This window comes from Sinomonas sp., from assembly GCF_051955515.1.
GTDB lineage: Bacteria > Actinomycetota > Actinomycetes > Actinomycetales > Micrococcaceae > Sinomonas.
The window spans coordinates 1-54,155 of sequence record NZ_JBQCGQ010000050.1 but is presented as its reverse complement, the minus strand read 5'-3'; the positions used below and the strand labels follow the sequence as shown (position 1 = coordinate 54,155).

The 54,155-nt window shown below is 68.8% G+C and carries 52 protein-coding genes; 36 read left to right on the top strand and 16 right to left on the bottom strand.

Going from position 1 to position 54,155, the window contains the following annotated elements:
- The first annotated feature begins 72 nt into the window (after positions 1-72).
- The 11 genes from atpB (at position 73) to ACTHL9_RS02975 (ending at position 11,424) form a co-directional block, all read left to right on the top strand.
- Entirely contained in the window at positions 73-876 is an 804-nt protein-coding gene (atpB, locus tag ACTHL9_RS03025; protein ID WP_440517220.1) for a F0F1 ATP synthase subunit A, read from the top strand.
- Positions 877-942: 66 nt separating this feature from the next.
- The gene (gene atpE, locus ACTHL9_RS03020; protein ID WP_440517219.1) at positions 943-1,161 is read left to right on the top strand and encodes an ATP synthase F0 subunit C; all 219 of its coding nucleotides are present in this window, start codon (positions 943-945) and stop codon (positions 1,159-1,161) included.
- Between the two features lie 56 nt (positions 1,162-1,217).
- Positions 1,218-1,766 (top strand): F0F1 ATP synthase subunit B, encoded by a 549-nt coding sequence (locus tag ACTHL9_RS03015; protein ID WP_440517225.1) that lies wholly within the window; start codon positions 1,218-1,220, stop codon positions 1,764-1,766.
- The gene (locus tag ACTHL9_RS03010) at positions 1,766-2,596 is read left to right on the top strand and encodes a F0F1 ATP synthase subunit delta (RefSeq protein WP_440517218.1); all 831 of its coding nucleotides are present in this window, start codon (positions 1,766-1,768) and stop codon (positions 2,594-2,596) included. The genes ACTHL9_RS03015 and ACTHL9_RS03010 overlap by 1 nt, the downstream gene beginning before the upstream one ends.
- Before the next feature lie 93 nt (positions 2,597-2,689).
- Positions 2,690-4,327, top strand: a complete 1,638-nt coding sequence (atpA, locus tag ACTHL9_RS03005; protein ID WP_440517216.1) for a F0F1 ATP synthase subunit alpha — start codon at positions 2,690-2,692, stop codon at positions 4,325-4,327.
- Between the two features lie 85 nt (positions 4,328-4,412).
- Positions 4,413-5,303, top strand: coding sequence for a F0F1 ATP synthase subunit gamma (locus ACTHL9_RS03000; RefSeq protein ID WP_440517214.1), 891 nt, complete (start codon positions 4,413-4,415; stop codon positions 5,301-5,303).
- Between the two features lie 64 nt (positions 5,304-5,367).
- A complete protein-coding gene (gene atpD / locus ACTHL9_RS02995; RefSeq protein WP_440517212.1) occupies positions 5,368-6,819 on the top strand; it encodes a F0F1 ATP synthase subunit beta in 1,452 nt (483 codons plus the stop codon).
- 1 nt (position 6,820) lies between these two features.
- Positions 6,821-7,102, top strand: a complete 282-nt coding sequence (locus ACTHL9_RS02990) for a F0F1 ATP synthase subunit epsilon (protein WP_440517210.1) — start codon at positions 6,821-6,823, stop codon at positions 7,100-7,102.
- 9 nt (positions 7,103-7,111) lie between these two features.
- A complete protein-coding gene (locus ACTHL9_RS02985) occupies positions 7,112-7,543 on the top strand; it encodes a DUF2550 domain-containing protein (RefSeq protein WP_440517208.1) in 432 nt (143 codons plus the stop codon).
- Positions 7,544-7,549: 6 nt separating this feature from the next.
- Positions 7,550-8,881, top strand: a complete 1,332-nt coding sequence (locus ACTHL9_RS02980) for an alpha/beta hydrolase (protein ID WP_440517207.1) — start codon at positions 7,550-7,552, stop codon at positions 8,879-8,881.
- Positions 8,878-11,424: a phosphatidylglycerol lysyltransferase domain-containing protein gene (locus tag ACTHL9_RS02975; protein WP_440517205.1), complete on the top strand. Its 2,547-nt coding sequence runs from the start codon at positions 8,878-8,880 to the stop codon at positions 11,422-11,424. The genes ACTHL9_RS02980 and ACTHL9_RS02975 overlap by 4 nt, the downstream gene beginning before the upstream one ends.
- Before the next feature lie 102 nt (positions 11,425-11,526).
- On the opposite strand, the gene ACTHL9_RS02970 is transcribed toward ACTHL9_RS02975, so the two are convergent.
- The 3 genes from ACTHL9_RS02970 to nucS all read right to left on the bottom strand — a co-directional run bounded on the left by ACTHL9_RS02970 (position 11,527) and on the right by nucS (position 14,060).
- Positions 11,527-11,730: a cold-shock protein gene (locus ACTHL9_RS02970; protein WP_138413153.1), complete on the bottom strand. Its 204-nt coding sequence runs from the start codon at positions 11,728-11,730 to the stop codon at positions 11,527-11,529.
- Between the two features lie 315 nt (positions 11,731-12,045).
- The gene (locus ACTHL9_RS02965) at positions 12,046-13,314 is read right to left on the bottom strand and encodes an N-acetylglucosamine-6-phosphate deacetylase (RefSeq protein WP_440517203.1); all 1,269 of its coding nucleotides are present in this window, start codon (positions 13,312-13,314) and stop codon (positions 12,046-12,048) included.
- A gap of 44 nt (positions 13,315-13,358) precedes the next feature.
- Positions 13,359-14,060, bottom strand: coding sequence for an endonuclease NucS (gene nucS, locus ACTHL9_RS02960; protein WP_440517202.1), 702 nt, complete (start codon positions 14,058-14,060; stop codon positions 13,359-13,361).
- A gap of 33 nt (positions 14,061-14,093) precedes the next feature.
- On the opposite strand from nucS, the gene ACTHL9_RS02955 reads away from it, so the two are divergent.
- On the top strand, positions 14,094-14,450 hold the full coding sequence (locus ACTHL9_RS02955) for an ATP/GTP-binding protein (protein ID WP_440517200.1): 357 nt from the start codon (positions 14,094-14,096) through the stop codon (positions 14,448-14,450).
- Positions 14,451-14,468: 18 nt separating this feature from the next.
- Entirely contained in the window at positions 14,469-15,263 is a 795-nt protein-coding gene (locus ACTHL9_RS02950) for an alpha/beta hydrolase (protein ID WP_440517198.1), read from the top strand.
- Between the two features lie 45 nt (positions 15,264-15,308).
- Here ACTHL9_RS02950 and ACTHL9_RS02945 read toward each other — a convergent pair whose 3' ends face one another.
- Positions 15,309-16,562 (bottom strand): AI-2E family transporter, encoded by a 1,254-nt coding sequence (locus ACTHL9_RS02945; RefSeq protein WP_440517224.1) that lies wholly within the window; start codon positions 16,560-16,562, stop codon positions 15,309-15,311.
- A 169-nt stretch (positions 16,563-16,731) separates the two neighbouring features.
- Here ACTHL9_RS02945 and ACTHL9_RS02940 point away from each other — a divergent pair, with 169 nt between their 5' ends.
- The 8 genes from ACTHL9_RS02940 (at position 16,732) to ACTHL9_RS02905 (ending at position 26,599) form a co-directional block, all read left to right on the top strand.
- Positions 16,732-18,471: a hypothetical protein gene (locus ACTHL9_RS02940; protein WP_440517196.1), complete on the top strand. Its 1,740-nt coding sequence runs from the start codon at positions 16,732-16,734 to the stop codon at positions 18,469-18,471.
- Positions 18,472-18,559: 88 nt separating this feature from the next.
- Positions 18,560-19,564 (top strand): co-chaperone YbbN, encoded by a 1,005-nt coding sequence (locus ACTHL9_RS02935; RefSeq protein WP_440517195.1) that lies wholly within the window; start codon positions 18,560-18,562, stop codon positions 19,562-19,564.
- A 7-nt stretch (positions 19,565-19,571) separates the two neighbouring features.
- A complete protein-coding gene (locus ACTHL9_RS02930) occupies positions 19,572-20,369 on the top strand; it encodes an ABC transporter ATP-binding protein (RefSeq protein ID WP_440517193.1) in 798 nt (265 codons plus the stop codon).
- Complete coding sequence (locus ACTHL9_RS02925) at positions 20,354-21,931, top strand: transporter (RefSeq protein WP_440517191.1); 1,578 nt, start codon at positions 20,354-20,356, stop codon at positions 21,929-21,931. The genes ACTHL9_RS02930 and ACTHL9_RS02925 overlap by 16 nt, the downstream gene beginning before the upstream one ends.
- 46 nt (positions 21,932-21,977) lie before the next feature.
- A complete protein-coding gene (locus ACTHL9_RS02920; protein ID WP_420821022.1) occupies positions 21,978-22,295 on the top strand; it encodes a DUF3039 domain-containing protein in 318 nt (105 codons plus the stop codon).
- Positions 22,296-22,322: 27 nt separating this feature from the next.
- Positions 22,323-23,711: an MFS transporter gene (locus tag ACTHL9_RS02915; protein ID WP_440517189.1), complete on the top strand. Its 1,389-nt coding sequence runs from the start codon at positions 22,323-22,325 to the stop codon at positions 23,709-23,711.
- Positions 23,708-25,501 (top strand): DEAD/DEAH box helicase, encoded by a 1,794-nt coding sequence (locus ACTHL9_RS02910; protein ID WP_440517187.1) that lies wholly within the window; start codon positions 23,708-23,710, stop codon positions 25,499-25,501. The genes ACTHL9_RS02915 and ACTHL9_RS02910 overlap by 4 nt, the downstream gene beginning before the upstream one ends.
- A 174-nt stretch (positions 25,502-25,675) precedes the next feature.
- Complete coding sequence (locus ACTHL9_RS02905) at positions 25,676-26,599, top strand: DUF559 domain-containing protein (RefSeq protein WP_440517185.1); 924 nt, start codon at positions 25,676-25,678, stop codon at positions 26,597-26,599.
- 139 nt (positions 26,600-26,738) lie between these two features.
- Here the strand turns inward: ACTHL9_RS02905 and ACTHL9_RS02900 are convergent, their stop codons facing one another.
- Complete coding sequence (locus ACTHL9_RS02900) at positions 26,739-27,323, bottom strand: isochorismatase family protein (RefSeq protein ID WP_440517223.1); 585 nt, start codon at positions 27,321-27,323, stop codon at positions 26,739-26,741.
- Between the two features lie 30 nt (positions 27,324-27,353).
- Positions 27,354-28,661 carry a nicotinate phosphoribosyltransferase gene (locus tag ACTHL9_RS02895; RefSeq protein WP_440517183.1) on the bottom strand — a complete coding sequence of 436 codons (1,308 nt, stop codon included), beginning with the start codon at positions 28,659-28,661 and terminating at the stop codon, positions 27,354-27,356.
- Between the two features lie 49 nt (positions 28,662-28,710).
- Between ACTHL9_RS02895 and clpS the strand changes: the two genes are divergently transcribed.
- The 4 genes from clpS to ACTHL9_RS02875 are packed head-to-tail and all read left to right on the top strand — an operon-like array spanning position 28,711 to position 31,406.
- Complete coding sequence (gene clpS / locus ACTHL9_RS02890) at positions 28,711-29,028, top strand: ATP-dependent Clp protease adapter ClpS (RefSeq protein WP_138413166.1); 318 nt, start codon at positions 28,711-28,713, stop codon at positions 29,026-29,028.
- A complete protein-coding gene (locus ACTHL9_RS02885; RefSeq protein ID WP_440517181.1) occupies positions 29,021-29,617 on the top strand; it encodes a DUF2017 domain-containing protein in 597 nt (198 codons plus the stop codon). The genes clpS and ACTHL9_RS02885 overlap by 8 nt, the downstream gene beginning before the upstream one ends.
- The gene (murI, locus tag ACTHL9_RS02880; protein ID WP_440517180.1) at positions 29,614-30,612 is read left to right on the top strand and encodes a glutamate racemase; all 999 of its coding nucleotides are present in this window, start codon (positions 29,614-29,616) and stop codon (positions 30,610-30,612) included. The genes ACTHL9_RS02885 and murI overlap by 4 nt, the downstream gene beginning before the upstream one ends.
- The gene (locus ACTHL9_RS02875) at positions 30,609-31,406 is read left to right on the top strand and encodes an MBL fold metallo-hydrolase (protein WP_440517178.1); all 798 of its coding nucleotides are present in this window, start codon (positions 30,609-30,611) and stop codon (positions 31,404-31,406) included. The genes murI and ACTHL9_RS02875 overlap by 4 nt, the downstream gene beginning before the upstream one ends.
- Here ACTHL9_RS02875 and lgt read toward each other — a convergent pair.
- Together lgt and ACTHL9_RS02865 are read right to left on the bottom strand one after the other, a co-directional pair.
- A complete protein-coding gene (lgt, locus tag ACTHL9_RS02870; RefSeq protein ID WP_440517176.1) occupies positions 31,371-32,291 on the bottom strand; it encodes a prolipoprotein diacylglyceryl transferase in 921 nt (306 codons plus the stop codon). The genes ACTHL9_RS02875 and lgt overlap by 36 nt on opposite strands.
- Before the next feature lie 20 nt (positions 32,292-32,311).
- On the bottom strand, positions 32,312-33,193 hold the full coding sequence (locus tag ACTHL9_RS02865; protein WP_440517174.1) for an aldo/keto reductase: 882 nt from the start codon (positions 33,191-33,193) through the stop codon (positions 32,312-32,314).
- 36 nt (positions 33,194-33,229) lie between these two features.
- On the opposite strand from ACTHL9_RS02865, the gene rph reads away from it, so the two are divergent.
- Positions 33,230-34,003, top strand: a complete 774-nt coding sequence (gene rph, locus ACTHL9_RS02860; protein ID WP_440517173.1) for a ribonuclease PH — start codon at positions 33,230-33,232, stop codon at positions 34,001-34,003.
- Positions 34,000-34,653 (top strand): RdgB/HAM1 family non-canonical purine NTP pyrophosphatase, encoded by a 654-nt coding sequence (gene rdgB, locus ACTHL9_RS02855; protein WP_440517172.1) that lies wholly within the window; start codon positions 34,000-34,002, stop codon positions 34,651-34,653. Before rph ends, rdgB begins: the two co-directional genes overlap by 4 nt.
- Before the next feature lie 27 nt (positions 34,654-34,680).
- On the opposite strand, the gene ACTHL9_RS02850 is transcribed toward rdgB, so the two are convergent.
- Complete coding sequence (locus tag ACTHL9_RS02850) at positions 34,681-35,907, bottom strand: MFS transporter (RefSeq protein WP_440517171.1); 1,227 nt, start codon at positions 35,905-35,907, stop codon at positions 34,681-34,683.
- Entirely contained in the window at positions 35,908-36,666 is a 759-nt protein-coding gene (locus tag ACTHL9_RS02845; RefSeq protein ID WP_440517170.1) for a DedA family protein, read from the bottom strand. It lies immediately after the preceding gene.
- Between the two features lie 68 nt (positions 36,667-36,734).
- Here ACTHL9_RS02845 and ACTHL9_RS02840 point away from each other — a divergent pair, with 68 nt between their 5' ends.
- Entirely contained in the window at positions 36,735-37,748 is a 1,014-nt protein-coding gene (locus ACTHL9_RS02840; protein WP_440517169.1) for an exonuclease domain-containing protein, read from the top strand.
- Positions 37,749-37,800: 52 nt separating this feature from the next.
- On the top strand, positions 37,801-38,295 hold the full coding sequence (locus ACTHL9_RS02835) for a DUF4395 domain-containing protein (RefSeq protein WP_440517168.1): 495 nt from the start codon (positions 37,801-37,803) through the stop codon (positions 38,293-38,295).
- A 20-nt stretch (positions 38,296-38,315) separates the two neighbouring features.
- Here the strand turns inward: ACTHL9_RS02835 and ACTHL9_RS02830 are convergent, their stop codons facing one another.
- The gene (locus ACTHL9_RS02830) at positions 38,316-39,323 is read right to left on the bottom strand and encodes an ADP-ribosylglycohydrolase family protein (RefSeq protein ID WP_440517221.1); all 1,008 of its coding nucleotides are present in this window, start codon (positions 39,321-39,323) and stop codon (positions 38,316-38,318) included.
- A 130-nt stretch (positions 39,324-39,453) separates the two neighbouring features.
- Here ACTHL9_RS02830 and ACTHL9_RS02825 point away from each other — a divergent pair, with 130 nt between their 5' ends.
- From ACTHL9_RS02825 to ACTHL9_RS02810, 4 genes are all read left to right on the top strand, one after another.
- Complete coding sequence (locus ACTHL9_RS02825) at positions 39,454-40,452, top strand: aquaporin (protein WP_440517166.1); 999 nt, start codon at positions 39,454-39,456, stop codon at positions 40,450-40,452.
- Between the two features lie 73 nt (positions 40,453-40,525).
- Positions 40,526-41,689, top strand: a complete 1,164-nt coding sequence (locus ACTHL9_RS02820; RefSeq protein ID WP_440517165.1) for an exonuclease SbcCD subunit D — start codon at positions 40,526-40,528, stop codon at positions 41,687-41,689.
- Entirely contained in the window at positions 41,686-44,838 is a 3,153-nt protein-coding gene (locus ACTHL9_RS02815) for an AAA family ATPase (RefSeq protein ID WP_440517163.1), read from the top strand. Before ACTHL9_RS02820 ends, ACTHL9_RS02815 begins: the two co-directional genes overlap by 4 nt.
- 96 nt (positions 44,839-44,934) lie before the next feature.
- Complete coding sequence (locus ACTHL9_RS02810; RefSeq protein WP_440517162.1) at positions 44,935-46,155, top strand: MFS transporter; 1,221 nt, start codon at positions 44,935-44,937, stop codon at positions 46,153-46,155.
- Positions 46,156-46,209: 54 nt separating this feature from the next.
- Here the strand turns inward: ACTHL9_RS02810 and ACTHL9_RS02805 are convergent, their stop codons facing one another.
- Complete coding sequence (locus tag ACTHL9_RS02805) at positions 46,210-46,920, bottom strand: IclR family transcriptional regulator (protein ID WP_440517161.1); 711 nt, start codon at positions 46,918-46,920, stop codon at positions 46,210-46,212.
- 159 nt (positions 46,921-47,079) lie between these two features.
- On the opposite strand from ACTHL9_RS02805, the gene ACTHL9_RS02800 reads away from it, so the two are divergent.
- The 3 genes from ACTHL9_RS02800 (at position 47,080) to ACTHL9_RS02790 (ending at position 50,576) form a co-directional block, all read left to right on the top strand.
- Entirely contained in the window at positions 47,080-47,610 is a 531-nt protein-coding gene (locus ACTHL9_RS02800) for a flavin reductase family protein (protein WP_440517160.1), read from the top strand.
- A 29-nt stretch (positions 47,611-47,639) separates the two neighbouring features.
- Positions 47,640-49,091: a 4-hydroxyphenylacetate 3-monooxygenase, oxygenase component gene (hpaB, locus tag ACTHL9_RS02795; RefSeq protein ID WP_440517159.1), complete on the top strand. Its 1,452-nt coding sequence runs from the start codon at positions 47,640-47,642 to the stop codon at positions 49,089-49,091.
- Between the two features lie 120 nt (positions 49,092-49,211).
- The gene (locus ACTHL9_RS02790) at positions 49,212-50,576 is read left to right on the top strand and encodes an MFS transporter (protein WP_440517158.1); all 1,365 of its coding nucleotides are present in this window, start codon (positions 49,212-49,214) and stop codon (positions 50,574-50,576) included.
- Here the strand turns inward: ACTHL9_RS02790 and ACTHL9_RS02785 are convergent.
- From ACTHL9_RS02785 to ACTHL9_RS02770, 4 genes are all read right to left on the bottom strand, one after another.
- Positions 50,573-51,268, bottom strand: a complete 696-nt coding sequence (locus ACTHL9_RS02785) for a GntR family transcriptional regulator (protein WP_440517157.1) — start codon at positions 51,266-51,268, stop codon at positions 50,573-50,575. The two genes, ACTHL9_RS02790 and ACTHL9_RS02785, sit on opposite strands and share 4 nt — an antisense overlap.
- A 122-nt stretch (positions 51,269-51,390) precedes the next feature.
- Positions 51,391-52,764: an MFS transporter gene (locus ACTHL9_RS02780; RefSeq protein ID WP_440517155.1), complete on the bottom strand. Its 1,374-nt coding sequence runs from the start codon at positions 52,762-52,764 to the stop codon at positions 51,391-51,393.
- Between the two features lie 170 nt (positions 52,765-52,934).
- Positions 52,935-53,702 (bottom strand): SDR family NAD(P)-dependent oxidoreductase, encoded by a 768-nt coding sequence (locus ACTHL9_RS02775; RefSeq protein ID WP_440517154.1) that lies wholly within the window; start codon positions 53,700-53,702, stop codon positions 52,935-52,937.
- 18 nt (positions 53,703-53,720) lie between these two features.
- Positions 53,721-54,155 (bottom strand): 3-hydroxyacyl-CoA dehydrogenase family protein (locus ACTHL9_RS02770; RefSeq protein WP_440517153.1); only part of this gene is annotated, 435 nt, incomplete at its 5' end.

Below are 54,155 nucleotides of genomic sequence, written 5' to 3'. Positions count from 1 at the left end.
TTCACATGTGGGGGTCGAAGCCACTCGCCCCGGCACCTGCCCGACGAAGGACACTGCAAGAGAGGAAATGCGTTGACCCCGCTCACGCTTCCGGCCGCTGACAACAGCGGCACTTTCACACCTCCCACACTCGAAGAGCTGCACCTCCCGGCGATCCTGCCGTGGGGCGCCGACGAGGGCTTCAACAAGCAGATGCTGCTGGTCGTGCTCTCGGTCGTCTTCATCGCGTGGTTCTTCATCGCGGCGTCGCGCAGGCAGCAGCTTGTCCCGGGCAAGCTCCAGTTCCTCGGCGAACAGCTCTACGGCTTCGTGCGGAACGGCATCGGCAAGGATGTCATCGGCGGACGCGACTTCATGACGTTCGTGCCGCTCCTGTTCGCGCTGTTCTTCTTCATCCTCGTGAACAACATCTACGGCGCGATCCCGTTCTTCCAGCTGCCGACCATGTCTCACGTCGGCGGCGCGTACTTCCTCGCGGGCCTCGTCTACGTCATCTGGATCGGTGTCGGCCTCAAGCGCTTCGGCCTCCGCTACCTCAAGCTCGCCGTGGTTCCCTCGGGCGTGCCGTGGTACATCATGCCGATCGTCGTCCCGATCGAGATCATCTCGAACTTCGTGGTCCGCCCGATGACGCACAGCCTCCGTCTCTTCGCGACCATGCTCGCCGGCCACCTCGTGGTTGCCCTCGCGGGTTCCGGCATTGCCTTCCTCGTCGAGCAGGAGAACGTCCTTCTCAAGGGAATGAGCGTTCTGGTCCTCGTCGGCGCGGTCGCCATGTACATGCTCGAGGCCCTGATCATGGTCCTTCAGGCCTACGTCTTCACGCTGCTCACCGCGATCTACATCCAGGGCGCGGTCGCGGCCGACGCCCACTGAGAATTCCCCTCCACGGAGGGGGCACCCAACCCATCAACCTGCCTGCGGGCGATTGAAAGGAAGAAAATGAACGGCACGATCAACGGCAGCCTCAACCTCATCGGCTACGGTCTCTCCGCCATCGGCGGTGCCATCGGCGTGGGCCTCGTCTTCGCGGCCTACATCAACGGCGTTGCCCGCCAGCCGGAGGCGCAGCGCGTTCTCCAGCCGCTCGCGTTCCTCGGCCTGGCCCTGACCGAGGCGCTCGCCATCCTCGGCCTCGTGTTCGCGTTCGTCCTCCGCTGAGCCGGACCGACCGAGGCGAGAACAAGCTACTTCAGTAGATAGGAGGGGTGGACAAGATGCATCAGTTTGTGGTGCAAGCCGCCACCGAGAGCGCCAGCCCGCTCGCGCCGAACTGGTGGGAGGTGCTCGTCACCGCCGTCGGCTTCGCCATCCTGCTCTTCATCGTGGTCAAGTTCGTCGTGCCGGCGTTCGAGAAGACCTTCGCCGCGCGCGCTGAGGCGATCGAGGGCGGCATTGCCAAGGCGGAGAAGGCTCAGGCCGAGGCGTCCGCTGCTCTCGAAGAGTACAAGCAGCAGCTGGTCGACGCCCGCACCGAGGCGAACCGCATCCGCGAGGAAGCGCGTGCCGAAGGTGCCCAGATCCTGGCCGAGCTCAAGGAGCGGGCCGCCGCCGAGGCAGCTCGGATCACCGAGCAGGCCCATGCGCAGATCGAGGCGGAGCGCCAGCAGGCCCTCGTCTCCCTGCGCACCGAGGTCGGCTCGATGGCGACGACGCTCGCTGGCCGCATCGTCGGCGAGTCCCTGGACGACGACGCGCGCGCAAGCCGTGTGGTCGACCGCTTCCTCGCGGACCTGGAAGCCCAGAACGCAGGTGCGGCGAAGTAATGGCAGGAGTATCGAGCGAATCGCTGGCGAGCGCGCTGGCGGACCTGGAGACCAAGCTGCCCACAGCTTCGCTGTCGCTGGCGGATGAGCTCTTCGGCATCCTGCGGATCGTCGACGCATCTCCCGGTCTGCGCCGGGCGATGACCGACCCGTCCCGCGAGAGCGCGGACAAGTCCGCTCTGGTTCGGCGGCTCCTCGCGGGCAAAGCCTCGAACGATGCGATCGAGATCGCGTCGCGCCTGGCCGAGCTGCGCTGGGCGAATGCCCGGGACATCAGCGATGCACTCGAGACCCTGGCAGCGACTGTGGCCATTGCCGTCGCAGAGCAGCGGGGCGGTCAGTCCGGGCTGGGAGGCCTTGAGCGGCTCGAGAACGATCTGTTCTCGTTCAACCGCAACATCGAGGACAGCCACGAGCTCCAGGCCGCGCTGAGCGAGCCTCAGGCGAGCCCGGAAGCGAAGCGGGCCCTCGCGCTCCGCCTCTCTCCGGGTGCGTCCGAGGAGGCGCGCGTGCTGATCGGCCAGGCCGTGGCCGATCCCCGTGGCCTGAAGCCCACCGAGCTCGTCAAGCGCTTCGCAGCGCTCGCGGCCAGGCGCCAGCAGCGCTGGATCGCCGAGGTCGCCGTTGCGCGGCCGCTGAACGACAGCCAGCTCGATCGGCTTCAGACGGGACTCAACCGGCTCTACGGCCGCGAGCTCAAGATCACGACGACGGTCGATCCCCAGCTGCTGGGCGGCGTCCGCGTCACGGTCGGCGACGAGGTCCTCGATGCCTCGACGCTGGCACGGCTCACCGAACTGCGCCGCCAGCTGGCCGGCCAGGCCGGCTGAGGCGCCACAGCACACTTCGAACCAGACAAGACGGTCATCAAAGCCAGTACTGCACCGATGATGACCACGAGATGTAGAGAGCAGGGACTGCAGATGGCCGAATTGACCATCAATGCCGACGACGTCCGCGATGCACTGAACGAGTTCGCGGCGTCCTACGAACCCGGAACGGCCGAGCGTGTCGAGGTCGGCACCGTCATCCAGGCCGCCGATGGCATCGCGCGTGTCGAGGGCCTTCCCTCGGTCATGGCCAACGAGCTGCTTCGCTTCGAGAACGGCGTCCTGGGCCTCGCCCAGAACCTCGACGTCCGCGAGATCGGCGTGATCATCCTCGGCGAGTTCGCCGGCATCGAGGAGGGCCAGGAGGTGCACCGCACCGGCCAGATCCTCTCTGTGCCTGTGGGCGATGCCTTCCTCGGCCGCGTGGTCGACCCGCTGGGCCAGCCGATCGACGACCTCGGCCCTATCGCCGCGGAGACCACGCGTGCGCTCGAGCTTCAGGCTCCGGGCGTGACCCAGCGCAAGTCCGTGCACGAGCCGATGCAGACCGGCCTCAAGGCGATCGACGCCATGATCCCGATCGGCCGCGGCCAGCGCCAGCTCATCATCGGCGACCGCCAGACGGGCAAGACGGCCATCGCGGTGGACACCATCATCAACCAGAGGGCGAACTGGGCTTCGGGCGATGCCACGAAGCAGGTCCGCTGCGTCTACGTCGCGATCGGCCAGAAGGCCTCGACCATCGCCGCCGTCCGGCAGACGCTCGAGGACCACGGCGCGCTCGAGTACACCACGATCGTCGCCTCGCCTGCGTCCGACCCCGCCGGCTTCAAGTACCTCGCTCCCTACGCCGGCTCCGCCATCGGCCAGCACTGGATGTACGGCGGCAAGCACGTCCTCATCATCTTCGACGACCTGTCGAAGCAGGCTGAGGCGTACCGTGCTGTGTCCCTCCTCCTCCGCCGCCCGCCGGGACGCGAGGCGTATCCCGGCGACGTCTTCTACTTGCACTCCCGCCTCCTCGAGCGCTGCGCCAAGCTCTCGGATGAGCTGGGCGCCGGCTCGATGACCGGTCTGCCGATCATCGAGACCAAGGCGAACGACGTCTCGGCCTACATCCCGACCAACGTCATCTCGATCACGGACGGCCAGATCTTCCTGCAGTCCGACCTCTTCAACGCGAACCAGCGTCCCGCGGTCGACGTCGGCATCTCGGTGTCCCGCGTCGGCGGTGCCGCCCAGGTGAAGTCGATGAAGAAGGTCTCGGGCACCCTGAAGCTCGACCTCGCGCAGTACCGCGACATGCAGGCCTTCGCGATGTTCGCCTCGGACCTCGACGCTGCGTCGCGTCAGCAGCTCACGCGTGGCGCTCGCCTCATGGAGCTGCTCAAGCAGGGCCAGTACTCGCCGTTCCCGGTCGAGGAGCAGGTCGTGTCCATCTGGGCGGGCACCAATGGTCACCTCGACGACGTCCCCGTTGAGGATGTCCGTCGCTTCGAGGGCGAGTTCCTCGAGTACCTCAAGCACCGCACGTCCATCCTCACGACGCTGGCCCAGACCAACGTCCTCGAGGACGACACGGTCGAGGCGCTCAAGACCGCGGTCGCTGACTTCAAGCAGGGCTTCTTCGGCGAGGGCGACGACAAGCTCGTCGCTGCAGGCCACGAGGAGTTCCAGGCTCTCGCCGAGGGCGAAGTCGACCAGGAACGAATCGTCAAGCAGACGCGCTGATTCCAGTCGGTGCCCGCGTAGGGCCGTGAGCCGGACAGACCGGAGCGCGGCCCCGCGGGGCAGCGATGGAGAGGAAAGGACAACCATGGGTGCCCAGATTCGGGTCTACCGCCAGAAGATCGCCTCGACGTCGTCGATGCGCAAGATGTTCAAGGCGATGGAGCTGATTGCCACCTCGCGCATCGGCAAGGCGCGTGCCCGTCTCGCCGCCTCCCTGCCTTATGCTCGCGCCATCACCCGCGCCGTCTCGGCCGTCGCTTCGACGACGGAGTTCGACCATCCCCTCACCACCGAGCGGGAGCACGTCCGCCGCGCTGCGGTGCTGGTCCTGACCGCGGACCGCGGCCAGGCCGGCGCCTTCTCGGCAACGGTCCTCAAGCGGGCCGAGGCGCTCACCGAGCTTCTCCGCGGGGAGGGCAAGGAAGTGGCGACGTACATCGTCGGACGCAAGGGCCAGGCCTACTTCGACTTCCGGAACCGGGACTACGCGCAGGTCTGGACCGGCCAGACGGACAACCCGGACTTCTCGCGGGCGCAGGAGATCCGCGACGTTCTCCTCGAGGCGTTCAGCGCTCCGTACGAGGAGGGGGGCGTCGACGAGATCCACGTGGTCTACACGGCCTTCCGGTCGATGGTCGTGCAGGAGGCAAGGGTCATCCGGCTGCTTCCTCTCGAGGTTGTCGAGGAGAAGGCCTCCGAGGCCAGCGAGATCCTGCCGCTCTACGAGTTCGAGCCGGAGCCGGAGCAGGTGCTGGACGCGCTGCTGCCCCGCTACATCGAGTCGCGGATCTTCGCGGCCATGCTCGACTCCGCCGCCAGCGAGCTGGCCTCCCGCCAGCGCGCCATGAAGAACGCCGGCGACAACGCCACGGAGCTGATCCGGAAGTACACGCGACTGCGCAACACCGCCCGCCAGGCGGAGATCACGCAGGAGCTCACCGAGATCATCGCCGGTGCCGACGCGCTGAACGCCTGAGGCCGATCCGAGCTTCGGCCGACTCAATAGACTGACTACACGCCTAACTGGAGAAGTGAGAGACATGACTGCCACTGCCCCCGAAGCGGTTGCCACCGCCGGCGCGACGGGCCGGATCGCCCGAGTGATCGGTCCGGTGGTTGACGTCGAGTTCCCGGCGGACTCGATCCCGGAGATGTACAACGCGCTCACCACCGAGATCACGCTCGATGGCAAGACCCGCACGATCACGTTCGAGACCGCCCAGCACCTCGGCGACAACCTCATCCGCGCCATTTCGCTCCAGGCCACCGACGGCCTGGTCCGCGGCACGAAGGTCCAGGACACCGGCGCCCCGATCTCGGTTCCCGTCGGCGACGGCGTCAAGGGCCACATCTTCAACGTCCTCGGCAAGCCGCTCGACGTCGACGAGTCGGAGATCCAGGCCTCCGACTACTGGCCGATCCACCGCAAAGCCCCGTCGTTCGCCCAGCTCGAGGGCTCGACGGAGATGCTCGAGACCGGCATCAAGGTCATCGACCTCCTCACCCCGTACATCAAGGGCGGTAAGATCGGCCTGTTCGGCGGCGCCGGCGTGGGCAAGACGGTTCTCATCCAGGAGATGATCACCCGTGTTGCGCGCAACTTCGGCGGCACCTCGGTGTTCGCTGGCGTTGGCGAGCGCACCCGCGAGGGCAACGACCTCTGGGTCGAGATGGACGAGGCCGGTGTCCTCAAGGACACGGCGCTCGTGTTCGGCCAGATGGACGAGCCCCCGGGAACGCGTCTCCGCGTGGCCCTCTCGGCTCTGACCATGGCGGAGTACTTCCGCGATGTCCAGAATCAGGACGTGCTGCTGTTCATCGACAACATCTTCCGCTTCACGCAGGCGGGCTCCGAGGTGTCCACGCTTCTCGGCCGCATGCCGTCTGCGGTGGGCTACCAGCCGAACCTCGCGGACGAGATGGGCGTTCTCCAGGAGCGCATCACCTCGACCCGGGGCCACTCGATCACGTCGATGCAGGCGATCTACGTGCCGGCTGACGACTACACCGACCCGGCCCCGGCCACCACGTTCGCGCACCTCGACGCGACGACCGAGCTCTCGCGTGAGATCGCCTCGCGTGGCCTCTACCCGGCCGTCGACCCGCTGACGTCCACGTCGCGCATCCTTGACCCGCAGTACATCGGCAAGGACCACTACGACACGGCCGTGCGGGTCAAGCAGATCCTCCAGAAGAACAAGGAGCTGCAGGACATCATCGCGATCCTCGGCGTCGACGAGCTGTCCGAAGAGGACAAGATCGTCGTGGCCCGCGCTCGCCGCATCCAGCAGTTCCTCTCGCAGAACACTTACACCGCGAAGCAGTTCACCGGTGTCGAGGGCTCGACCGTCTCCATCAAGGACACGATCGAGGGCTTCAAGGCCATCTGCGACGGCGAGGTCGACCACATCGCGGAGCAGGCGTTCTTCAACGTCGGCGCGATGGACGACGTCGAGCGCAACTGGGCCAAGATTCAGGAATCGACGAAGTAGCATGGCTGAACTCGAAGTCGAGATCGTGGCGGCGGACCACTTCGTGTGGTCCGGCGGCGCGAAGATGGTGAAGGCCCGCACGGCCAACGGCGAGATCGGGATCCTTCCCGGCCACACGCCGGTCCTGGCGGTTCTCCACGAGGGCCGCATCGAGATCCAGCCGCTGTCCGGCGACCGGATTGCGGTGGACGCGGACGGCGGATTCTTCTCGGTGGACAGCAACCGCGTGGTGATCGTTGCTGACAATGCCCAGATCAGCGAGTCAGTCGCGGGGACCCGTTAGCCCTCGTTGATGGACGATTCTGCTCTTCCGTTCATCGTCCTGGCAGTGGTCTTCCTGCTCCTTGCAGGACTGCTCTGTGCCTTGGGGGTGCGCCGTTTCGTTCTGCGGCGCACCCTCGGCACCGTGGACGCCTCCATCAGCCTGTCCTCCGGGGCGTGGCGGATGGGGGTTTGCCGTTATCAGGACACCGAACTCGAGTGGTTCGACCTCCTCTCCCTGAGTCCGCTTCCCAAACGTCGCTTCACCCGGAGCGCACTTGTCCTCCAAGGCCGCCGCAAGCCCACGGAAGCCGAGCGGCCCAAGGTTCAGGCCGACGTCGTCATCGTGGAACTCACCCACCAGGGGAGCCTTGTCCGTTTCGCAATGGACTTCCGCGCCTACGCGGGCCTCGCCTCGTGGCTTGAGGCCGGTCCCGTGATCGGCGTGGGGACGTGGCGCTGATCGAGCATGGACGCCCTGTACCAGCTGAGGATCATCGACGGTCCGGTGGCCGTCGCGTGCTGGGTTCTGGGGGTAGTCGGTTCTACCACGCTCCTTGCCCTCGCGATCATGGGGCGCCATCGCGACTGGCGGCGCGGCGTGGTCCTGATGGCTGTCACGTTTGTCCTCGCCGTGGTGCTGACCGGCGTGGTTCACTGGATTCTCGTCGACCTGCTCAATGTCTTTCCTGAGGATCTCCCGGCCGAAGTCCTCACGGCGTCGGGATTCGGGGTCCTTGGCCTGCTGCTGGCCATGCTCACGCTGGTGCGGCTTGGTGCGGCACGGCGCGCATGGGGCCGGCGCGCGGTCTCTGTTCTCGCGGCTGCCGCAACCGTGCTGCTCTCGGGGCAGCTCGTGAACGCCTATTTCGGTCTCAACCGCACCATCGCCGATCTCGCAGGCGTGTCGACTGCTCACGTGGCCCAGCTGGAGCCCGCGCTCGAGCGCTCGGGTTCGCGCTCGGTCCCGCTTGGACGCTGGAGCCGCCCTCCGGAGGGCCTGCCGCACACGGGTGACCTTCGCACGGCCCCCATTCCCGGTGCCGTCTCGGGTTTCAAGGCCCGCCCCGCCTACATCTACCTCCCGCCCGCATACTTCGCGCCGACGCGGCCCGAGCTTCCTGTGCTGCTCCTGATGCCGGGCCAGCCCGGCAACCCCTCGGACTGGCTTTCCGGCGGGCGCCTCCGGGAGAAGCTCGATCTCTTCGCCGCGGAGCACGGCGGGATTGCTCCGGTTGCGGTCGTCGTCGATCCGCTCGGCAGTCCGTCGGCCAACACCATGTGCATGGACACCAAGTTGGGAGCCGCGGAGACCTATCTGGTGCGGGACGTCATTCCCTGGATCAAGACGCACCTCACCGTCGCCACGACCGCGGATCGCTGGGCCTCTGGCGGCTTCTCGTTCGGCGGAACCTGCTCGGTCCAGCTCCTCGCGAAGCACCCGGATCTTGTCTCGGGTGCACTGGCGTTCGCGGCGGAGGAGGAGCCGGCGCTCGCCAAGGAACGGTCGAAGACGATCGATCTGGCGTTCGACGGCGATGCGGCGGCTTTCGATTCCCAGGTTCCCTCGCACTTCTTCGCAGCGAGCCGCCATGACGGCTTGCTCCTCTTCCTCGCCGCAGGGTCGAGGGACCAGGACTTCCAGCGTCAGGCCGCCGTGATCGGCGAGCACGCGGGCGCGTCAGGAGTGGAGGTCCATCACGCCGTGGCGGACGGCGAGGGCCACTCGTGGGAGATGATCGCGAAGACATGGCTGGAGGGCATGAGCCTCCTCGCGCAGCGCTGGGGGCTCGACCCATGACGGCTGACGCGCGCGCTGCAGGCGGCCAGGCGTTGGGCGCCGCGCTGCGTGACGTGACGGCGCGCTGGACCACGGCACTCGGCCGGTACCCGGTCACCCTGATCCTCGTCGCCGTGTTCTGGTCCGTGGGGCTTGCCTCGGACAGCATCCTCGCGGGACCGAATCAGCAGCTGTATGACGTGGTCGGTGGCGATATCGCCTCGCTGCGCTCGGGGCAGTGGTGGGCGTTCGCCACATCCATCTTCTTCGCCTCGAATCCTTTGGCCTATGTTGCCGGAACTGTGGTCCTGGCCGCGCTGGTCCCGATCTCCGAGCGAAGTCTGGGGCCTTGGCGGACCCTGGCCTTGTTCTTCGGCGGCCAGCTCGCCAGCCTCGTGGTGTTCTTCGCCGTGACCCAGCTGGCCAACTGGTCGGGAGACGACTGGCTGGGGTCCATGGTGGACGTTCCCGTCCTTGGGCCCTACCCCGCGGCCCTCGTCTGCGGGGTGGCCGCGAGCAGTTCGCTGGGGACGCTCATGAGGCGCCGCGTGCGGGCCACAGTCCTCGCCGTCGCCGGAATGCTCGTCCTGTACATCGGGCACTCGGAGACTGTCCTGGGCCTCATCGGCGCCCTCGTGGGGCTCGCGGCGGGATGGTGGTCCCGGGGGCCGGCCTATGATCGTTATCTGCGGCTGCCCAGCATCCGCGAGCGTCGCAATCTGCTCGCACTCTGCGTCGCCGTGGTGGCGGTGGGACCGCTTCTGACGGCCCTCAGCCAGAGCCCGAGTGGGCCGCTCGCGCTCGTGAGGGACATGGTGCTGAACCCGATTCCGGCGCTCGCACAGCTGCAGCAGGACTGCGGGGGATCCGTCGACGTCGCGTGTCTGCAAGCCGGTCAGCCCACGGTTCTCTCCCCGGCGGGCTACCTGACCGCGGTCCTGCCTGTCCTGATCCTGCTCGTGTGCGCGGAGGGCCTGCGGCGGGGCCGGTCCGTTGCCTTGCGGCTGGCGATCGTCGTCCAGCTCGCGGCGGTCGCGCTCACAGCCGTCTACCTTGGCCTCTTCCTCCGCATTCCCTACCGACCGGGGCGTGGCCGCTTCGGCGTCCTCGGTTCGGGCTTCGTCCATCTCCTCCCGGTGGCGCTCGTCGCGCTCCTGCTCGTGGTGGTCCTGTGGATGCACCGAGATCTGTTCCCCGTCGAAACGGCTCGCGGAATGCGCCGCCGGCTCCAGCTCGCCGGGGCGGTGCTCGTCGGCGGACTCGTGTCCCTGTACGTGATCCTGTGGTTTCGGGACGGCGGCCTGACGCGGCCGGGCGGGCTCTGGAGCCTCGCCGAGGAGATCGTGCGCCAGTATCTTCCGTCGCCGATTCCCGTCAGCTATGGCCCGCTCTTCCGAAACCGGGATGGGTTGGAGCTGTGGCTGTTCACCTACAGCGGGCTCGTGGTCTGGGCCGCCGCCTTGGTCGCGGTCAGCTTCGCGGTGCTCCGCGGCCAGCAGACGCTGGGCCGCCGCGACGACAGCCTCCAGCTGGCCCGGCGGCTCGTCCACCGCGGGGGAGGGAGCCTTTCCTGGATGACGCTGTGGCCGCCCAACCGCTTCTGGTTCGATGAGCAGGCGACGGCGGGAATCGCCTTCCAGCAGCATGGCCGCGTCGCGCTGTCGGTCGGCGGTCCGATCGGAGCGCCGGGCAGGTGGCCGAATGTGCTCGAGGGGTTCATCGCCTACTGCTCCCACCACGCGCTCGTGCCGTGCTTCTATTCGGTCACGGACGAGCACTGGCCGCTGCTGAGAGAGCGCGGCTTCCGGCGTGTCGAGGTGGCCCAGGAAACCCGCCTGAGAATCCGCGAACTCGAGTTCAAGGGCAAAGACTGGCAGAACGTCCGGACGGCGGTGAACCGCGCGCGCAAGCTGGGGGTCCGTACCGAATGGGCTCGCTACGCCGCCCTCAGCACCCACCGGCGTTCCCAGCTGCACATCCTGTCGGAGGAGTGGTCGGCGCGCAAGGCGCTGCCAGATATGGGCTTCACTCTCGGTGGCCTGGACGAGCTCAGGGATCCCGAGGTGCTGCTCTGCCTCGCTGTGGACGGCGGGGGCCGCCTTCACGGGGCGACGAGCTGGCTGCCCGTCTACAGGGAAGGCCATGTGGTGAGCTGGACGCTCGATTTCATGCGCCGGAGCCCGGACGGATTCCCGGGAGTCATGGAATTCCTCGTGGCGTCGGCCGTTGCGGAACTCCGCTCGTCCGTGGACACCATTTCCCTTTCGGGTTCACCCCTTGCCGCAGATCCCGCGGGCGAGCGCGCGGTTGTCGAGGGTGAGGACGAACTGCTGGGCCGCATTCTCGAAGCAACCGGACAGGCACTCGAACCGATCTATGGCTTCCGTTCGCTGGCCCGCTTCAAATCTCATTTCCAGCCCGAGTATCGAGCGCTCTACATGTACTACCAGGACACTCTGCAGCTGCCCGCGATCGGGCGCGCCTTGGCCGAGGCCTACCTGCCGGGCCTCACCATGCGCCATCGCATGCGCTTGTTGCGGAGCCTCGTCGGTTCAGCCGATTAGTGACAAGAACAGTCACAAATGTTCCCTTCTATGACAAGGCTGCTGTGACAAACAGGAGGGCCCCGGGGTGAACCCCGGGGCCCTCCTGTGAGGCAGGCTCGATCAGAGCGCGATCACACCCGTCGCCTGGGGGCCCTTGGCGCCCTGGCCGATTTCGAACTCGACTCGCTGGTTCTCCTCGAGCGTGCGGAAGCCGTTCGACTTGATTTCCGAGTAGTGGACGAAGACGTCGCCATCAGCGTCGTCGGGGGTGATGAAGCCGAAGCCCTTCTCAGCGTTGAACCACTTCACGGTTCCCTGTGCCATATTTCCTGATTCTCCTGTGGATTGCCGATCGACGGCTCCCCGCTCCTTGCGGGGCGCCCAGTTACTCCGCGGGAAGAACCTGACACGCACTGGATATCAGGAGCTTCGCGCTCGCAACGGTCTTGCGAGCAACTCTGCTAGCTGAACTGGCTGCTAGCTCACAGATACTGCTGACTACTCAAGACTGCCTATAGCCAATCATGCCCCGCATGCACGGTCAATGCCGTTGAAAGACAATGCACCAATTTCGAGCAAACAATTTCTGAATCGGACCGGCGGGGCAGGTGGAAGGGACTAAGCCGAGCGTGGAACGGACTAAGAGCTGACCGGCAGCGTGAGCGTATTCCCCTTGCGCACTACTGCAACGAGGCGCAGTTCAGAATCGGTGACCACCAGGTCGGCGCAGAGGCCGCGCCGCAGACTTCCGAATTCGTCCGACCGGCCGAGCACGGCGGCCGGAACTGCTGTCGCCGAGCGAACGGCCGATTCGACGGAGATACCCGCCCCCACGGTGTGGCGGACCACGTCGAGCAGCGTGGATGTCCCGCCGGCGATAGCGCCAGTTGCGTCCAACGTGGCAACACCGTCCTGGACCGTGACCGGCGATCCACCGAGGGTGTAGCGCCCGTCGCCGAGCCCCGCGGCCGCCATGGAGTCGCTGACCAGAGCGATGTTGCCAGCGCCCACGAGGTCGAACACCATGCGGACCGTCGCCGGATCGAGGTGGACGCCGTCGGCGACGAGTTCGACGACGGCCCGATCGGCCGCAGCGGCCCGCAGGCAGGCTGCGACGGGGCCCGGTGCGCGGGCGAGGAGGGGAGGCATGGCGTTGAAGAGGTGAGTGACGGTGGGGACGGCCTCCTGGTCGTCGAAGCCCGCCGCGGCCAGTTCGTCCAGCTCCTCGCACGCTTGGGCAAGCGAGGCCTCCGCTGTGGCGGCGTCCGCGTCCGTGTGCCCCAGCGAGGGCGTGACGCCGTGCTCGATCAGCAGGTCGACGACGGTGTCCGCGCCCGGCAGTTCCGGGGCGTACGTCATCGTCATCATCTTGCCGTCGGCGGCCTCGATGAGCTCCTGGGCGAGACCCACGTCCGGCTCGAGCAGAAAATCTGGATTCTGGGCACCGCAGCGGGTCGGCGAGAGGAATGGTCCCTCGAGGTGGATGCCGCTGACGAGGCCCTCGCCATCGAGCCTCGCGAAGAGCCGAATGCCGCGCAGAAGCTCTTCCGGCGGAGCCGCGACGAGGCTTGCGAGGAGGGTGGTCGTGCCGGAGCGATGGAGGAAATCGAGGGCTTGGCGCGCGGCGTCCTCGTCGGCGCTGGGGAAATCCCCGCCCGCTGCGCCGTGACAGTGGAGGTCTACGAGCCCAGGCAGCAGGAGCGCCCCCTCGGGAACTTTCAATTCCTCGGCTCCGCTGAATTCGTTAGCCGCACCGAATTCGTCTGCCGCGTCGAATTCGCCCGCTGGGCCCGCATACACGATCCGGTCGCCCTCAATGGCGACCAATCCGTCGTCGACCGCCTCCCCGTCGGTCACAATTCGCCCGCGGGCAACGAGGCGGGGCTGGCGCGCGTCCGGCGAAGTCATACGACGATGATAGGCGAGGCACACACTGCCGCTGGGGGCGAGCTTCAGAAGAGGCGCGAGTCGATGTCGTCGACCCCGCGCATCGCGTCGTAGTCGAGGGTCAGGCACTCGATCCCGCGGTCGGTCGCGAGGACGCGTGCCTGGGGCTTGATCTGCTGAGCGGCGAAGACGCCGCGCACTGGGGCAAGGAGCGGATCGCGGTTGAGCAGCTCGAGGTACCGCGTGAGCTGCTCGACGCCGTCGATGTCGCCGCGCCGCTTGAGCTCGACGGCGACCGTCCCGCCCTTCGCATCCCGCGCGAGGATGTCCACGGGGCCGATCGCGGTCGCGTACTCTCGCCGAATCAGCGTGAAGCCGTCGCCGAGCGTCTCGATCTGCTCGGCCAAAAGTCGCTGCAGATCCGCCTCGACGCCGTCCTTGATGAGGCCGGGATCCACGCCGAGCTCGTGGCTCGAATCGTGAAGATGCTCGTGGATGTTGACGATCAGCCGGTCGTCGGTCTTCGCCGACTGGACGGTCCACTGCTCGACGACGCCCTCGTCCAGAGCCCCGGACACGTCCTCGGCCGCCGTCACGCGCAGCGTGGCGGGCGGGCTCATCCAGTTGAGCGGCTTGTAGGAGCCGCCATCCGAGTGGACCAGCACCGAGCCGTCGGCCTTGACGAGGAGCAGTCGGGTCGCGAGGGGAAGATGGGCCTTGAGGCGGCCTTCGTAGTCCACGGAGCAGCGGGCAATGACAAGTCGCACCCGAGCACTCTACCGCCAAGAGAGAATGGGACCATGCCCCGCTCAAACCACCCCCGTCGTCCGAGCCGTGCAGGAAGGCCGTCGACGGCCCCGCGCGGCGCAGGGGAGCGCCGTGACGACGACGGCGAGGACTTCGACCTCGAGCGGGTGCTCGCAGGCTTCGCCCGCCTCGAGTCAGCGCCCGACGGCGAGTGGCGGGTCCGTCAGGTGACCACCAGGAACGCCGCAAAGGACTACACCTGCCCGGGCTGCTCTCGGACCATTCCACCGGGCGTCGCGCATCTGGTCGTGTGGGCGGACGATCACCTCTTCGGCGAGGAAGCCGGCATCGCCGAACGCCGTCACTGGCACACGCACTGCTGGCGGACCCGCCGGTTCAAGTACCGCTGAGCGCCTAGGCTGGGGAGCATGCCCTTCGACCCCGCGTCCTATGAGTTCAGCCAGCCCGCTTCGCCCGCCGAGATCCGCGCGAACACTGTGCTCCCGGCCTGTCGGGAGAACTTCGAGCTGAAGACCGACGACGGCCTGACGCTCGTGGGGGAGCTCGCGGTCCCGGTGGACCGGGATCCCGTGGCAACGCTGGTGACCCTCCACCCGCTGCCCACCCATGGCGGGTTCATGGATTCGCACGTCTTCCGCAAAGCGTCCTTCCGGCTTCCAGCGCTCGCGGGGATCGCCGTCGTCCGTTTCAACACGCGGGGGACGTCAAGCCCTCGCGGCACGAGCGAAGGGCTCTTCGAGGAAGGCGTGGGGGAGCGAGCCGACGTCGAAGCGGCGGTCGGCTTCGCGGTGGGCCGCGGGTTGCCGGGGCGCTGGCTGGTCGGCTGGTCCTTTGGCACGGAGCTTGCCCTCAAATACGGTGCGGTTCCCCCAGTGGAGCCCGAGATCGAGGGCGGGATCCTGCTCTCGCCGCCCCTGCACCGGGCAGGCGACGCGGACCTCGCAGCCTGGTCGTCCTCCGGCAAGCCCCTCACGGTGCTCGTGCCCGAGCACGATGACTACCTTCGCCCCGAGGAGGCCGCGAAGCGATTTGCGGCGGTGCCGCAGGCTCGCGTCGTGGGGGTCGACGGCGCCAAGCACCTCTGGGTGGGGGAGAAGTTCGTCCAGCGCGTCCTCGGCGAGATCGTCGCCACGGTGACGGGGAACGAGGACCAGCCCCTGCCGACCTCGTGGGAGGGGCCCGTCGCTATCGCGGCGAGCTGACCGACCCGCCTCGGGAAGCGTCCTGAATCCGCCGCCGGCCGCCGGTCAGTGCTGATCCTGCCGCGCGATGAACACCTCGCGGATGAGCAGCATGACCGCGGCGGCGGTCGGAATGGCGATGAGGGCCCCGAGGACGCCAAGAAGGCTTCCGCCGGCGATCACCGAGATGACGGCCACGGGGCCCGGCACGGCGACCGCTTTCTGCATGATGCGCGGCGAGACGAAGTACGCCTCGAACTGGAGGTAGGCGAAGTAGGCGATCGCGAGCACCAGGGCCACCTGCCAGCCCTCGGTGAGCGCGACCAGCACGATAGCGGTGCCCGCCACCACTCCGCCCACGAGCGGAATGAAGGCGAGGAACCCGACGACGAAGGCCAGCAGGGCGGCGTACGGCACCCGCAGGATGGACATGACGATGAACGCGTAGGTGGCGTTCAGCACGGCGACGCAGACTTGGCCGATCACGTAGTTGCCCACGGACCGCGTGATCTCCTCTGAGAGTGCCTCCACGCGGACGCGCCGCGAGCGCGGCGCGAGCCGGTAGGCCCAGGTCTTGATGGCCGGCAGAGCGGCGAGGAAGTACAGGCTCAGCACAAGGACCACAAGGACGCCGAACGCCGAGTTCGCGATCGTCGTCCCGACCCCGAGCACGCCGCCGAAGACGTTCGAGACGGCCTCGGAATTCTGCCCGAACTTCTGCAGCTCGTCAGTCACGCGCTGCTTGATGCCGAACTGCTCGTCGAGGCTCTTGTACCAGTCCGACTGGACGATGCTGTTGATCCAGTCCGGGAACGCGCTGACGATCTGCGCGATCTGGTCGACGAGCGTGGGGATGAGGGTGCCGAAGAAGGCCGCGAAGACCGCGAGGAGCGCCAGCAGCGTGATGGTGATGCCCGCCGCCCGCGGCACCCTCCGGCCCTCGAGCCAGCGGACCACGGGGTCGAGGCCGAGGGCGATGAACAGCGCGCCGAGGATCCAGACGAGCAGCTGAGTGGTGTGCTGCGCGATATAGAACAGCCCGAGGGCGATGCCGACGCCGACGGTTCCCATGAAGCCGACGTAGATCGGATGCTTGGGGGACATGCGCGGTCCCGGGCGCCCGAAGTCCCCCTCAGGAGGGAGGGGCTCGCTCGGAAGCTCCTGGAGCGGCGGCATCTGGAATCGAACGCGTGGCTGTGCGCCGGGAAACGGGCCGCGGAGCCGGTTCGCCAAGGACCGCATCTGCCCCCACCGTCGGGCGGCCCGAACGTGCTCGCCTTCGCCCTGTCCACCGGATTCCGCAGCCGAACCGGCCGCCATCCCGCTGGGTTCGTCTGCCACAGCCACTGCCCTCCCACGAGACCTGCGGCCACCCTACCAGCCGCGCGTTTACGGGCGTGTGAGGGCCCACTGAGACGCCGACTCGGCCTTCAGGTCACGATTTGGTTACCATTGAGTGTTCGATTTCCCCTACCCGAGGTATTTTTCCGTGCGATTCAAGACCGCAGCCGCACTCTTGCTGCTGGGCCTGATAGCTCTCGTGGCCGGCATCGGCCAGCTGACCTTTTGGGCGCCTCCTACTACTGTGACGGCCACTCTGCCGGCCGACACCAAGGCTGCCCCGCTGACCGTCATCGATACGAAGCTCCGCAATCTGCGCGGAGGCGAAGCAGACGTCACCATCAAGGGCGACGGCAACTTCGTCCTGGCCGCGGGTCGGCCGGACGACGTCGCCGCGTGGGTCGGCAAGACGGCCCACACCACGATCGACGGCGGGTCCGCGGACGGCAAGCAGCTGACCGCGACCTACACGGCCGGCGATCCGACCGCTCCCTCGCCCGCCGGAGCTGACACCTTTGCCACGAGCCAAAGTGCCTCCGGGACCCTGGACTACCACTGGGATCTGCCGGACGACGGCGCGTGGCAGCTTGTGCTCGCAACCGACGGCACCAAGCCTGCTCCCCATGACATCACCGTCACCTGGCCGAGCAACGCCACCACCCCCTGGGCGGTTCCGCTCGTCGTCCTCGGCATCCTGCTGCTTCTGGCCGGCGCCGCGCTGATCGTGCTCCGCGGTCGTTGGCCTGGCTCACCGCTCCGCTCTGCCGGCGGTCCACGGACCTCGGTTGAACCCGGCAGCGGCGGTAGCACCACTCCGATGGCCGAGCGCCGCGCGGTGAGCCCCGCCGGGGCGACGCGAGCCGGATCGGCGCTTGCCGCCGTCGTCCTCGCCTTGACGGGTGGAGCCGCTGCAGCCCAGGCCGCCACAACGCCTGCGCCCACGCCGTCTGCCGCATCGAGCGCGTCGCCCTCCGGCTCGGCGAGTTCGACGGCGGCCCCGCAGTCGCCGTCGCCACAGCAGAAGGTCGTCACCGACGAGCAGCTGCAGCGGATCCTGGACCAGGTGGCAAACGCCGTCGCCGCGGGCGATCAGGCGAAGGACTCCAAGAAGCTTGAGCCGCGCGTCGCGGAATCGGCGCTGCTGGCCCGTACGCAGAACTACAAGATCCGGGCCTCGGTGGCTTCCGCTGCCGCCCTCGCCCCGGTCCGCAGCTCGCGGCTCCTCACAAGCGTCGTGACGGTTGCCCGCAGCTGGCCGCGGACCGTCGTCGCAGTGACCCAAGGCGACGGGAACACGACGCCGCAGATCCTCACGCTGCGCCAGGACGATGCGCGGGCGAACTACCGGCTCGTCGAGGCCTCGCCGCTCCTTCCAGGCTCGACCTTCCCCAACGCCCTCAAGGCGGGCGCCGAGCAGGTGCCGCTCGACGCGAAGACCGGCCTCGCGTACAGCCCGGCCGAGGCACTGCGCGGCCTCGGCGACCGGCTGACGACCCCCGACGCGTGGGCGGACCGCATCCCCGAGAACGCCTACATCAAGGACACCCTCGGCTATGAGTCGGACATCGTGAAGGCCAGCCCGAACGGAAACCTGACCTTCACCCACAACCCCACGGCGAATGACGCGGTGGCCTACCGGACGGCGGACGGCGGAGCCCTGCTCATCGCCCCGCTCGACTTCACCATCGACGGAACCCCGAAGGCCGACGGCGACAAGCTCACGGTCGTCGAGGACGCCGCCGCGCTCGCGGGGGGCAAGGAGGCATCCACCAAGATGTCGCTCCAGTTCCGCGAATCCGTGGCGCTGTACATCCCGCCGGCGGGAGGGAAGCAGCAGCTCACCTTGGTGGGCGCGACCCGCAATCTGGTGGGCGCGAGCGTCAGCTGATCCCTGCGAGGAGCTCCCGAGCGCGAGGGGCGGGCGGCACGTGCCGTCCGCCCCTCGCGCTGTCGGCCTCTCGCATTATGGTTGAGGCATGAGCGTTCCCGGTTCCCGCCAGCCCAGCCCTCTGCCGTCCATGAGCCTCCGGGGCGCCGTCGACCTTTCGGCGCTCAAGGCGCGAGCTACAGCCACGCCGCCGCAGCACGCCACGCATCCCACCGCGGACACCGCGGGCGGCGCCCGTGCCGACGGCACGAGCGCACCCGCCCCAGAAGGGCAGGCGTCCCAGGCACTGGCTGTGGACGAGGCCAGCTTCCCCGAGCTCGTCCAGCTCTCGGCCCGCGTGCCCGTGCTCGTCCTCCTCTGGGCGCAGTATTCGCCCGAGTCCCAGCGGGTCCGCGACGAACTCGTCGCCCAGCTAGCCGGCTACGGCGGTCGGATCGCCTACAGCACTGCCGATATCGAAGCGTTCCCGCAGCTCGCCCAGGCGCTCGCCATCCAGGCGGTGCCCACGGCCGTCGCCTTCCTCAAGGGCCAGCCGATCCCCCTCTTCCAAGGAGCGGCGGCGCCCGCGCAGGTGAGCCAGCTCCTCGACGAGCTGCTCCGCGTCGCCGAGGCGAACGGGGTCACCGGAACGGTCGACGGCGGCCCCACGCCCGAGCAGGCCGAGCCGCCGCTTCCGCCGCGCCTGCAGGAGGCGTACGACGCGCTCGAGAACGGCGACTACGCCGGCGCCGAGGAGGCGCTCACGAAAGAGCTCGCCGAGTACCCGGCCGACCACGAGGCCAAGGCGATGCTGGCCCAAGTGCACCTCATGGCCCGGGTCGAGAAGCTCGGGCAGGACCATGCCGAGCGGGCGCGCAAGGCCGCAGCCGAGTCTCCTGACGATCTCGAGGCACAGCTCACGGTCGCCGATCTGGATGTGGTGGGCGGCCACGTCGAGGACGCGTTCTCCCGCATCGTGGGGTTCATCAGCCGGAACTTCGGTCCCGAGCGCGAAACCGCGCGGGTGCGGCTCCTTGAGCTCTTCGAGGTGATCGGCGCCACCGACCCGCGCGTGAGCTCGGCCCGCCAGCAGCTCGCGCGGGTCCTCTTCTGACGCGGCCATGACTCTGCCCAGCTATCCTGTCGCGCCAGCATCGGGATACCCCACGGGCTCGGCGCTCTCGCTGCGTGGGCTCGTCAAGTCCTTCGGGGGGAAGACCGCCGTCAACGGCATCAGCCTCGAAGTGCCGACGGGGTCCTTCTTCGGTCTCGTCGGCCCCAACGGCGCCGGCAAGACGACCACCCTCTCCATGGCCACCGGGCTCCTCCGCCCGGACGACGGAACCGCCGTCGTCCTCGGCGTGGACGTCTGGAAGGATCCCCTCGCGGCCAAGCGCCTGATGGGGGTGCTGCCGGACGGTGTGCGGCTCTTCGACCGGCTCAGCGGCGAACAGCTCATCACCTACGCGGGCCTTCTGCACGGTCTGGACCGACAGACCGTCGCGGGACGGACGCGCGATCTGCTCGAGGCGTTCGACCTCACGGGCGATGCGCGGACGCTCGTGGTCGACTACTCCGCCGGCATGACCAAGAAGATCGCCCTGGCCGCATCGCTCGTCCACGCGCCGCGGCTCCTCGTGCTGGACGAACCGTTCGAGTCCGTCGATCCCGTCTCGGCGGCCAACATCCGGGGCATTCTGACGGACTTCGTCCGCTCGGGCGGGACGGTGATCGTCTCAAGCCACGTCATGGACCTGGTCCAGCGGATGTGCGACCACGTCGCGGTCGTGGCCCAAGGCCGCATCCTGGCCGCCGGGACCGTGGACGAGGTTCGTGCCGGCTCCACCCTTGAGGACAGGTTCGTCGAACTGGTCGGGGGCCATGGGCCCACGGAGGGCCTCTCATGGTTGCACACCTGATCACCCTCAAGCTCGTGCTCCTGCGCAATGGGCTGCGCCGCGGCGTGGGCCAGCTTATCGGCCTCATCATCGCTGCCCTCTACGGTCTCGGCGTCCTCCTGCTCGCCGTGGTGGGGCTTATCGCGCTGCGCCTCGCCGACGTGGCTGTCGCCGGCCAGATCGTGGTGCTCGGCGGTTCCGCGCTCCTCGCCGGATGGACCCTGGCACCCATTCTGGTATCCGGTGTGGACCTCACGCTCGACCCCTCGCGCTTCGCGCTGTTCCCGATTCCCCTTTCGCGCCTCGTCGTGGGGCAATCGGTGGCTGCACTCATCGGGGTCCCGGGAGTCTGCACCACCGTGGCCCTCGCGGCCTCTACCGTCACCTGGTCGAGGAACCCAGGCACCTTCGCTGTGGCTGTGGTCGGTGCGGTCCTGGCGCTCGGCCTGTGCGTGAGCGCGAGCCGTCTGGTCGCTAGCGCGGTGACGGATCTGGCCTCGTCCCGCCGGTTCCGGGAGGCGAGCCGGATGGCCATGATGGTCCCGCTCGTGCTCCTCGGACCGATCATCGCCCTCGCAGTCCGCGGCATGGAGACGAACCCCGACGCCCTGCGAGGGCTCGCCGCCGTCCTCGCGTGGACTCCGCTCGGCGCTGCGTTTTCGGCGCCGGCGTCCCTCGCCGACGGTCACGGCCTCGAGGCCCTCGCTCAGCTGGCGATCGCCGCGGCTTCCCTCTGGCTTGCCGTGTGGGGCTGGGCTCGCGCCCTCGGCCGGGCCCTCGTCGCACCGTCGGGCCGGGCCGCGCCCTCGGCACGGAGCGGCCGCCGGGGCCTGGGGCTCTTCGGCGTGATGCCCGCAAGCCCCGCAGGCGCCATCGCGGCCCGGGCCCTCACCTACTGGGTGCGCGATCCCCGCTACGGGACCGCGCTGATCATCGTTCCCCTCGTGCCGATCATCCTGTATTTCTCCTCCCTGCAGCGGCATCAGTCGGACGTCTTCCTCCTCTCGGGCCCCTTCGCCGCATTCCTCCTGGCCTGGTCGCTGGCCAGCGACATCTCCTACGACTCCACCGCGTTCTCGCTCCACCTCTCGGCAGGGGTGCGCGGTCGCGACGACCGGTGGGGGAGAGCGCTCGCGCTGCTGACGTTCGCACTGCCGCTCGCGCTCGCCGTTGCGCTTGTCCCCTTTGCCATCTCGGGCCGCTGGAGCCTCCTTCCCGGTTATCTGGGCCTCGTCGTGGGGGTGCTGTTGAGCGGGATAGGCCTCGCATCGGTCGTCTCGGCCCGCTTCACGGTGACAGTGCCGCTGCCGGGGGAGAGCCCCTTCAAGCGTCCTGCCGGCAATACCGCTCAGACGTTCGTGGTGCAGTTCGTGGGGCTCATCGTGCTGGGCGTCCTCGTGCTGCCTGAGATCGTGCTGGTGGCCCTCGCCTCGACCACGGGGGCAGGAGGCTACGGCTGGACGGGACTCGCCGTGGGCGCGGTGCTCGGGGGGGCGCTCTTCTGGCTCGGCATCCAGCTCGGGGGAGTCTGGCTGGACCGGCGGGGTCCCGAGGTCTACGCGGCGCTCGTGAGGGCGGGCTGACCGAGTTCCCGCCGCGCTGTCGGCCCCCGTTGCTAGCATGGAATCCATGAGCACAGCTGACCCCTACGATCCATACGCGAACGATCCGCGGGATCCTTCAACCTCGGGCTCGACGACGACGATCGAGCGTGAGGAGGTCCGCGAGGAGCTCGAACCGGGTGACCGCGAACGCTTCTCCCACTACGTCCGCAAGGAGAAGATCATGGAGTCCGCCCTCACGGGCGAACCCGTGGTCGCCCTCTGCGGCAAGGTCTGGACTCCCGGACGGGACCCGCAGAAGTTCCCCGTCTGCCCCACCTGCAAGGAGATCTACGAGGGTCTTCGGCCGGGCAACGACGGCAACAACAACGGCGACGACGCTTAGGTGGCCTCGGGTGGGGCCCGAGGTGTCATGTCCCGCCCCTACCGCGGCCTGGTGGTGGGCCTCCTCGCGATCGTCACGTGCAGCGCCTTCGAGGCCATGGCCGTCACCACAGCCATGCCGGTGGTCGCCGCGGACCTCGGAGGGCAGCGGGCGTACGGCCTCGCCTTTTCGCTCTACCTGACCGCTTCGCTCGCAGCGACGGCCGCGGCCGGCCCGTGGTGTGACCATTCGGGTCCGCGTCCGTCGCTCCTGACTGGCCTCGGGCTGATGTGCGTGGGGCTCATCCTGTGTGGCGGCGCCTGGGACTTCGGCGCCTTCACCCTCGGGCGGATGGTCTCCGGTGCCGGGGCCGGCTTCATGATCGTTCCCGTCTACGTGATCATCGGCCAGGCGCTCCCGAGCGCGCTGCAGCCGGTCGTGTTCGGCTGGTTCTCCGCGGCGTGGGTGGTGCCTTCGCTCGTGGGACCGTACGTCTCGGGCCTGCTGGCCGAGCACGTGAGCTGGCGGCCCGTCTTCTTCGGGGTCGCCCCGATCGTCGTGGCTGCGGTGATCTTCATGTGGCCGCGGGTCCGAGGTCTGCGGGCGCCTGAGGAGAAATCGATGGCTTCGGGCGAAGGACGACGGCGTGCCCTCCTGGGCGCCGGCCTCGCCATCGGCGTCGCCGCGGCTCAGTGGGCCGCGCAGTCGTGGGTCGATCCGGCGCTGCGCGACGCCCTCACCCCGACAGTGCTCGGCGTCGTGGGACTCGCCGGACTGGCCCTTGTCGTCTCCACCGTCCCGCGGCTGCTCCCGCCGGGATCCCTCCGCATCGCACGCGGGCTGCCCGCCGTCGTCGTCGTTCGGGGTCTGCTCACGCTCGCCTTTTTTGGCGCCGAGGCGTTCATCCCGCTCATGCTCGTGGACCGCTACGGGCTTGAGCCGTCGATCGCCGGCCTCGCGCTCACGGGCGGCGCGCTCGGTTGGACAGCGGGGTCCTTCGCCCAGACGAAGGGTTGGCTTCCGCGCCCCATGTTCCTCGTGGTCGGCGGGGCCCTGCTGTTCGGCTGCATGCTCTCAGTCGCGGCGGTCGTCTCTGCCCACGCTGCGCCGCTCCTCCTCGCGCTCGCGTGGGCGTTCGCGGGAATGGGCATGGGGCTGTCGATGTCCACGACCTCTGTGCTCGTCCTCGAACTGAGCGACGCCGCGGCGCGCGGAAGGAATTCGGCCTCCCTCCAGTTGGCCGATATGCTCGGTGGAGTGATTGGAACCGCCGGAGCCGGAACGCTGTACTCTCTGCTGCTCAACCCGGACAGGACCCCGGGCACAGGCGTTTTCACTCTTCTCGTCCTGGTCCTGGCGGTCTCCGCGCTCCTCGCCGCGGTCGCCGCCACGAGGACGCGAACGCCGTCGCCCGCCCGCGAGGCGGATCGCGCATGACCGACACTCTCTTCGGCGGCAGCCCAGACTCCTCCAGCTCGGCCGCCGCCCCACAGCTTCCCCCTGCCTATCCCGAGCGGGCCGCCTGGGGCACGGCGCCGAAGCTGCGTGCCTGGCAGCAGGAGGCCCTCGACAGGTACCTCGCCCAAGCACCGAGGGATTTCCTCGCGGTCGCAACCCCTGGCGCGGGAAAGACCACCTTTGCGCTCCGCATCGCATCCACCCTTCTGGAACGTGGCGTCGTCAACCGGATCACCGTCGTGGCGCCGACGGATCACCTCAAGCGCCAATGGGCCGATGCCGCAGCGCGGGTGGGGATCGCGATCGACCCCAACTTCAAGAATTCGGACGGCCAGCACGGTCGGGACTTCCGCGGCGTTGCGGTCACCTACGCGCAGGTGGCGAGCAAACCGCTCCTCCACCGCGCCAAGACCGAGGCTGCCCGCACCCTCGTGATCCTTGACGAGATCCACCATGGCGGCGAGTCGCTCTCGTGGGGTGACGGCCTGCGAGAGGCCTTCGACCCCGCCGTGCGGCGGCTTGCCCTCACGGGAACGCCGTTCAGGTCGGACACGTCGCCGATCCCGTTCGTGGACTACGTCGAGGACAAGGACGGCATCAGACGGTCGAAGGCCGACTACAGCTACGGCTATGGTCAGGCGCTCCGCGACCACGTGGTTCGGCCCGTGATCTTCATGGCGTATTCGGGCCAGATGCGGTGGCGGACGAGCGCGGGCGAGGAGATGGCAGCGTCCCTCGGCGAGGCCGCAGTGACCAAGGACATCACCGCTCAAGCGTGGCGCACGGCCCTCAATCCGCAGGGTGAGTGGATCCCGGCGGTGCTCGCCGCGGCAGACCGGCGCCTCACGGAGGTCCGGCGCACCGTGCCCGACGCGGGAGGACTCGTCATCGCCACCGACCATGAGGACGCACGCGCCTACGCAGGTCAGCTGAAGAAGATCACGGGGCAGTCGCCCGCCATCATCCTCTCCGACGATGCGAAGGCCTCGAGCCGCATCGAGGAGTTCTCCGAGGGCGACGCGCGCTGGATGGTCGCCGTGCGCATGGTGTCCGAGGGCGTCGACGTGCCGCGCCTAGCCGTCGGCGTCTACGCGACCTCGACGTCGACTCCCCTGTTCTTCGCGCAGGCGGTGGGGCGTTTCGTCCGCGCACGACGGCGGGGGGAGACCGCGTCCGTCTTCCTGCCTTCCGTGCCCCAGCTCACCGCGCTCGCGAACACGATGGAGGCCGAGCGCGACCACGCGCTCGACCGCCCGTCGTCGGACGAGGACGGCCTCATGGACCTCGAGGAGTCGCTCGTCGACGAGGCGAACCGGGAGGAGAAGGCCTCCGACACGCTGACGAAGGGCAAATACGAGGCGCTCGAGTCGCAGGCCGCGTTCGACAGGGTGCTGTTCGATGGGGGCGAGTTCGGGACAGGCGGAGAGATCGGCTCGGACGAGGAGCTCGATTTCCTCGGCATCCCGGGGCTGCTGGACGCGGATCAGGTCGCGACCCTCTTGCGGCAGCGCCAGCAGGAGCAGGTTTCTCGGCGCAGAGTGCCCACCTCGTCGCCGGCCGGCGTCCCCGACCATCGGCGGCTCATGGACCTCCGGAACGAGCTGGCCAAGAACGTGTCGGCGTGGAGCGCTCGCACCGGCACTCCTCACGGCGTGGTGCACACCAAGCTCCGCGAGACCTGCGGCGGTCCCGCCGTGGCCCAGGCGAGCGAGGAGCAGCTCCGTGCGCGGCTCAAGAAGCTCCAGGAGTGGTTCATCGGCCGTGGCTGACCGCCGTTAGGGGTTGCGCCGAGATCCCCCTCCCGTTGTGCCGTCACCTTTGCGGGGTGCGCCTCGGTTGTGCCGTCACCTTTGCAGGGTGCGCCTCGGGTTGCCCCGTCACCTTTGCAGGGTTCCTGTGGATAACTCACAGAGCCTCAGCGCGATGCCGCCCAGACTGTAGAGATGACGAAGCGCACTGCTATCCCGGACCCCTTCACTCGCTATCCCTTCACCCAGCCGGAGGCTGTCTCCGCGTCGATCAGTCGCGGACGCCTTCGTGCCTCTGACCTGACGAGGCTGAGCAGGATGATCTATCTGCCGGTTGGCACCGAGCCCGAGCTCGTCGACAGGGTCCGCGCGCATCTTGCGGTCACTCCAGGGGCCTGGGTGTCCCACCAGACGGCCGCGGCAATCCATAACATGCCCGTTCCGCCCTGGCTTGCCGACGACGAGTTGCTTCATCTCAGCAAGCCTCGTGGTCTTCCACGGGTCCGCCGACGCGGGGTGGTCGGTCACGAGGTCAAGTTTCGTCCCTCGGAGCTGTGTTATCTGAACGGCATGCGGATTAGCGCTCCGGCGAGGACGTGGCTCGACTTGGCCATGCAGCTCCCGCATGAACATCTTGTCGCTCTTGGCGATCATCTTCTCCGTCATCCTCGACCGGGGCTCGAGGGACGCCGTGAACCTTACGCGACCAAGGAATCACTCGATGAGATGCTTTCGGCGCACCCCAAGATGAAGGGAGTCGTGCGGTGCCGCCTGGCACTCGAAGACATGCGCGTCGGGGCCGACTCTGTTCCTGAAACTCTTCTGCGGCTGGCCATTCTGTACGCGGGACTCCCAGAGCCAGAGTTGCAGCTGACGCTCGTACCCGACGATCCCTTTTCGCCATCCGGGGACTTGGGATACCCAGAGTTCAAGATCGTGATCCAGTACGAGGGTTCTCACCACGACGATGAGGCCCAACGCTTGGCCGACGCACGGCGGGACCGCGCCTTTCGCCTCGGTGGCTGGATAGTCATCCACGTGAGGCTCGACGACCTGCGCGAGGACTTTCGTGGGGTCATTCGGCGTATTTCCGCCGCCATCGGCGAACGCGCCGCCTAAGCACACCCTGCGGAGGTGACGGGGCATGGGGGTGGGGACCCTGCGGAGGTGACGGGGCATGGGGGTGGGGACCCTGCGGAGGTGACGGGGCATGGGGGTGGGGACCCTGCGGAGGTGACGGGGCAAAGGGGTGGGCCCTTTAGGCGAGGCTGACGCCCCCGGCTTCGAGTTCGCGGTACGTGGGCCCGAGATCGTTGGCAATCCCGGCGCAGAGATCCTTGAGCACTCTGGTGCGAAAACCGGCGCGGACGGCGTCGAGGGCGGTCGCCCTCACGCAGTAGTCGGTCGCGATGCCGACAACGTCGACGTCCGTGACTGCGTGCTGGGAGAGCCATTCGCCAAGGCTCGGGGAGTCCTCGGCGGTCCCCTGAGCGTCACCGGCTTGGGCGAGGTGCCCTTCAAAGCCGGAATAGGCGGCGGCGTACTGCCCCTTCCGGAACATCGCGTCGACGCTCGAGACGTCGAGGTTGGGGTGGAACTCGGCGCCCTGCGTCCCCGCGACACAGTGCGGCGGCCACGAGTCCACGAAGTCCGGGTTCTCCGAGAAGTGGTCCCCGGGCTTGATGTGCCAGTCCTGGGTCGTCGCGACAGCGCCGTACTCCTTGCCGTGCTGCTCGAGGTAATGGGTGAGGCGAGACGCGACGGCGGCTCCGCCGTCGACCGCAAGCGATCCGCCTTCGCAGAAGTCCTTCTGGACATCGACGACGATGAGGGCCCTCTTCATATCACCGCTTTCAATCTTCGACATGGACTCTCAATCTTCGACATAAACGGTGGGAATGACGGCCTCGCCGCGGTGCATGCGTCGCGCGGCGGGAGGCAGTTCGGCGATCGACGCGTCGTGCCGGGCGCGGGCACGCTCGACGGCTTCGGGCCCGGTCCACCCTGGCTGGACTTCGCCGCTGACCACGAAATGCTCAAGGAGCGGCCGATCGTTGCTGTCGCCCTCCGGGGGATGGCCCACGCCGATCAGTTCTGCCGTGGCCACGCCGTTCTCGTCGAGGCGGCGCAAGGCGAACTTGCGGCCTCCGACGGTCTGCTTGTTCTTCGCGGCCTTCGCCACGGAGACGAAGCGGCCATCGTCGTCCGTCCGGCTCACGAGCTTGTACACCATCGAGGCGGTGGGCGCGCCGGATCCGGTCACAAGCGAGGTGCCGACGCCATAGGAGTCGACGGGGGCGGCTGCCAGCGCGGCGATGGCGTATTCGTCGAGGTCCGACGTCACGACGATGCGCGTGTTGACGTTGCCGAGCTCGTCGAGGATCTGCCGCACCCAGTGCGCTTGGCCGATCAGATCGCCGGAGTCGAGCCGGACCGCGCCCAGCTGCTCACCGGCGATGTCCACGGCCGCGCGGACGGCGGTTTCGACGTCGTACGTGTCCACTAGCAGCGAGGTGCTCGGCCCCATCGAGGCAACCTGCGCCTCGAAGGCGTCGCGCTCGGTGTCGTGGAGCAGGGTGAACGAATGTGCCGCGGTGCCGACGGTCCGCAGTCCGTACCGCAGGCCGGCGGCGAGGTTCGACGTGCTTGCGAACCCGGCGACGGCGGCCGCCCGCGCGGCCGCGACGGCGGACTCCTCGTGCGTGCGCCGCGAGCCCATCTCGATGCACGGGCGGCCGTTGGCGGCGATGGTCATGCGGGACGCGGCGGAGGCGATGGCGGAGTCGTGGTTGAGCACGGACAGGAGGTACGTCTCGAGGATGCAGGCCTCGGCGAACGTGGACTCGACGATGAGGATCGGCGAATTCGGGAAGTAGACCTCGCCCTCGGCATAGCCCCAGATGTCGCCGGAGAACCGGAAGTCGGCGAGGTAATCGAGGGTTTCGCGGTTGACCACGTGCGTGCTCTCGAGGAAGGAGAGCTCCTCGTCCTTGAAGCGGAAGTCCGCGATCCCCTCGAGGAGTCGCCCGGTTCCGGCGACCACGCCGTACCGCCGCCCGTCAGGCAACCGCCGCGCGAAGACCTCGAACACCGAGCGCCTGTGCGCCGCCCCCGAGTGGAGGGCGGCTTGGAGCATCGTGAGTTCGTAATGGTCCGTGAAGAGCGACGTGCGGGGAGTCACGGGTTCACTCTAACCGGGGAGGGGGCCGAGCCCTGCCTAGAATGGCCACATGAGCTTGAGCGTCGCCACGGAACCCACGCATGGCCTCCGCGAGCAGACGACGGCGGCAACCGACTCGGCGTCGATGGTGCCCTGGAACCTCGTCGTCTGGAACGACCCGGTGAACCTGATGAGCTACGTGAGCTACGTCTTCCAGACCTACTTCGGCTACTCGGAGGAGAAGGCGGACGCCCTCATGATGCAGGTGCACACCGAGGGACGGTCGATCGTGTCCCACGGCTCGAAGGAGACGGTGGAGCGGCAGGCCGTCGCAATGCACAACTTTGGACTGTGGGCCACGGTGGAGAGGGCTGGCGAGGATGGCTGAGCCGTTCACCTACGGGCGCAAGGGGATCAGCGGGCGCTTCGAAGACGCAGAGCGGGAGCTCCTCCGGGGCTTGTTCCGCGACGTCGTGGCACTCCTTGAGCCTGACGAGCAGCCGGAGGAGGATCCGCTCGCCGCGCTCGTGGGCATCACGCCCAATGCCGCCGAGCCCGAGGACCCTGCGCTGAAGCGCCTCCTCCCGAACGTCTCCAAGGACGACGGCGAGGCCTCCCTCGAGTTCCGCCGCCTCACCGAACGCTCGCTCCGCGAGAGCAAGGCCGGGGCGCTGCGGGCCGCTGCGATGGGCCTCGAATCCAAAGACGTCCTGCTGGATGCGACGGCCGCAGCGCATTGGGCGACGGCGCTCACGGACGTCCGCCTGGTCCTCGCCGAACGCCTTGGCATCCGGTCGGAGGAGGATGCGGAGCGCGTGCACGAGATCGCAGACTGGTCTGATGTCGGGGACGACGACGTCGACGCCTACCTCGCGCTCGTCTACAACTTCGTCACCTGGCTCCAGACGACGCTCATCGACGCGATGATGGCCGCGTATCGTGCCGAAGGCGGTCATGGGCAGGCGGACCGGGCGTGACGAGTCCCCCTGCTGCGGACCCCCTGCTCGACCGGTCGGAGCGCCCGATCGGGATCTTCGACTCCGGCGTGGGCGGCCTTACCGTCGCCCGCGCGGTGATCGACCAGCTCCCGAATGAGTCGGTCCTCTACGTCGGCGACACCGCGCACGGGCCGTACGGCCCGCTTCCCATAGCGGAGGTCCGCGCCAACGCGCTCGGGGTCATGGACGAGCTCGTGGACTCGGGCGTGAAGCTCCTCACGATCGCGTGCAACTCGGCCTCCGCCGCGGTCCTTCGCGACGCGAGGGAGCGCTACACCGCCCGCTACGGCATCCCCGTGATCGAGGTGATCCAGCCGGCTGTCCGGCGGGCCGTCGTCGCCACCCGCAACGGCCGCGTGGGCGTGATCGGGACGAGCGCTACCATCGGCTCCCGCGCCTACGACGACACGTTCGCGGCCGCGCCCGATCTGCACATCGCCTCCGCTGCGTGCCCCGACTTCGTCCGCTACGTCGAGGCTGGCGTCACCACGGGTCCGCAGCTCCTCGCCGCCGCCGAGGGCTATCTCGCGCCGTTGCGCGAGGCCGGCGTGGACACGCTCGTGCTGGGCTGCACACACTATCCGCTGCTCACCGGCGTCATCAGCTATGTCATGGGCGACGGCGTCACCCTCGTCTCAAGCGCCGAGGAGACCGCGAAGGACGTCTACCGCGCACTGGTGAGCCACGGTCTCGAGCGCCGTTCCCTCGAGCCGCCGAGCCACACGTTCCTCGCCACCGGCGACGCCGCCCAGTTCGAAGTCCTCGCGCGGCGCTTCCTCGGGCCGGAGGTCCAGCGCGTGGAGCACGCGGAGCATGTTTCGGCGCACTATCCCACGGGGAGCCTCGCTCGGATCACCCCCGAGATGATCGAGGCGGCCCGGGCTGATGCGAGCGCCGGAGGCACGGGGCGCGTCTCCTACTTCGTGTCGCCGTCTGCGTCCGAAGGCGTGCCCGTGGATAGGATGCAGCAGTGAAACTCACCATCGTCGGCTGCAGCGGTTCATTCCCGGGGCCGAGCTCGCCGGCGAGCTGCTACCTGCTGACGGCGAACGACGGCGAACGCGACTGGCGCATCCTGCTGGACCTCGGCTCCGGCGCACTCGGCACGCTCCAGCGCTACATGGACCTCGAGGACATCGACGGTGTGCTGCTGAGCCACCTCCACCCTGATCACTGCATGGACCTGACGGGTCTTCAGGTGGCGATCCACTGGAATCCGAAGGGCTGGAGCTCGGGCCGCGTCCCGGTCTGGGGCCCCGAGGCCACGGCGCGACGCCTCTCGATCGCGCTGGACATGGAACCGCCCGCGGACCTCCATGAGGATTTCGAGTTCCACACCTGGACCGTGGGGGAGACGACCGAGCTGGGCCCGTTCCGCTTCTCCGTGCACACGGCCCGCCACCCGATCGCCGAGGCGTATTCCATGCGCATCGAAGCCGTTGAACCCCGCCGGGACGGAACCTTCGAGCGGCGCATTCTGGCGTATTCGGGCGACACGGACACGTGTCCCGGGCTGCTCGACGCCGCCCAGAACGCCGACATGTTCCTCTGCGAGGCGGCCTACCACGAGGGCCGCGACGACGCGATCGACGGCGTTCACCTCACCGGACTGCGCGCTGGACAGGCAGCCGCCGACGCCGGAGCGAAGCGCCTGCTCCTGACGCACCTTCCCGTGTGGAACGACGCGAATCGGACGGTCGCCGAGGCGCAGCGGGCCTACGGGGGCCCGATCTCAGTGGCGGTCGCCGGGGTCCACTACATCGTCTGACGGCGACGTCTGCGGCGTAGGCTGAATGTCGTCGCTGCCAGATTCGTCGTCGCTGCCGGTACGTCGCCCGCGGCGGAGGAGCAGCGCGAAGGCGACCGCCCCACCGAGGAAGACCAGCGCGGCGACCCACGTGTTGACGCGCAGCCCCAGGATCAGGTTCGCGTAGTCGGAGCGCATGAGCTCAACGACGAAGCGCCCCGCGGTGTAGATCATGACGTAGAGGCAGAACTCGGCCCCGCGGGGGAGCCGGAACCGACGGGCCGCCACGAGGATGGCGATGCCGCCGAGGGTGCACCACAAGGCTTCGTAGAGGAACGTGGGCTGGAAGTAGCCGAGGACGATCGGCTGTCCGTCGGGTCCCAGGGCCGCGCCGCCGGTGGCGGGGTCCATCTCGTGGATTTCGAGGCCCCAGGGCAGTGACGTGGGGTCACCATAGAGCTCGTTGTTGAACCAGTTCCCGAGCCGGCCGAGGGCCTGGGCGAAGAGAAGCCCCGGGGCGAGAGCATCCGCGTAGTCCGCCAGGCTGACCTTCGCCCGGCGGCAGCCGATCCATGCCCCGAGGCCGCCGAGCGCGATCGCACCCCAGATGCCGAGGCCGCCGTCCCAGATGGCGAACGCGTTCCACGGATTCTTGCCCGGAAGGAAGTACAGCTCGGGGTCCGTGATCACGTGGTAGATGCGTCCGCCGACAATGCCGAAAGGGATGGCCCACAGTGAAATGTCGAGCACCTGCCCGGCCTTGCCGCCGCGATGGACCCATCGCCGGTCTGTCAGCCACAGGGCCACCCCGATGCCCGCGAGGATGCACAGCGCATAGAAATGGATCTTCAGCGGGCCGAGACTGAAGGCGTTGACCGTCGGGGACGGAAGATAGGCGGGATGCACGCGTCCAGTCTAGGCGGGGCTCAGAGCATCTCGAGCGGTACCGGGTGCCGGGGCGCCGGAAACGCCGCGTCGAGGTCTGTGAGGTCCGCCGACGTGAGCTCGACCTCAAGGGCGGCCCGGTTCTGGAGGGTGTGCTGCGCCGAGGACGACTTCGGGATGGCGAGCACGCCGTCCTGGCGGAGGACCCAGGCGAGGGCGATCTGTGCAGCCGTTGCTCCGTGCCGCGCCGCGACCTCGTCAAGGACCGGGTGGCCCAGCACACGGCCCTGCTCCACGGGCGAATAGGCCATGACCGGAATCCCCGCGGATTGCAGCCGTGGTAGGAGGTCGGCCTCGATGCCGCGGCGCGTGAGGTTGTACAGCACTTGGTCCGTCTGGACGCCCTGCGGGCCGGTCGTACGCGGGAGCCCGGCGAGCTCGTCGAGGTCGGCGGGGTCGAGGTTGCTTACGCCCCAGGCCCGGATTAACCCCTGCTCCTGCAGCGCCACGAGGGCCTCGACGCTCTCCGCGAGGGGAACGTGCCCGCGCCAGTGGTACAGGTACAGATCGAGCCGGTCGGTGCGCAGGCGCCGGAGGCTCGCCTCGGCCGAACGCCTCGTTCCCTTTCGGGTCGCGTTCCAGGGGAGGACCTTGCTCACCAGGAAGACCTCGTCGCGGCGGCCCGCGATGGCCTCGGCGACGAGCTCCTCGGACCGGCCGTCGCCGTACATCTCGGCGGTGTCGATGAGCGTCAGTCCCGCGTCCAGCCCAGCGCGCAGCGCCCGCACTTCGTCGTGCCGCCGGGCGGCGTCCTCGCCCATGAACCACGTCCCCTGACCCAGCCGGGGGACGCGGAGTCCGCAGGGCAGGCCGAGGGTCGGCACGCCGTCGTGCGTTGCAGGGGAGCCGCTCGGGGTGGTCATGGGCCCAGCGTAGCCGCGCGCCGCTAAGCTGGTCCCATGATCCCAAGCACTCCTGCTAGTCCTTCTGCTGTGCGCGCCGACGGGCGCACTCCCGATCAGCTGCGTCCAATCAGCATCACCCGCGGATGGTCCAAGCAGGCCGAAGGATCGGCGCTCATCGAGTTCGGGAACACGCGCGTGCTCTGCACAGCGTCGTTCACGGAGGGCGTGCCCCGTTGGCTCAAGGGTGAGGGCAGGGGATGGGTCACCGCCGAGTACGCCATGCTCCCGCGCGCAACGAACACCCGCTCGGACCGCGAGTCCGTCAAGGGGCGCATCGGCGGGCGCACCCACGAGATCTCGCGACTCATCGGCCGTTCGCTCCGTTCGATCATCGACCTCGAGGCCCTTGGCGAGAACACGATCGTGCTCGACTGCGACGTCCTCCAGGCCGATGGCGGCACGCGGACTGCAGCGATCACCGGCGCGTTCGTGGCGCTCGCCGAGGCGGTGCGGTGGGCCAAGGACAAGGGGTTAGTGGAGCCGGGCGCAGAGCCGCTCGTCGATACGGTCTCGGCAGTCTCGGTGGGCATCATCGACGGTGTCCCCATGCTCGATCTCCCGTATGTCGAGGACGTGCGCGCGGAGACGGACATGAACGTGGTGGTCACGGGGTCCGGGAAGTTCGTGGAGGTTCAGGGCACGGCCGAGGGTGCGCCGTTCGACCGGGACGAGCTCAACAACCTGCTGGACTTGGCGCTCATCGGCACCGCGCAGCTCGCCGACATCCAGCGCGAGACGCTCGCCGAGGCCCTCAGGACCGTCTCGTGAGTGCAGCCCAACCGCTCGCGCACCCGCCTCGGCTGGTCCTCGCGACCCACAATCAGGGCAAGCTCCGCGAGCTGCGGGACCTGCTCAGGGGCCAAGTGCCGGGTCTCGACGTGGACACCCAGGTGGTCGACGCGCCCACCGTCGGCGGGCCCGATGTACTGGAGGACGGGGTGACCTTCGCCGAGAACTCGCTTCTCAAGGCGCGTGCGGTCGCCGCGGCTACTGGACTCGTGGCGATCGCGGACGATTCGGGACTCGCCGTGGATGTCCTCGGGGGCGCACCCGGCATCTTCTCTGCCCGATGGGCTGGTCGGCACGGAGACGACGAGGCGAACCTGCAGCTCCTGCTGGCCCAACTCTCCGACGTCCGGGACGAGCACCGAGCTGCCGCCTTCGTGTGTGCCGCGGCCCTCGTCACCCCGGCGGACGACGGCGGCGATCCCTACGAGCACGTCGAATACGGCGAGCTGAGGGGGACGCTCCTACGCGAGCCCCGCGGCGAGGGCGGCTTCGGGTACGACCCGATCCTGCGGCCCGAGGGCATGGACCGCAGCTGCGGGGAGCTCAGCCGCGAGGAGAAGAACGCGATCAGCCACCGAGGCCAGGCGTTCCGGGCCCTTCTGCCGGAGATCGTGAAGGCGCTGTCCTAAGGTCCTTGGCGTAGAGTCGGCGGAGGCTCAGCCCCGAGGGAGCGGCCTGGCATCGACGGAGGTCGAGAGGGCGGCCGACCCCACGAAGCGTCGCCGCCCTGAGAGTGCGCCGAAGACCGCAGCGGAGAGGCCGACGACGGCGAAGAGCGCGGCGACGGGCACAAAGGATCCGGCAGCTGCGTGGAGCTGGGCGACGAGGAGCGTTCCGGTCGAGCCCAATCCGTAGCCGAAGCCCTGCATCATGCCCGAGAGTCGCGCGGCGGTGCCGGCATCCCGCGTCCGGAGCATGGCCATCGTGAGGGCGAGAGCCGTGAGGGCCCCTTGGCCGAGTCCGAGCATGGCCGACCAGAGCCAGACCCCGCCGAGCGGTCCGACGATGCACAGGGCGAACCCCGAGCCGGTGAGCAGGGCGACGACGGCGTTGAGGGCACTCTGCCGGAAGAGCCGCGCCGCGATGGCGGGGGCGACGAGCGAGCCGGCCATCTGGAGCACGATCGAGAACGAGGCGATCAGGCCCGCGCTCGTGCCGTCGACTCCGCGCTCCCGGAGGATGGGCGAAAGCCACGCGAAGACGCTGAACGACATCATCGCCTGCGCCACCATGAAGAGCGTGACGTGCCAGGCGATGGGATCGCGCGTGAGCCGCGGGCCGTCGTCGTCCGCGGTGTGGAGCGGTTCGCGGCCGGTCCAGGCGAGCGGGGCGAAGACGACGGCGACGGCCGCTGCCGGGAGGGCCCAGATGCCGAGCGCGAGCTGCCAGGAGCCGCTCGCGCTCAGGACGGGGTACGTGAGGCCCGCCGCCAGCGCGGCCGACGCAACGATCGCCGTGGTGTAGAGACCGCTCATGAGCCCGAGCCGGTGCGGGAAGTCCCTCTTCACGAGGCCCGGAAGCAGGACGTTGCCGAGCGCGATGGCGAACCCGCAGACCGCGGTGCCGAGCAGCAGGGAGGGCAGCGTCCCCCAGCCGGGGATCGCCGTCGGCCGCACGAGGAGGCCGAGCGTCAGGAGCCCGGTCGCGGCAAGGAGGACGCGCTCGGCTCCGAATCGGCGGGCCAGCGGGGGCGCGAGCGGTGCGAAGATCCCGAGGCACGCCACGGGCGCCGTGGTCAGCACGGTGACAGACCAGTCGGGAAGGCCAGCAGCCCCTCGGATCTCCGACAGGACGGCCGAGAAGCTCGAGAAGACCGTGCGGAGATTGAGCCCGACGAGGATCAGCCAGAGGCCGAGGAGCGCAAGCCTCCGCCGCCTCGGCACCTAGCGGCCCTCGGGGGTCTCCGGATCGCTCGCTTCGGCGAGCCGCTCCTCGAGGTCTTCCGGAACGCTGCGGCCCTTCGCGCGGGCCTTGAAGAACTCGACGATGATGGGGATCACGGAGATGAGGACAATGACGATGAAGATGAGGTCGAGATTCTTCCCCACCCACTCGTAATGGCCGAGCCAGGCGCCCAGGAGGGTCACGCCGCCGCCCCACGGGATGGCGCCCAGAACGTTGTAGAGGAAGAACTTCCGCCGTTCCAAGCCCGCCACGCCCACGATCACGGGAACGAAGGTGCGGATGATCGGCACGAAGCGCGCCAGGATGAGCGACTGGCCTCCGTGGCGCTCGAAGAACTCGTGCGCCTTGCGGACGTTCTCCTGCTTGAAGAAGCGGGAGTCCGGCCGGCTGAAGAGGGAAGGCCCGATCTTCGCGCCGATGAGATACCCGACCTGGTTGCCGATGATCGCGGCGACGATGACGAAAAGGACCAGCAGCCACAGGTTGAAGCGGATGGCGCCAGTTGCGACGAGCAGGCCCGCAGTGAACAGCATGGAGTCGCCGGGCAGGAAGAACCCGATGAGCAGCCCGGTCTCGGCGAAGATGATCGCGCACACCACCAGGACGATCCAAGGGCCGAGCGGCGAGTCCCGGAGGAAGACGTCCGGGTTGAGCCAGTCAGGGAGGAACGAGGTGCTCCTCGGCTGGACCGCCGCAGGGAGGGCGGCAACGAGCTGGGTCAAGGCGGCGGGGATCACCCTCCAAGGGTACCGGAGGGGCCGTGGCGTTCCCGGATCGGAGCAGGCCCCGCGGCTAGAGTTGCCGCGTGCCCTTGGACTTCACCGCGATCGACTTCGAGACAGCCAACGGTTTCCGGGGCTCACCGTGTGCGGTAGGCCTCGTGAAGGTCCGCGACGGTCGTGCGGTGGAGGATGCCACGTGGCTTATGAGGCCGCCCGCCGGCCACGACGCCTTCGACCCGCGGAACGTCGCGATCCACGGGATTCGTCCTGAGGACGTCGCGGAACGCCCGCGGTTCGCCGACCTGTTCCCCGAGATCGGCGGATTCATCGGGGACGACGTGCTCGTTGCCCACAACGCGGCCTTCGACCTCGGGGTGATCCGCTCGGCGCTCGAAGTCTCGGAGCTGCCCGCTCCCGCCTACGACTACGCGTGCACGGTGGTTCTGTCCCGGCGCACCTACGACCTTCCGTCCCATTCGCTTCCGTTCGTCGCGGAGGCGGCGGGCGTCCCGCTCGTCAATCATCACGACGCCACCGAGGACGCTGCGGCGTGTGCCGGCATCCTGGTCGATATCGCCCAGCGCCACGACGCGGTGAGCGTCGAGGACCTGTACTCGTCGCTGCATCTCTCGCTGCCCCGTCACCCGGAGTTCGTCCCGGGCCGCTTGGGGTCTGGAGAAGCCGGGGGAGAGCGGACGACGGCGGCTCGCGGCTTCGCGGGCAGGCGTCGGTGGGCGGCGTGGCCGGAGGAGGGAGTCAATCCGGACGCGAACTCAGCGGCGGATCCCGCTCACCCCCTGTTCGGCCACCGGATCGTCTTCACCGGAGCGCTCGGCATGACGCGTTCCGAGGCGAAGGCGCGGGCGGCCGCGCTGGGCGCCCAGCCGGCGAGCTCGGTCACCCGCGCGACCACGCTCCTCGTGGTCGGTGATGGCTTCGTCGCATCCGATCTCCGCTCGGGCGTCGAAAGTGGCCGCGTGACCTCCAAGGCGCGGCGCGCTCTCAAGCTGAGATCGGACGGCTATTCCGTGGAAGTGCTGTCCGAGGGCGAGTTCCTCCAGATGCTCGGCGGGGAGTGGCCGGCGCGGAGCGCGTAGCGCAAGGCAACAATCCTTGTCCGTGGCGACCACGTATTCGTAGTCTGGGAAGATGCTTCGCCGTGCCTTCGCGTTCCCGAATCCCGTGAACGAGTACGCTGCCCGCTCGACGGCGGGAATCATCGTCGTCGTCAGCCTCGCCGCCCTCGCGGTCGGGTTGGCGACGGGATGGGGCTGGTCGCTCTGGGCGATCGCACTCGGCTTCTGGCTTCGCGTGGCTGGCGGACCCCGGTACTCGCCGGCGGGACGCCTCGCGGTCCACGTGATTGTGCCGGCCCTCGGCCGACGACGGCTCGTAGCGGGCCCGCCCAAGCGCTTCGCCCAGACGATCGGCGCTGTGCTCTCGACCGCGGCTGCCGTCCTGTGGACCGTTGGCGCGGGACCCGTGGCGTGGACGCTTCTGGGCCTGCTCATCGTCGCGGCGTCGCTGGAGGCTTTCGCGGGTTTCTGCCTCGGGTGCTGGATCTTCGGCAGGCTTCAGGCAGCCGGTGTCATTCCCGAGGGCGTGTGCGAGGCGTGCAACAACATCGCGCTGCGTCGGGGCTGATTGTCGAAGTTTGACCGGAGCTAGTTCGCGCCGGAAGCCTCGGCGAGCTCGGCCGCGAGCCGAGCCGCAATATCGATTCCCTCGAGCCTGCGGGTCAGGGCGTCCGGCACAGCGTCATTGCCCCAGAGGGTACCGAGGATCGCGCCGGCGATGGCTGCGGCCTCCGGGCCGGAATCTGCCGCCCGTTTCACGGCATCCTCGAAGCTGTACTGTTTGCTCTCGTTTCTCTCGTCTCTCTCGTTTCTCTCGGCCGGGCCCGCGGTGCGCTCGGCAATGATCGCCGCGGAGAGACCCGCTGCGAGCGCCCGGGCCGCGGGCGACGCGTCCTCAAGCCGCGCGCCCTCCTCCGGCGTCACGTCGAGCGCCGCGAGCACGTCGTCAGACGGGGCGCGGCGCGTGGCGAGCACGGCGCGCGCGGCCTCCGCCGCGTCGCTGACCGCCGAACCCGCGACGAGCTCCCGGACGATCAGGGCGACCGCTGCAGCCGCCTGAATCGCCGCCGGATCGCCGTGGGTGAGGGCTGCGCCGTCGAGGGCCATCGACACGACGGCGGCGGGGGGAGTCCCCTGGATGAGACCGAAGGGAGCGGAGCGGGCGGCGGCACCACCGTCGTCGTACTCGGCGCCGAGAGGCCGGGCCGCGCTTCCCATCTCCCCGCTCGCGAGAGAGCCCACCCAGGCTGGGCGGTCCGGCAGACGACGGCGTGCGGCCGGCTCCGCGTCGATCCACCGCTCCGTGATGGGCGGGGCCGACGACGGGAGTGCGACCCCTTGCCCGCCGGCCCACCGCAGGAAGGCGAGCCACACGCAGGCGGCCTGATCCGCGTACACCCCGTCGTTCGCCCACTCAAGGACCTGCGCGAGGGCATCCGCGGTGTACAGCGAGAGCTGGCCAGCCGCGCCCAGGCGGAGGCCGCCGTCGTCCGCGCTGTGCTGCCCCGCGCTGTGGTAACGCTCGGCGAGGGCTGCGGCCTCCGCTGCGGCGGCCCCCAGAAGGCAGCCGTGGATTCTCGATGCGGTGCTCGGCATGCTCGTCACGTGAGCAATGTACCGTCATCGCGCCCGGCATCCGGTCAAAGCCGGGAGGTAGCATGAGGGGCGGCCCGCCTGAGGCCCCTGTGATCGGCCTCATCCGACGACTCGAAAGAGGAATACCCCCATGACCAGCCCCGCGGTCCCCACCGCAGACGCCGCCCTCGCGGCCCCGAAGGAATTCGGCATCATCCCGAAGCTCGCGGCCGAGGCCTTCGGCACGTTCATTCTCGTCTTCGGCGGCCTCGGCGTGGCGCTCTTCAGCGATCCGTCGTCGGCTCCGCTTCCCGCGCCGCTGGCCATCGGCCTCAGCGTGGCCGTGGGCATCGCCGCGGTCGGCCACATCTCCGGCGGGCACTTCAACCCCGCCGTGACGCTTGGCACCGCGGTGGCCGGGCGCACACCGTGGAAGGTCGTTCCCGGCTACGTCCTCGCACAGCTCGTGGGCGGCGCCCTCGGCGCCCTCGTGCTGTGGGTCTCGGTGCGGACGCTGCCGAACCTCTCGAGCCTCTCCAACGTGCAGCCGATCTTCACGCACATCTCCAACGGCGTGGACGACCTCTCGCCGAACAAGTTCCCCATGGCTGCAGGCCTGCTCGCCGAGGTCGTGGCGACGGCCGTGTTCCTCGGCGTCATCCTCGCCGCGACGTCCAAGCGCGCGGCGAAGGGCGTAGCACCTTGGGCCATCGGCATCACGCTCGCGATCCTGATCCAGTCGATCGCCCCGGTCACCAACGCGTCGATCAACCCTGCCCGTTCGACTGCGACCGCCATCTTCGCTGAGACCAACTCGCTCGGCCAGCTCTGGATCTTCTGGCTCGCCCCGCTCCTCGGGGCTGTCATCGCTGGCCTCATCTTCCGCGGCTTCGGCTCGCCCGACGACGTCATCGTCACGGGTGCGCCGGGCGCGCCTTCCTTCACCACCGTCGAGGGTCTGCCCACGGAAGGCGCCACGGCCGCTGAGGTCGAGGCCGCCGAGGCCGCGGAGCGGGAAACGGGGGCCGAGACGCGCCTCGATTTGGCGAAGTCCGGGGAGGACGACGCCATCGTCGATGCCCCGGGGATCCCCGACCGGCCGCGCACGGACGAGGATGACGCCAAGTCGTTCTTCGACCGCGACAAGTAGTCCGATCCCTGATCCTGACTCGTGCGGCGGGTGGCACCGAAGACTGTCGGTGCCACCCGCTAGCTTGTGACCCATGAGAATCCTGCACACCTCGGACTGGCACCTAGGCCGCTCGTTCCACGGCCTCGGGCTCCTTTCCGCGCAAGCCCAATGGCTCGACGGGCTCGTGGAGTATGTCGCCGCGGAGTCGGTTGATGCGGTGCTCGTCTCCGGGGACGTGTACGACCGCGCGCTCCCGGCCGTCGACGTCGTCGCGCTCCTCGACGAGACGCTCGTCCGTCTTGCGGAGGCCGGGGCGACCGTGATCCTCACGAGCGGCAACCATGACTCCGCGGTGCGCCTCGGCTTCGGCGCGCGGCTGCTCGAACGTGCCCGCGTTCATGTCCGCACGCGGGTCGCCGACCTGGACTCGCCCATCCTGCTCGAAAAGGACGGCTCCACGCCCGTGGCCGTCTACGGGCTTCCCTATCTCGAGCCGCGTCTCGTCGCCGCGGATCTCGGCACGGACGGGGCAGGGCACACCGCGGTGACGCGGGGCGCGCTGGACCGCGTGCGCGCAGACCTCGACGGCCGCCGCGCTGCTGGACCCCTCCGCGCAGTCGTCATGGCCCACACCTTCGCATCGGGCGGCGTCGCCGCTGAGAGTGAGCGCGCCCTCGCCGTGGGAGGGCTTGACGTGGTGCCGGCCGAGGTCTTCGAGGGCTTCGACTACGTGGCCCTCGGCCACCTGCACGGCCGTCAGACACTCTCGCCCTCGGTCCGGTATTCGGGCTCGCCGCTCGCCTATTCCTTCGGCGAGGCCCGGCAGTCAAAAGGCGCGTGGCTCGTCGAATTCGACGATTCCGGCCTCGTCGGCGTGGAGGAGGTCGGGTGGCCCAGCCAGCACCGGCTTGCGGTCCTGCGCGGGAACCTTGAGGAGCTCCTGGCCGACCCTGCGCTGGCGGACGCGGAGACGGCCTGCTGCCAGGTGACCCTCACTGACGTCGAACGGCCCCAGCGGGCCATGGAGCGTCTGCGCGCCCGCTTCCCCCTGACCCTCTCTCTGCAGTTCGCGCCGGATGGAGGTCCTGTCCGAGGTCCCTCGACGTACAGTGGGCGCCTCGCGGCCTCCAAGGACAACCTCGATGTGTGCTGCGGTTTCCTCGAGCACGTTCGCGACCGGGGACCCAGCGATGCCGAACGTGCGGCACTGTCTCAGGCGCTCGAAGCTGTTCGCCTCGCGGAGCTGGCTCGATGAGGCTCCACACCCTCTCTGCGGCCGCCTTCGGTCCCTTTGCCACGCGCCAGACCGTCGATTTCGATGCGCTCGCCGAGCACGGACTCTTCCTCCTCAACGGAGCCACGGGCGCCGGCAAGACCAGCGTTCTGGACGCCGTGTGCTTCGCCCTCTACGGCGGCCTGCCCGGCGCCCGGCAGGGGAGCAAGTCCCTCAAGAGCCACTACGCAGACGCGGGGGCCGAGCCCGAGGTCGTGCTCGAGTTCAGCGCGCAGGGCCGGCGCTTCGAAGTGCGGCGCACGCCCCAGTGGGACCGGCCGAGCGCCCGATCGAGGAACGGCTTCACCGCCCAGCAGGCGAGCACGCATCTGAGGGAACTCGTGGACGGCGAATGGCGTCCGCTGTCCTCCCGGAACGACGAAGCTTCTGCTGTGGTCCGCGAGGTGCTCGGTTTGGACCGTGAGCAGTTCACCCGCGTGGCCATGCTTCCGCAGGGCGAGTTCGCGGCGTTCCTCCGGTCGGATCCGAAGGAGCGCGAACGGCTGCTGGAGAGCCTCTTCGGGACTGGGCTCTTCGCCGATGTCGAAGCGCAGCTGACCTCGATGGCGCAGGAGGCTGAGGCAGCGGCCGGCGAGGCCGAGCAGGCGGTCCTCTGGCCGCTCCGCCACCTCGAGTCCGAGCGGGCGGGCCCGCCGGTCCACACGGATCACCCGTGGGAATCGTCGGACGCCGGGGTCTCCTCGGACGCCGGGGTCTCCTCGGACGCGGCCGCCCCCGCGGACGAAGAAGGCGAGGCTCGCTTCGCCTCGGCGATCGCATGGTTCGACGGGCAGGCAGGGCGAGCCGCGGCGGAGATCGAGGAGGCCCGCGGGGATGTGGCCACGGCGCGTGCGGCCGAAGAACAGTGTCGGAGGGCCGTCGAGGACGCCGCAGAGCTTGCTGCTGCCAGGGCCCGCCGTTCCCGCTGGGAGGCCGACGCCGCCCTTCACGGCGACAGGGTCGAGAGGCTGCGGCGCGGAGAAGAGGCGGCACGCCTTCGGACCGAGCTCGAGAACGAGCGGCGTGCCTCCACGGACTGTGAGGACTCGGAGCTCGAGCTCGCGAGGGCCCTGGCCGAGGCTGCGGCAGCGGGCTGGAGCACGCCGGCCGATAGCGAGGTGTCCCCCGCCGCACTGCGTGCCGAGGCGGGCGACGTCCGCGCGCAGGCGGCGGTGTTGGCCGAGCGCATTCCGCTCGAGACGGAGCTCGGGCGGCTTGAGGAGGAACTGCGAAAGGCCACGGTCGAGTCCGAGCGTCAGCGGGGAGCGGTCGCGGCTCTCGCCTCGGAGATCGGCGCAATCGACGGATCCCTGGCGGAGCTCGCGGCCGAACGGAAAAGCCTCGAGCCGTCGGCGGCGCTGCTGAACGCCTCACAGCGTGACGAGCAGGCGGCCCGGGAAATCCTCGTGGCGGTGCAGGAGCACGCCTCGGCGTCGGAGCGTCTGTCGAAGGCCGAGAGCCGTGTGGTCCGCTGCCGGGATGAATCCCTCACGCTTCGGGCTCATTGGCTGGACCTGCGGGAGCAGCGACTCGCGAGCACGGCCTTCGAGCTCGCCGCGGCCCTGCAAGACGGTGCGCCCTGCTCTGTGTGCGGGTCAATGGACCATCCCGCGCCTGCGACTGGAGGGGAGGACCCGCTTCGACTTGTTGATCGCGAGAAGGAGGCCTTCCTCGCCGTGGAACGGGCGCAGCAGCGCGAGTCCGAGGCCGCCTCTGCCCTCACCGACGCAAGGGCTGCTGTGGCCGCCATCGAGGCGCGGGGCGGCGCGACCGACCCAGACAAAGCCGCGAGGCAGCTCGAGGAGGCCGTCCTTGCCCTCCGTTCAGCTGAGGCGGCGCAGAAGCGCCTCGCGGTCGTGACGGAACGGCTTGCAGCGGGCGAGGCACGACGGCGCAGCGCCGCCGACGAGCGGGAGGCCGCCTCGACTGCGCTGTCGCTTGCAGTGGCGGACGCCGAGCGTCTCGGAAAGGAGACGCAACGGCTTACACGCGAGCTGGCCGAGTGGCGCGAAGGCTGGCCCAGCCTTGAAGCCCGCCATGCCGCGCTCGCCGCCATCGTGCGGGCCCTCGAGCCCCTCGCCGACGCGGCGGGGAATGCCGCCGCGGCCCGCGGGCGTCTCGGGGAGGCGCGCTCGGCCCTCGGCCTGGCCCTTGCTTCCAGCCCGTTCGCCGATGCCCGCGCCGCGCGCGCCGCGTTGCTGGGTGACAGCGAGGCGCAGGAGCTCCGTTCCGCGATCACGGCCCACGACGCGGAAGAACAGGCTATCGCCGCCCTTCTCACGTCCGCGGCGGCGGTCAGGGCAGTTGCGGAGGAGGCCAGGGCAGCCGCGGCGGAGGAAGGCTTCTCAGAGTCGGGGGAGCAGGACGGCGTGGAGGACCGCTTCGCCGCAGCCTCGGCCCGTTTGGCAGAGGCCGAGGCCCGGCTCGCGGCCGCCCATGCCGCAGAGCACGCGGCCGCAGCCGGGCGGAACCGCTGCGAGCGGCTCAGGTCCGCCTTCCTCGAGGCACTGCCTCTGCTCAAGACCGCGAAGGCCCGCGCGGACCTGCTGGGAGAACTCCAGCGGACGGCGCGGGGGAGCGGCGACAACCGGCTCCGGATGTCCCTCCATCGGTACGTCCTCGCCGCGCGACTCGAGCTGGTGGCAGTCGCTGCGAGCGAGCGCCTCGCGGTGATGAGCGACGGCCGCTTCAGCCTCGAACACAGCGATGCGCTCGCCGCGCGCGGCGCCGCGTCGGGGCTGGGCCTCGAGGTCCTCGACGCCTGGACTGGGCAGCGCCGTGACCCGGCCACGCTGTCTGGCGGCGAATCGTTCATGGCCTCGCTGGCCCTGGCCCTCGGACTCGCGGACGTGGTGCAGCACGAGGCGGGCGGGATCGACATCGAGACGCTCTTCGTCGACGAAGGCTTCGGAACACTCGACGAGCAGACCCTCGAACAGGTCATGGAGGCGATTGAGGGTCTCCGCGACGGAGGTCGGATCGTTGGCCTCGTGAGCCACGTGCCGGAACTCAAGCTCCGCATCCCAGCCCAGATCCGAGTGACCAAGGGGCGTTCCGGCTCGACGCTCGAGGTTGTCACCGGCTTGGAGGGGGTTCCGTCCGCCTCTGTCCGAGACCTCGCGGCAGTCTGAATCTCCGCCCCGATGTTCCGCGGTCTAGGATGGGGGTGTTTCCGGGTCGGGCGTGACGGGAGGCAGGGACGTCGCGCATGAGGTGAGGTGTACCTCGTGTCGATCCGTGTTTCCGTCCTGTCGCGTTACAAGGTCCTGCCCGATCTGGCGGGCCCCGGCTTTCTTCCCCTAGGCCTTATCGCGCGCCTGCCCCTTGCGATGCTGACCATCGGAACCCTGACCCTGGTCTCGGTGATGTCCGGTTCCTACGCCCTCGCGGGACTGTCGGCGGGCGCCGTGGGGGTCGGCTCGGCGGTCGGGGCCCCGATCCTGGGCGCCCTTGCCGACCGCATCGGCCAGAGGGCGGTCCTCCTGGCGGCGGCCGGCCTCAACTCCGGGGCGGTGATCGCCGTCGTCCTGTGTTCGCTGCCGCTCTCGGGAGGAGCGGCGAGCCCCGCACCAGTTGTCGTCTCGGCGCTCGCCGCCGGCCTCACCACGCCGCAGGTGGGCCCCTTCGCTCGGGCGCGCTGGATAGGCCTCACGGACGGCAGAACCCTCAAAGCGCTCGAACTGGACGCCGCGCTCTCCTACGAGGGCACCGCCGACGAGATCACGTTCGTCCTCGGACCGGCGCTCGTCGGCGTCCTGGGCGCGGGGATCGCGCCCTGGTTCCCGCTGGCGGCCGCGGCCCTCCTCACCGCGATGTTCGTGACGTGGTTCGCGCTGCACCCGACGGCGCACGCGGCCCGACCACTGGCGCCCCACGACGTCCCGCGCGTCTCGGGCCGAGAGTGGGCCGTGGTGCTTGTCCCCGTTGCGGCCATGATCGCGATGGGCGCCTTCTTCGGAAGCACACAGGCGGCGCTCACCGCGTTCGCCGGCGAACACGGGTCTCCGGACCTCGGCGGACTCCTCTATGCGGCGGTCGGGCTGACGTCGGCGGTCGCGGCACTGAGCGTCGCAGCATGGCCGACGGCGTTCAGCCTCGCCGCACGGTGGGTCGCGTGTGCGGCGGCGATGCTCGTGTTCAGCCTCACGCTGTTCGCGCCCGACGGGATGACGTCCATGACGGCGGCGCTCCTGCTGGTGGGCATCCCCGTGGGCCCCATCATGGTCACCGTCTTCGGCATCGGCGGGCGGGTCGCTCCCGTGGGAAGGACCAGCACGGTGATGACCGGTCTCGCGAGCGGCATCGTCGCGGGCACGGCGCTCGGTTCGGCGCTCGGCGGCCAGCTCGCGTCCCAGGGTGGGTCCTCCCTCGCCTTCGCCGCGCCGGTAGCTGCGGGAGGCGCGCTCCTCGCCTTGGGGCTCGCCGTCGTCGTCATGCGTCGTGGCTGACGCCGCGCACGGCTTCCCAGACGGCCTTCATCCGCGGCGCACGGAGCACGGCGATCAGCCGAGCGAATGGGCGATGCGTCGGGCCGCCTCCTGAAGGTGGCCCCCGATCTTCTCCGTGTCCATGTTGCCGCCCAGATGGACGACGGCGATCGCCGACGGCCGCTGCCGGGACGGTACGATGGGCGCGGCGATCGAGAAGACGCCGGGGATCACCTCGTCGTGGCTGATGGCGAACCCGCGCTCGCGGGCCGCGTCGGCTTCGGGGCGGTAGGGGATATCCGGCATCCGGCGTTCCCACTCGGTCCGCCCGACCGCGGACTGGATGGCGATGCTCGGAGCGCCCGAGGCGATGCTGTGACGGGTACCGGGGCGCTGCGCGATCGCCGTGCCGTTGTGGCGGGGTTCAACAGTGGCAAGCGTGACGCAGTCGGCGTGGTCCCACACGACAACGAAGGCGGTCATGCCGAGTTCGTCGGCCAGCCCGCCCAGTTCGGGCGCGGCGGCCGTCTGGAGGTCACGGGCCACGCCTCGGGCGAGGACTGCCAGGCCGACTCCGGGTTGGAGTCGTCCGGAGTCATCGCGCTCGATGAGCGAATGGTCTTCGAGAGTGCGGATGATCCTGTAGGCGATGGAGCGGTGGACGCCGAGCGACTCCGCCAGTTCGGCGATGGTGAGCGGAACCCGCGAGTCGGCCAGGATCTCGAGTGCCCGCAGGCCCCGGGATAGGGTCTGTGAGTGGGCCGCTGTCTCCGTGGCGTGCGGCATGGGTGCGCTCCTTTGCTGCGGACTGCACGGCTGACGAGGCCTTGTGCTCCCTCGCGCAGTCCCCTAAAGTAAATGTGTTCGATATCGGCACAGGAAATTCTATTATCGAACGCATTTCATTATTGACCAACCTTGAGGATCCGACAAGGGGCGTTGCCCATGTTCGCCCAGCCAGGAGCGCTCCCCGAGCGGCCGGGTCGGACCGTGCGTTCGAGGTCGCATCACTTCCGGGGGAGCTTGGGTCGCTTTGCGACCGGTGTCGCCATCGTGACGTTCGACGGTGCGACGAAGCGCCACGGCATCACGGTCAACTCGTTCACCTCGGTCTCTCTGGACCCCCCGCTTGTGCTGGTGAGCATTGCGCGCCACACGCGGGCTCATGACGAACTTGCCGGACGCCCATTCTCGGTGAACATCCTCGGGGCCGAGCAGGAGGCTCTCGCCCGCCACTTCGCGGGCCAGCCGGGCGTGGAGCCCGTGTGGGTCGAGAGCCCGCTCGCCCCGCGCCTCGCGCGTGTGCTGGCCTATTTCGAATGCAAGCCGTGGGCGGCCTACGACGGCGGCGACCACACTCTGTACCTGGGCGAAGTGGTGGACTTCGGCTACCGCTCGGGAGACGCCCTCGCCTTCGCGAATGGCCGTTTCACCACGATTCCCGAAAGCCAGCTCGGCGTCGAAGACCTGCTCTGACCATCCGCTCGAGGACGAAGGGAAAGACGATGGGCATCCGAACCGGTCAGCAATTCCTGGACAAGCTCAACTCGATGCGGCCCCACCTCGTGATCGATGGCGAGGTCGTCTCGGAGAACCTCACGGAGCATCCCGCGTTCAGGGGTCTTGCCCGAACGTACGCGCACTTGTTCGACCTGCAGCACGACCCCCAGTACCAGAGCGTGCTGACCTATCCGTCGCCGTCGACGGGAGACCCCGTCAACGCGTCCTTCCTCGTTCCGCGGACCAAGGAGGATCTCGAGAGACGACGCGGAGCCATGTCGGTCTGGGCCCAGTACTCGAACGGCTTCCTCGGCCGCACGGGCGACTACATGAATTCCGCGCTCACCGCCCTCGCCTCGGCCAAGAAGTTCTTCGCCGGGGCCGATCCGGTGTTCGGTGAGCGCGTGGAGGCGTACTACGAGATGGCACGCGAGCAGGACCTGCTGGCCACCCATACACTCATTCCGCCCCAGGCCAACCGCTCGGTGTCCGGTTCGGAGCAGCTCGGCGGGCAGCTCGCCGCGCGCGTTGTCGAGGAGCGCGACGACGGCGTTGTCATCCGGGGCGCGCGCATGCTCGCCACGATCGCGCCGATCGCCGACGAACTCCTGGTCTTTCCCTCGACGCTGCTCCGCGCGACGCCCGAGGATGCCCCGTACTCCTTCGCGTTCGCCATCCAGAACGACGCCCCAGGGCTGCGGTATCTGTGCCGTGCCGGACTCCATCACGGCGGAGGCCGCCACGACGAGCCGCTCGCGAGCCGCTTCGAGGAGGTAGACGCCGTCGTAGTCTTTGATGACGTCTTCGTCCCTGACGAGCGCGTCTTCATGCTCGGGCATCCCGAACTGTGCAACCAGTGGTACTCGGACACCGGCGCGGGGGCGCTCATGACCCACCAGGTCGTGACCCGCACGCTCGCCAAGAGCGAGTTCTTCCTGGGCCTCGCCTCGGAGATTGCCGCGTCCATTGGCATCGACGGGTTCCAGCACATCCAAGAGGACCTTGCCGAGCTCATCAGAAACGTGGAGATCGGCCGGGCCTTCGTCGTGGCCTCCGAGGCGCAGGCCGAGCTGAGCGACGACGGTGTCATGCTGCCCCACTGGCCCACGCTGAACGCAGCCCGCAACTGGTATCCGAAGGCCTCGCAGCGCTATCCGGAGATCATCCGGAAGTTCTGCGCTTCGGGGCTCATGGCGCTTCCCGGCGAGGCCGACCTCGGCGTGGCGCGTGAGGACATCGAGATGTATCTGCAGGGCAAGTCCCTCACCGGCCCCGAACGTCTCCGCCTGTTCAAGCTCGCGCTGGACGCTTCCGTCTCAGGCTTTGCGGGACGCCAGTCGCTCTATGAGTACTTCTTCTTCGGCGATCCGGTCCGGATGGCCGGCGCGCTCGTCAACGGCTACGACCGCGAGCCGCTGCGCGCCCGGGTGAGGGAGCTGCTGCAACGTGAGGACTGAGGCGCTCGTGTGCCCCGACTCACACATCCTGTATCCTCACCATTAGTGACCGACCAATCGGTCACTAATTCGTCCCACCATCCCTTCTGGGCTCGCACCCCTGAGAACGACGGAGTTCGCATGACCCACACCACGAGCGACGCTGCAGCGCGCTCCGGCCAGCTGTCCCGAGAGGAACGGAGGGTCCTCGCCGGCACGCTCGTCGGCACCACCATCGAGTGGTACGACTTCTTCATTTACGCACAGGCCGCCGGCGTCGTCCTGGCGCCCCTGTTCCTCGCACCTGTCGCGAAGGACAATGCTGGGCTCGCCCAGGTGCTGTCCTTCGCGACGATCGGCATCTCGTTCCTCTTTCGCCCTCTCGGCGCCATCGTCGCAGGACACCTCGGCGATCGACTCGGGCGGAAGAAGATGCTGGTCTTCACGCTCATCCTCATGGGCCTGTCCACCTCGCTCATCGGCATCCTGCCGACGTATGCCCAAGCAGGGATCGCAGCACCCGTCCTGCTGATCCTCCTGCGGGTGATCCAGGGCTTCTCGGCGGGTGGCGAATGGGGCGGGGCCGCCCTCATGGCGGTTGAGCACGCCCCGCGAGGCCGGCGCGGCTACTTCGGCGCCTACCCCCAGATCGGCGTTCCGATCGGAATGATCCTGGCCACGTTCACCCTGTGGCTGCTCACCGCCGTGATGGGCCCGGCGTTCGGGGAGTGGGGGTGGCGCATCCCGGTCCTCCTCTCGATCGTGCTCATCGTGGTCGGCTACCTGATCCGCCGAGCGGTCGAGGAGAGCCCGGTCTTCACGCAAATGCTCGAGCGGCGCAAGGAATCGTCCGCGCCGCTCGGCCAGCTGTTCCGCTACAACCTCAAAGAAGTTGTCCTCACGGCCGTCATCTTCATCGCGAACAACGCGGCCGGCTACCTGCTCATCGCCTACTTCTCCACGTACGCCGCCAAGACGCTCAAGATGGACCAGGCCACGGTGCTGCTCGCCACCACGCTCGCCTCCTTCGGCTGGCTCGGCTTCACGCTCTGGGGCGGGGCCCTTTCTGACAGGCTTGGCCGGATCCGGACGTTCCAGATCGGCTACGGTTTCCTCGCCATCTGGGCCGTGCCGATGTGGTTCCTCATCGATACCAAGAACATCGTCTGGTACTTCGTGGCGCTCTTCGTCATGACGCTGGGGCTGGGCCTGAGCTACGGCCCGCAGTCCGCCCTCTATGCGGAGATGTTCCCCGCCAAGGTCAGGTACTCGGGCGTCTCCATCGGCTATGCGCTGGGTGCGATCCTCGGCGGGGCGTTCGCGCCGATGATTGCAGAGATGCTCATGAACGAGTTCAAGGCGTCCTGGACGATCGGCGTGTACATCGCCATCGCCGCCGTCGTCTCGTTCATCGGGGTGTGCCTGGTGAAGGAGACCAAGGGCGCGGACCTGCACGTGGCGGAAGCCCACGCCGAATACGCGCAGGAGCAGGGGCCAGCGAACTAGGCGGTAGGGGCGGTGCTCGCGTCGCTGATCGCGCGGCTTCTGACGTTCGAAATGTGAGCGAGCATCGCCTCCCGCGCCTTCGCCGGCTCTCCGGCTTCGAAGGCTTCGAGGATGCGGGTGTGTTCGGCGATCGCATGTTCGGCGTCAGTCACGCCGAGATTGCCGAAGAACCGAAAACGCTGCACTTGGCCGCCGAGCGCGTTGTACGCGTTGAGCAGGAACCTGTTGTGGGCGTTCTGGGCGATGATCCGATGGAACCGCTCGTCGGCCTCCCAGTAGGCCCCGTACTCAGCGAAGGTTGGACCGGTGGGGGCGCCACGCAGGTCGTCTACGGCCTGTTCGAGCTCTGCCAGGACGGCGGGCGTCACGTGGGCACACGCGCGCTCGGCGATCGGGGGCTCCAGGACGGAGCGGGAATCCATGAGCTCGTCCAGCTCGTCTGCCGTGAAGAGCGGAGCGACCCGATACCCCTTGAGGGCCTCGCGACGCACCAGCCCTGTGGCCTCGAGGCGAGCGAGGGCCTCGCGGATGGGGGTCTGGGAGACTTCGAGTTCCTGCGCCATCCGGTCGATGCCGATCCCGGCGCCGGGCTCGAGCCGACCGTCCATGAGGGAGGCGAGCAGCTCTTGGTAGACGTAGTCGGCCAGGAGCTGGCGGTTGGCCGGGCGGCGGCCCCCGGAGACGGCGGGCATGCGGGTGATCCTATCGTGTTGTGCTGGGGGGAAGCGGGTCAGATGACGGTGCCGGGCCGTCGATGACGACGGCCCGGCACACGCTTGCGGCATTGGTTGTGGCCCTTTGGGCGCAACCTGTCTTAGTGGAGCGGCGTCACCGGCTCATCGAGCATCTCGTCCGACTTCGAGGTGCGGAAGAACTTGGTGAGATAGATCATCACCGCGGCGACGAAAGCGAACACGCCGAGCGAGACCACGCCCCACGCACCGCTGGCGGTTGGCATCGCATCGTTGAAGGCCGTCCGCATGAGCGGGGCGACGAATCCGCCGAGGTTGCCGAGCGAGTTGATGAGGCCGATGCCGGCGGCCGCCGCCGCGCCCGTGAGGAACGAGGTCGGGTAGGCCCACGTGATCGGTCCGACCGAGAGGAAGCTCGCGACCGCCAGCGTGATGAACACGATTCCGAGGAAGGGCTGGTTGCTCACGCCGGCCCAAGCCGAGCCGATGATGAAGAGGCCTGTTCCGATGTAGAACAAGGTGCCCCAGTTGCGCCGGCGGGCAATCGTGTGCGCAGCCCGGCCGAAGTAGTAGCAGGCGAACAGGCCCACCAGCCACGGGATCGCCGAGACGAGCCCGACTTCCCAGCCGACCTTCTTGCCCAGGAGCCCCGCGACCTCCTGCGGGAGGTAGAACGTGGTGCCATAGACGGCGATCTGCAGGGCGAAGTAGATGACCGTGAAGTACCAGACCTTCCAGTTGGCCATGGCGCGCCAGATGCCTTGGGGTCCGTCCTCGGTGCGGACCTGGTCCTCGACCGCCATCGCGCTCGAAAGCGCCGCCTTCTCGTCGTCGTTGAGGAACTTCGCCTGGGCAGGGCTGTTGGTGAGGAAGAAGACCGCCGCGATGCCCACGATGATGGCCAGCAGGCCTTCGACGAAGAACATCACCTGCCATCCGCGGGCGAAGCCGAGCGCGTCGCCGAAGCTGATGAGGCCGCCGCTCAGCGGGGCGCCGATCATCTGCGAGAACGGTTGCGCGAGGTAGAAGATCGCGAACATCTGCACGCGGACCTTGTTCGGGAACCACTCGGAGAGATACATGATCACGCCGGGGAACAGGCCCGCCTCGGTCACGCCGAGCAGGAAGCGCAGGACGTTGAACATGACGTCGTTCGTGGTGAACGCGAACGCGGCCGCCACGATGCCCCACGTGATCGAGATGCGGGCGAGCCAGAAGCGCGCGCCGAACTTCTTGAGCAGGAGGTTGCTCGGGACCTCGAAGATGGCGTAGCCGATGAAGAAGATGCCGGCGCCGAGGGCGAACGCAGCGTCCCCGACGCCTCGGTCGGCCTTGAGCGCGGCCTGCGCGAAACCGACGTTCGTGCGGTCCAGGAAGGCCACGAAGTACAGGATCACGAGCATCGGCATGAGGTGCCGTGCCGCCTTGGAGATGGCGGACTTGAGGGTAGTGCCCTGTGCGGACAGGGTGGCTGCCCGATCGGGGGAGGTGGACACTTCAGCTCTCCTTTGAGATGAACTACTCAGGATGGGTAGGGATCAGTGCTGGATCAGGGATCAGTGCTGGATCAGCGAGACCACGCCGAAGGCGACGAGCACAAGGCCGATCGCCAGGAACGCGAGGCGGGACTTGGTCCAGGTGCCGAACATGGACTTCATCAGGCGGCCTAGTGCATGTAAAGGCCGCCGTCGACGTTCAGGGTCTGACCCGTCACGAAACCGGCGTCTTCGCTGATGAGGTAGGCGATCGCAGCGGCGATGTCGCGCGGAGTGCCAATCCGCGGCAGAACGCCGTCGGCCGCCATCGCGGTCTTGCGCTCTTCGGTGAGGGTGCCGCCCATGATGTCCGTGTCGATCGGACCGGGGGAGATCACGTTGACGGTGACCCCCTCGGGGCCGAGTTCGCGGGCCACGCTGCGCGAGAAGCCGATGATGCCGGCCTTCGCCGCGGAGTAAGGGGTCTTGCTGTAGGTCCCGCCGCCGCGCTGGGCGGAGACGGAGGCGAGGCTCACCACCCGGCCGACGCCGTGCCTGACCATCGACTCGACGGCGCGGCGGGTCGCGTAGTGCACACCGTTGAGGTTGATGTTCATCACGCGGTTCCACTCCTCGGCAGTGACCTCGAGGTACGGGACCGGCGAGGACACACCTGCGAGGTTCACGAGCGCGACGATCTGGGGGAGGGCACCCTCGAGCTCGTCGAACGCAGCCCGGACCTGAGCCTCGTTCGAGACGTCCGCGCCCGCACCTGCGGCCTTGACGCCATGCTCGACGGCGATCTCCTCGGCAACCTTCTTGGCGGCGTCGGCGTCCAAATCGATGATGCCCACGTTCCAGCCGCGCTCGGCCAGGTAATGGGCCGAGGCGCGTCCGATGCCGCGAGGCGACGCGGCACCCGTCAGGACGACGGTGCGGGACTCGGGAAAGTCAGTCATTGAAGTTCTCCTGGAAGATCAGTTGATCGGTGCGGGGCCGAGCTCGTCCATGAGCTTCTTGATGGCCACGTACGCCTTGTTGCGGTACGCCACCAGCTCGGGGATGCGGTCGGCAGGGACGTTCAGGTACCCGGCACCGGACTTGGTGCCGAACTTGCCGGCGTCGACGAGCTCACGGAGCGACTCGGGCGTGGCGAAGCGCTCAGGCCAGCGCGTCTGGAGCGACGCGTAGCAGAACGCGTACACGTCGAGCCCGGCCATGTCCGCGATCGCGAACGGGCCGAAGGCCGGGAGGCGGAAGCCAAAGGTGGTGCGGACGATCGTATCGATGTCCTCGGGGGTCGCGATGCCCTCCTCGACGATCTGCGTCGCCTCGTGGAACAGCGCGTACTGGAGGCGGTTGAGCACGAAGCCGGTCGAGTCCTTGACCCGCGCGCTCTCCTTGCCGGTCGA

Excerpts from the sequence above, each read along its gene's own strand:
- ACTHL9_RS03015 (WP_440517225.1), top strand. The coding sequence starts at position 1,218 with ATGCATCAGTTTGTGGTGCAAGCCGCCACCGAGAGCGCCAGCCCGCTC.
- ACTHL9_RS02955 (WP_440517200.1), top strand. The coding sequence starts at position 14,094 with ATGCCCCGCTCAAACCACCCCCGTCGTCCGAGCCGTGCAGGAAGGCCG.
- ACTHL9_RS02945 (WP_440517224.1), bottom strand. The coding sequence starts at position 16,562 with ATGGCGGCCGGTTCGGCTGCGGAATCCGGTGGACAGGGCGAAGGCGAG.
- ACTHL9_RS02865 (WP_440517174.1), bottom strand. The coding sequence starts at position 33,193 with ATGACCACCCCGAGCGGCTCCCCTGCAACGCACGACGGCGTGCCGACC.
- atpA (WP_440517216.1), top strand. The coding sequence starts at position 2,690 with ATGGCCGAATTGACCATCAATGCCGACGACGTCCGCGATGCACTGAAC.
- ACTHL9_RS02925 (WP_440517191.1), top strand. The coding sequence starts at position 20,354 with ATGGTTGCACACCTGATCACCCTCAAGCTCGTGCTCCTGCGCAATGGG.
- ACTHL9_RS02885 (WP_440517181.1), top strand. The coding sequence starts at position 29,021 with ATGGCTGAGCCGTTCACCTACGGGCGCAAGGGGATCAGCGGGCGCTTC.
- atpD (WP_440517212.1), top strand. The coding sequence starts at position 5,368 with ATGACTGCCACTGCCCCCGAAGCGGTTGCCACCGCCGGCGCGACGGGC.
- ACTHL9_RS02815 (WP_440517163.1), top strand. The coding sequence starts at position 41,686 with ATGAGGCTCCACACCCTCTCTGCGGCCGCCTTCGGTCCCTTTGCCACG.
- ACTHL9_RS02990 (WP_440517210.1), top strand. The coding sequence starts at position 6,821 with ATGGCTGAACTCGAAGTCGAGATCGTGGCGGCGGACCACTTCGTGTGG.
- ACTHL9_RS02900 (WP_440517223.1), bottom strand. The coding sequence starts at position 27,323 with ATGAAGAGGGCCCTCATCGTCGTCGATGTCCAGAAGGACTTCTGCGAA.
- ACTHL9_RS02970 (WP_138413153.1), bottom strand. The coding sequence starts at position 11,730 with ATGGCACAGGGAACCGTGAAGTGGTTCAACGCTGAGAAGGGCTTCGGC.
- atpE (WP_440517219.1), top strand. The coding sequence starts at position 943 with ATGAACGGCACGATCAACGGCAGCCTCAACCTCATCGGCTACGGTCTC.
- clpS (WP_138413166.1), top strand. The coding sequence starts at position 28,711 with ATGAGCTTGAGCGTCGCCACGGAACCCACGCATGGCCTCCGCGAGCAG.
- ACTHL9_RS02915 (WP_440517189.1), top strand. The coding sequence starts at position 22,323 with ATGTCCCGCCCCTACCGCGGCCTGGTGGTGGGCCTCCTCGCGATCGTC.
- ACTHL9_RS03000 (WP_440517214.1), top strand. The coding sequence starts at position 4,413 with ATGGGTGCCCAGATTCGGGTCTACCGCCAGAAGATCGCCTCGACGTCG.
- ACTHL9_RS02965 (WP_440517203.1), bottom strand. The coding sequence starts at position 13,314 with ATGACTTCGCCGGACGCGCGCCAGCCCCGCCTCGTTGCCCGCGGGCGA.
- hpaB (WP_440517159.1), top strand. The coding sequence starts at position 47,640 with ATGGGCATCCGAACCGGTCAGCAATTCCTGGACAAGCTCAACTCGATG.
- ACTHL9_RS02825 (WP_440517166.1), top strand. The coding sequence starts at position 39,454 with ATGACCAGCCCCGCGGTCCCCACCGCAGACGCCGCCCTCGCGGCCCCG.
- ACTHL9_RS02985 (WP_440517208.1), top strand. The coding sequence starts at position 7,112 with ATGGACGATTCTGCTCTTCCGTTCATCGTCCTGGCAGTGGTCTTCCTG.
- ACTHL9_RS02930 (WP_440517193.1), top strand. The coding sequence starts at position 19,572 with ATGACTCTGCCCAGCTATCCTGTCGCGCCAGCATCGGGATACCCCACG.
- ACTHL9_RS02820 (WP_440517165.1), top strand. The coding sequence starts at position 40,526 with ATGAGAATCCTGCACACCTCGGACTGGCACCTAGGCCGCTCGTTCCAC.
- ACTHL9_RS02790 (WP_440517158.1), top strand. The coding sequence starts at position 49,212 with ATGACCCACACCACGAGCGACGCTGCAGCGCGCTCCGGCCAGCTGTCC.
- ACTHL9_RS02835 (WP_440517168.1), top strand. The coding sequence starts at position 37,801 with ATGCTTCGCCGTGCCTTCGCGTTCCCGAATCCCGTGAACGAGTACGCT.
- ACTHL9_RS03010 (WP_440517218.1), top strand. The coding sequence starts at position 1,766 with ATGGCAGGAGTATCGAGCGAATCGCTGGCGAGCGCGCTGGCGGACCTG.
- ACTHL9_RS02950 (WP_440517198.1), top strand. The coding sequence starts at position 14,469 with ATGCCCTTCGACCCCGCGTCCTATGAGTTCAGCCAGCCCGCTTCGCCC.
- ACTHL9_RS02935 (WP_440517195.1), top strand. The coding sequence starts at position 18,560 with ATGAGCGTTCCCGGTTCCCGCCAGCCCAGCCCTCTGCCGTCCATGAGC.
- ACTHL9_RS02910 (WP_440517187.1), top strand. The coding sequence starts at position 23,708 with ATGACCGACACTCTCTTCGGCGGCAGCCCAGACTCCTCCAGCTCGGCC.
- ACTHL9_RS02785 (WP_440517157.1), bottom strand. The coding sequence starts at position 51,268 with ATGCCCGCCGTCTCCGGGGGCCGCCGCCCGGCCAACCGCCAGCTCCTG.
- ACTHL9_RS02905 (WP_440517185.1), top strand. The coding sequence starts at position 25,676 with ATGACGAAGCGCACTGCTATCCCGGACCCCTTCACTCGCTATCCCTTC.
- rph (WP_440517173.1), top strand. The coding sequence starts at position 33,230 with ATGATCCCAAGCACTCCTGCTAGTCCTTCTGCTGTGCGCGCCGACGGG.
- ACTHL9_RS02805 (WP_440517161.1), bottom strand. The coding sequence starts at position 46,920 with ATGCCGCACGCCACGGAGACAGCGGCCCACTCACAGACCCTATCCCGG.
- ACTHL9_RS02980 (WP_440517207.1), top strand. The coding sequence starts at position 7,550 with ATGGACGCCCTGTACCAGCTGAGGATCATCGACGGTCCGGTGGCCGTC.
- ACTHL9_RS02830 (WP_440517221.1), bottom strand. The coding sequence starts at position 39,323 with ATGCCGAGCACCGCATCGAGAATCCACGGCTGCCTTCTGGGGGCCGCC.
- ACTHL9_RS02975 (WP_440517205.1), top strand. The coding sequence starts at position 8,878 with ATGACGGCTGACGCGCGCGCTGCAGGCGGCCAGGCGTTGGGCGCCGCG.
- ACTHL9_RS02775 (WP_440517154.1), bottom strand. The coding sequence starts at position 53,702 with ATGACTGACTTTCCCGAGTCCCGCACCGTCGTCCTGACGGGTGCCGCG.
- ACTHL9_RS02920 (WP_420821022.1), top strand. The coding sequence starts at position 21,978 with ATGAGCACAGCTGACCCCTACGATCCATACGCGAACGATCCGCGGGAT.
- ACTHL9_RS02800 (WP_440517160.1), top strand. The coding sequence starts at position 47,080 with ATGTTCGCCCAGCCAGGAGCGCTCCCCGAGCGGCCGGGTCGGACCGTG.